The sequence below is a fragment of the Rhizobacter sp. P2_G4 genome (genome assembly GCF_056403575.1).
Window position 1 is genome coordinate 573,654 of record NZ_JBFUFG010000003.1, and the last position, 54,614, is coordinate 628,267.

Annotated in this window: 59 protein-coding genes (2 of these 59 cut by a window edge); 32 read left to right on the top strand and 27 right to left on the bottom strand. The window is 66.2% G+C overall.

Going from position 1 to position 54,614, the window contains the following annotated elements; genetic code table 11:
- Both glgB and AC1DYS_RS15455 read right to left on the bottom strand, forming a co-directional pair.
- Positions 1-1,346, bottom strand: the 5' portion of a protein-coding gene (glgB, locus tag AC1DYS_RS15450) for a 1,4-alpha-glucan branching protein GlgB (protein WP_477900591.1). The gene continues 538 nt to the left of window position 1, outside the view; 1,346 of the gene's 1,884 nt are visible here — the first part of the coding sequence; it begins with the start codon at positions 1,344-1,346; its stop codon lies beyond the left edge, outside the window.
- 214 nt (positions 1,347-1,560) lie between these two features.
- Positions 1,561-1,875 (bottom strand): hypothetical protein, encoded by a 315-nt coding sequence (locus AC1DYS_RS15455; RefSeq protein WP_477900593.1) that lies wholly within the window; start codon positions 1,873-1,875, stop codon positions 1,561-1,563.
- Between the two features lie 40 nt (positions 1,876-1,915).
- Between AC1DYS_RS15455 and AC1DYS_RS15460 the strand changes: the two genes are divergently transcribed.
- From AC1DYS_RS15460 to AC1DYS_RS15475, 4 genes are all read left to right on the top strand, one after another.
- Complete coding sequence (locus AC1DYS_RS15460; protein ID WP_477900595.1) at positions 1,916-2,590, top strand: dienelactone hydrolase family protein; 675 nt, start codon at positions 1,916-1,918, stop codon at positions 2,588-2,590.
- Between the two features lie 106 nt (positions 2,591-2,696).
- Positions 2,697-3,317, top strand: a complete 621-nt coding sequence (locus AC1DYS_RS15465) for a hemerythrin domain-containing protein (protein ID WP_477900597.1) — start codon at positions 2,697-2,699, stop codon at positions 3,315-3,317.
- A 149-nt stretch (positions 3,318-3,466) separates the two neighbouring features.
- The gene (locus AC1DYS_RS15470; protein ID WP_477900599.1) at positions 3,467-3,670 is read left to right on the top strand and encodes a hypothetical protein; all 204 of its coding nucleotides are present in this window, start codon (positions 3,467-3,469) and stop codon (positions 3,668-3,670) included.
- A 54-nt stretch (positions 3,671-3,724) separates the two neighbouring features.
- On the top strand, positions 3,725-3,973 hold the full coding sequence (locus AC1DYS_RS15475; RefSeq protein WP_477900601.1) for a hypothetical protein: 249 nt from the start codon (positions 3,725-3,727) through the stop codon (positions 3,971-3,973).
- A gap of 22 nt (positions 3,974-3,995) precedes the next feature.
- On the opposite strand, the gene AC1DYS_RS15480 is transcribed toward AC1DYS_RS15475, so the two are convergent.
- On the bottom strand, positions 3,996-4,496 hold the full coding sequence (locus AC1DYS_RS15480) for a GFA family protein (protein WP_477900603.1): 501 nt from the start codon (positions 4,494-4,496) through the stop codon (positions 3,996-3,998).
- Positions 4,497-4,571: 75 nt separating this feature from the next.
- Here AC1DYS_RS15480 and AC1DYS_RS15485 point away from each other — a divergent pair, with 75 nt between their 5' ends.
- From AC1DYS_RS15485 to AC1DYS_RS15500, 4 genes are all read left to right on the top strand, one after another.
- Positions 4,572-5,087, top strand: coding sequence for a hypothetical protein (locus AC1DYS_RS15485; RefSeq protein WP_477900605.1), 516 nt, complete (start codon positions 4,572-4,574; stop codon positions 5,085-5,087).
- A 357-nt stretch (positions 5,088-5,444) separates the two neighbouring features.
- Positions 5,445-6,365, top strand: a complete 921-nt coding sequence (locus tag AC1DYS_RS15490; protein ID WP_477900607.1) for a manganese catalase family protein — start codon at positions 5,445-5,447, stop codon at positions 6,363-6,365.
- Between the two features lie 76 nt (positions 6,366-6,441).
- Entirely contained in the window at positions 6,442-7,299 is an 858-nt protein-coding gene (locus AC1DYS_RS15495) for a ZIP family metal transporter (protein ID WP_477900850.1), read from the top strand.
- 133 nt (positions 7,300-7,432) lie between these two features.
- A complete protein-coding gene (locus AC1DYS_RS15500; RefSeq protein WP_477900609.1) occupies positions 7,433-8,002 on the top strand; it encodes a hemerythrin domain-containing protein in 570 nt (189 codons plus the stop codon).
- A 103-nt stretch (positions 8,003-8,105) separates the two neighbouring features.
- Here the strand turns inward: AC1DYS_RS15500 and AC1DYS_RS15505 are convergent, their stop codons facing one another.
- Positions 8,106-8,318: a hypothetical protein gene (locus AC1DYS_RS15505; protein ID WP_477900611.1), complete on the bottom strand. Its 213-nt coding sequence runs from the start codon at positions 8,316-8,318 to the stop codon at positions 8,106-8,108.
- Between the two features lie 383 nt (positions 8,319-8,701).
- A complete protein-coding gene (locus AC1DYS_RS15510) occupies positions 8,702-9,253 on the bottom strand; it encodes a TetR/AcrR family transcriptional regulator (RefSeq protein ID WP_477900613.1) in 552 nt (183 codons plus the stop codon).
- A gap of 327 nt (positions 9,254-9,580) precedes the next feature.
- Between AC1DYS_RS15510 and AC1DYS_RS15515 the strand changes: the two genes are divergently transcribed.
- Positions 9,581-10,549, top strand: coding sequence for an enoyl-CoA hydratase/isomerase family protein (locus tag AC1DYS_RS15515; RefSeq protein WP_477900615.1), 969 nt, complete (start codon positions 9,581-9,583; stop codon positions 10,547-10,549).
- A gap of 198 nt (positions 10,550-10,747) precedes the next feature.
- Positions 10,748-11,560 (top strand): oxidoreductase, encoded by an 813-nt coding sequence (locus tag AC1DYS_RS15520; RefSeq protein WP_477900617.1) that lies wholly within the window; start codon positions 10,748-10,750, stop codon positions 11,558-11,560.
- Between the two features lie 347 nt (positions 11,561-11,907).
- Here AC1DYS_RS15520 and serA read toward each other — a convergent pair whose 3' ends face one another.
- The 6 genes from serA to AC1DYS_RS15550 form a co-directional block, all read right to left on the bottom strand.
- On the bottom strand, positions 11,908-13,140 hold the full coding sequence (gene serA / locus AC1DYS_RS15525; protein WP_477900619.1) for a phosphoglycerate dehydrogenase: 1,233 nt from the start codon (positions 13,138-13,140) through the stop codon (positions 11,908-11,910).
- A gap of 93 nt (positions 13,141-13,233) precedes the next feature.
- Complete coding sequence (locus AC1DYS_RS15530) at positions 13,234-14,238, bottom strand: cation diffusion facilitator family transporter (RefSeq protein ID WP_477900621.1); 1,005 nt, start codon at positions 14,236-14,238, stop codon at positions 13,234-13,236.
- Between the two features lie 65 nt (positions 14,239-14,303).
- Positions 14,304-15,173 (bottom strand): alpha/beta fold hydrolase, encoded by an 870-nt coding sequence (locus AC1DYS_RS15535; RefSeq protein WP_477900623.1) that lies wholly within the window; start codon positions 15,171-15,173, stop codon positions 14,304-14,306.
- A gap of 77 nt (positions 15,174-15,250) precedes the next feature.
- Positions 15,251-16,207 (bottom strand): NAD(P)/FAD-dependent oxidoreductase, encoded by a 957-nt coding sequence (locus AC1DYS_RS15540; protein ID WP_477900625.1) that lies wholly within the window; start codon positions 16,205-16,207, stop codon positions 15,251-15,253.
- A complete protein-coding gene (locus tag AC1DYS_RS15545) occupies positions 16,204-16,605 on the bottom strand; it encodes a TraR/DksA family transcriptional regulator (RefSeq protein WP_477900627.1) in 402 nt (133 codons plus the stop codon). The genes AC1DYS_RS15540 and AC1DYS_RS15545 overlap by 4 nt, the downstream gene beginning before the upstream one ends.
- Before the next feature lie 113 nt (positions 16,606-16,718).
- Entirely contained in the window at positions 16,719-17,912 is a 1,194-nt protein-coding gene (locus tag AC1DYS_RS15550) for a chemotaxis protein CheB (protein ID WP_477900628.1), read from the bottom strand.
- On the opposite strand from AC1DYS_RS15550, the gene AC1DYS_RS15555 reads away from it, so the two are divergent.
- The 4 genes from AC1DYS_RS15555 to AC1DYS_RS15570 all read left to right on the top strand — a co-directional run bounded on the left by AC1DYS_RS15555 (position 17,808) and on the right by AC1DYS_RS15570 (position 20,492).
- Positions 17,808-18,701 (top strand): MBL fold metallo-hydrolase, encoded by an 894-nt coding sequence (locus tag AC1DYS_RS15555; RefSeq protein ID WP_477900630.1) that lies wholly within the window; start codon positions 17,808-17,810, stop codon positions 18,699-18,701. The two genes, AC1DYS_RS15550 and AC1DYS_RS15555, sit on opposite strands and share 105 nt — an antisense overlap.
- A 202-nt stretch (positions 18,702-18,903) precedes the next feature.
- On the top strand, positions 18,904-19,701 hold the full coding sequence (locus tag AC1DYS_RS15560) for an Hsp20/alpha crystallin family protein (RefSeq protein WP_477900632.1): 798 nt from the start codon (positions 18,904-18,906) through the stop codon (positions 19,699-19,701).
- A 68-nt stretch (positions 19,702-19,769) separates the two neighbouring features.
- Positions 19,770-19,979 carry a hypothetical protein gene (locus tag AC1DYS_RS15565; RefSeq protein ID WP_477900634.1) on the top strand — a complete coding sequence of 70 codons (210 nt, stop codon included), beginning with the start codon at positions 19,770-19,772 and terminating at the stop codon, positions 19,977-19,979.
- Between the two features lie 24 nt (positions 19,980-20,003).
- The gene (locus AC1DYS_RS15570) at positions 20,004-20,492 is read left to right on the top strand and encodes a DUF2243 domain-containing protein (RefSeq protein WP_477900636.1); all 489 of its coding nucleotides are present in this window, start codon (positions 20,004-20,006) and stop codon (positions 20,490-20,492) included.
- Here the strand turns inward: AC1DYS_RS15570 and ctaD are convergent.
- From ctaD to AC1DYS_RS15585, 3 genes are all read right to left on the bottom strand, one after another.
- Positions 20,461-22,026: a cytochrome c oxidase subunit I gene (ctaD, locus tag AC1DYS_RS15575; RefSeq protein WP_477900852.1), complete on the bottom strand. Its 1,566-nt coding sequence runs from the start codon at positions 22,024-22,026 to the stop codon at positions 20,461-20,463. The two genes, AC1DYS_RS15570 and ctaD, sit on opposite strands and share 32 nt — an antisense overlap.
- A gap of 160 nt (positions 22,027-22,186) precedes the next feature.
- Positions 22,187-22,585, bottom strand: coding sequence for a hypothetical protein (locus tag AC1DYS_RS15580; protein WP_477900638.1), 399 nt, complete (start codon positions 22,583-22,585; stop codon positions 22,187-22,189).
- Between the two features lie 78 nt (positions 22,586-22,663).
- Positions 22,664-23,914 (bottom strand): cytochrome P450, encoded by a 1,251-nt coding sequence (locus AC1DYS_RS15585; protein ID WP_477900640.1) that lies wholly within the window; start codon positions 23,912-23,914, stop codon positions 22,664-22,666.
- 242 nt (positions 23,915-24,156) lie between these two features.
- On the opposite strand from AC1DYS_RS15585, the gene AC1DYS_RS15590 reads away from it, so the two are divergent.
- From AC1DYS_RS15590 to AC1DYS_RS15610, 5 genes are all read left to right on the top strand, one after another.
- A complete protein-coding gene (locus AC1DYS_RS15590; RefSeq protein WP_477900642.1) occupies positions 24,157-24,714 on the top strand; it encodes a DUF2244 domain-containing protein in 558 nt (185 codons plus the stop codon).
- A gap of 363 nt (positions 24,715-25,077) precedes the next feature.
- Positions 25,078-25,860 carry a glycosyltransferase family 25 protein gene (locus AC1DYS_RS15595; RefSeq protein ID WP_477900644.1) on the top strand — a complete coding sequence of 261 codons (783 nt, stop codon included), beginning with the start codon at positions 25,078-25,080 and terminating at the stop codon, positions 25,858-25,860.
- Entirely contained in the window at positions 25,857-26,654 is a 798-nt protein-coding gene (locus AC1DYS_RS15600; RefSeq protein WP_477900646.1) for a DUF707 domain-containing protein, read from the top strand. The genes AC1DYS_RS15595 and AC1DYS_RS15600 overlap by 4 nt, the downstream gene beginning before the upstream one ends.
- Positions 26,623-28,470: an ATP-binding cassette domain-containing protein gene (locus AC1DYS_RS15605; protein WP_477900648.1), complete on the top strand. Its 1,848-nt coding sequence runs from the start codon at positions 26,623-26,625 to the stop codon at positions 28,468-28,470. The genes AC1DYS_RS15600 and AC1DYS_RS15605 overlap by 32 nt, the downstream gene beginning before the upstream one ends.
- A gap of 58 nt (positions 28,471-28,528) precedes the next feature.
- Positions 28,529-30,349: a hypothetical protein gene (locus AC1DYS_RS15610; RefSeq protein WP_477900650.1), complete on the top strand. Its 1,821-nt coding sequence runs from the start codon at positions 28,529-28,531 to the stop codon at positions 30,347-30,349.
- Here AC1DYS_RS15610 and AC1DYS_RS15615 read toward each other — a convergent pair.
- The 3 genes from AC1DYS_RS15615 to AC1DYS_RS15625 form a co-directional block, all read right to left on the bottom strand.
- A complete protein-coding gene (locus AC1DYS_RS15615; protein ID WP_477900652.1) occupies positions 30,331-32,034 on the bottom strand; it encodes a right-handed parallel beta-helix repeat-containing protein in 1,704 nt (567 codons plus the stop codon). The two genes, AC1DYS_RS15610 and AC1DYS_RS15615, sit on opposite strands and share 19 nt — an antisense overlap.
- A gap of 35 nt (positions 32,035-32,069) precedes the next feature.
- Positions 32,070-33,227: a UDP-galactopyranose mutase gene (glf, locus tag AC1DYS_RS15620; RefSeq protein ID WP_477900854.1), complete on the bottom strand. Its 1,158-nt coding sequence runs from the start codon at positions 33,225-33,227 to the stop codon at positions 32,070-32,072.
- A gap of 143 nt (positions 33,228-33,370) precedes the next feature.
- Positions 33,371-33,616, bottom strand: a complete 246-nt coding sequence (locus tag AC1DYS_RS15625; RefSeq protein WP_477900654.1) for a DUF3606 domain-containing protein — start codon at positions 33,614-33,616, stop codon at positions 33,371-33,373.
- A 257-nt stretch (positions 33,617-33,873) separates the two neighbouring features.
- Here AC1DYS_RS15625 and AC1DYS_RS15630 point away from each other — a divergent pair, with 257 nt between their 5' ends.
- On the top strand, positions 33,874-34,983 hold the full coding sequence (locus AC1DYS_RS15630) for a PAS domain-containing sensor histidine kinase (protein WP_477900656.1): 1,110 nt from the start codon (positions 33,874-33,876) through the stop codon (positions 34,981-34,983).
- Positions 34,984-35,003: 20 nt separating this feature from the next.
- Here the strand turns inward: AC1DYS_RS15630 and AC1DYS_RS15635 are convergent, their stop codons facing one another.
- Positions 35,004-35,399: an Hsp20/alpha crystallin family protein gene (locus AC1DYS_RS15635; RefSeq protein WP_477900658.1), complete on the bottom strand. Its 396-nt coding sequence runs from the start codon at positions 35,397-35,399 to the stop codon at positions 35,004-35,006.
- A 26-nt stretch (positions 35,400-35,425) separates the two neighbouring features.
- A complete protein-coding gene (locus AC1DYS_RS15640; protein ID WP_477900660.1) occupies positions 35,426-35,866 on the bottom strand; it encodes an Hsp20/alpha crystallin family protein in 441 nt (146 codons plus the stop codon).
- A 286-nt stretch (positions 35,867-36,152) separates the two neighbouring features.
- Between AC1DYS_RS15640 and AC1DYS_RS15645 the strand changes: the two genes are divergently transcribed.
- Together AC1DYS_RS15645 and AC1DYS_RS15650 are read left to right on the top strand one after the other, a co-directional pair.
- Positions 36,153-36,758, top strand: coding sequence for a BPSL1445 family SYLF domain-containing lipoprotein (locus AC1DYS_RS15645; protein WP_477900662.1), 606 nt, complete (start codon positions 36,153-36,155; stop codon positions 36,756-36,758).
- Between the two features lie 127 nt (positions 36,759-36,885).
- Entirely contained in the window at positions 36,886-38,937 is a 2,052-nt protein-coding gene (locus tag AC1DYS_RS15650) for a hybrid sensor histidine kinase/response regulator (RefSeq protein WP_477900664.1), read from the top strand.
- Between the two features lie 37 nt (positions 38,938-38,974).
- Here AC1DYS_RS15650 and AC1DYS_RS15655 read toward each other — a convergent pair whose 3' ends face one another.
- The 5 genes from AC1DYS_RS15655 to AC1DYS_RS15675 all read right to left on the bottom strand — a co-directional run bounded on the left by AC1DYS_RS15655 (position 38,975) and on the right by AC1DYS_RS15675 (position 44,726).
- Complete coding sequence (locus AC1DYS_RS15655) at positions 38,975-39,163, bottom strand: DUF3606 domain-containing protein (RefSeq protein ID WP_477900666.1); 189 nt, start codon at positions 39,161-39,163, stop codon at positions 38,975-38,977.
- Between the two features lie 129 nt (positions 39,164-39,292).
- Positions 39,293-40,450, bottom strand: coding sequence for an HD-GYP domain-containing protein (locus tag AC1DYS_RS15660; protein ID WP_477900668.1), 1,158 nt, complete (start codon positions 40,448-40,450; stop codon positions 39,293-39,295).
- A 121-nt stretch (positions 40,451-40,571) separates the two neighbouring features.
- Positions 40,572-41,384 (bottom strand): iron-containing redox enzyme family protein, encoded by an 813-nt coding sequence (locus AC1DYS_RS15665; protein WP_477900670.1) that lies wholly within the window; start codon positions 41,382-41,384, stop codon positions 40,572-40,574.
- A gap of 126 nt (positions 41,385-41,510) precedes the next feature.
- Complete coding sequence (locus tag AC1DYS_RS15670) at positions 41,511-44,288, bottom strand: hybrid sensor histidine kinase/response regulator (protein ID WP_477900672.1); 2,778 nt, start codon at positions 44,286-44,288, stop codon at positions 41,511-41,513.
- Positions 44,289-44,423: 135 nt separating this feature from the next.
- A complete protein-coding gene (locus AC1DYS_RS15675; protein WP_477900674.1) occupies positions 44,424-44,726 on the bottom strand; it encodes a hypothetical protein in 303 nt (100 codons plus the stop codon).
- Between the two features lie 88 nt (positions 44,727-44,814).
- On the opposite strand from AC1DYS_RS15675, the gene AC1DYS_RS15680 reads away from it, so the two are divergent.
- The gene (locus tag AC1DYS_RS15680) at positions 44,815-45,303 is read left to right on the top strand and encodes a 2'-5' RNA ligase family protein (protein ID WP_477900676.1); all 489 of its coding nucleotides are present in this window, start codon (positions 44,815-44,817) and stop codon (positions 45,301-45,303) included.
- 39 nt (positions 45,304-45,342) lie between these two features.
- On the opposite strand, the gene AC1DYS_RS15685 is transcribed toward AC1DYS_RS15680, so the two are convergent.
- Entirely contained in the window at positions 45,343-46,248 is a 906-nt protein-coding gene (locus AC1DYS_RS15685; RefSeq protein WP_477900678.1) for a LysR family transcriptional regulator, read from the bottom strand.
- Between the two features lie 86 nt (positions 46,249-46,334).
- On the opposite strand from AC1DYS_RS15685, the gene AC1DYS_RS15690 reads away from it, so the two are divergent.
- From AC1DYS_RS15690 to AC1DYS_RS15720, 7 genes are all read left to right on the top strand, one after another.
- Positions 46,335-46,889, top strand: a complete 555-nt coding sequence (locus AC1DYS_RS15690) for an NUDIX domain-containing protein (RefSeq protein ID WP_477900680.1) — start codon at positions 46,335-46,337, stop codon at positions 46,887-46,889.
- A 14-nt stretch (positions 46,890-46,903) separates the two neighbouring features.
- Positions 46,904-47,287 (top strand): nuclear transport factor 2 family protein, encoded by a 384-nt coding sequence (locus tag AC1DYS_RS15695; RefSeq protein ID WP_477900682.1) that lies wholly within the window; start codon positions 46,904-46,906, stop codon positions 47,285-47,287.
- Between the two features lie 51 nt (positions 47,288-47,338).
- Entirely contained in the window at positions 47,339-47,854 is a 516-nt protein-coding gene (locus tag AC1DYS_RS15700; RefSeq protein WP_477900684.1) for a GNAT family N-acetyltransferase, read from the top strand.
- Between the two features lie 11 nt (positions 47,855-47,865).
- Positions 47,866-49,095 (top strand): LysR family transcriptional regulator, encoded by a 1,230-nt coding sequence (locus AC1DYS_RS15705; protein ID WP_477900685.1) that lies wholly within the window; start codon positions 47,866-47,868, stop codon positions 49,093-49,095.
- A gap of 88 nt (positions 49,096-49,183) precedes the next feature.
- Positions 49,184-50,155 (top strand): Bug family tripartite tricarboxylate transporter substrate binding protein, encoded by a 972-nt coding sequence (locus tag AC1DYS_RS15710; RefSeq protein ID WP_477900687.1) that lies wholly within the window; start codon positions 49,184-49,186, stop codon positions 50,153-50,155.
- Between the two features lie 4 nt (positions 50,156-50,159).
- Positions 50,160-51,011, top strand: a complete 852-nt coding sequence (locus tag AC1DYS_RS15715; protein WP_477900689.1) for a metal-dependent hydrolase — start codon at positions 50,160-50,162, stop codon at positions 51,009-51,011.
- Between the two features lie 35 nt (positions 51,012-51,046).
- A complete protein-coding gene (locus AC1DYS_RS15720) occupies positions 51,047-52,120 on the top strand; it encodes a porin (RefSeq protein WP_477900691.1) in 1,074 nt (357 codons plus the stop codon).
- 9 nt (positions 52,121-52,129) lie between these two features.
- Here AC1DYS_RS15720 and AC1DYS_RS15725 read toward each other — a convergent pair whose 3' ends face one another.
- Positions 52,130-53,692, bottom strand: coding sequence for a Na+/H+ antiporter (locus AC1DYS_RS15725; protein WP_477900693.1), 1,563 nt, complete (start codon positions 53,690-53,692; stop codon positions 52,130-52,132).
- On the opposite strand from AC1DYS_RS15725, the gene AC1DYS_RS15730 reads away from it, so the two are divergent.
- Positions 53,691-53,867 carry a hypothetical protein gene (locus AC1DYS_RS15730; protein ID WP_477900695.1) on the top strand — a complete coding sequence of 59 codons (177 nt, stop codon included), beginning with the start codon at positions 53,691-53,693 and terminating at the stop codon, positions 53,865-53,867. The two genes, AC1DYS_RS15725 and AC1DYS_RS15730, sit on opposite strands and share 2 nt — an antisense overlap.
- 184 nt (positions 53,868-54,051) lie before the next feature.
- Positions 54,052-54,411 carry a hypothetical protein gene (locus tag AC1DYS_RS15735; protein WP_477900697.1) on the top strand — a complete coding sequence of 120 codons (360 nt, stop codon included), beginning with the start codon at positions 54,052-54,054 and terminating at the stop codon, positions 54,409-54,411.
- 20 nt (positions 54,412-54,431) lie between these two features.
- On the opposite strand, the gene AC1DYS_RS15740 is transcribed toward AC1DYS_RS15735, so the two are convergent.
- Positions 54,432-54,614, bottom strand: the 3' portion of a protein-coding gene (locus tag AC1DYS_RS15740; protein WP_477900699.1) for a hypothetical protein. It continues 693 nt past the right edge of the window; the window shows 183 of its 876 coding nt (coding positions 694-876); the start codon falls outside the window, past its right edge — the gene reads right to left on this strand; its stop codon occupies positions 54,432-54,434.

Here is a 54,614-nt window from a genome sequence, read left to right on the forward strand (position 1 = left end):
CGCAGGTTGGCGAACTGCTGCCAGTCGTCGCCGGGCATCTTGCCGATGAGCGACCCCTTGCCGTGGACCACTTCGTCGTGCGACAGCGGCAGCACGAAGTTCTCGTTGAATGCGTAGACCAGCGAGAAGGTGAGGCCGTCGAGATGGTGGCGGCGGTGCAGCGGGTCTTCCTGCATGAAGCGCAGCGAGTCGTGCATCCAGCCCATGTTCCATTTCATGTTGAAGCCCAGGCCGCCGGCCGCGGTGGGCCGCGAGACCATGGGCCAGGCGGTCGACTCCTCGGCGATGGTCACCACGTCGGGGTGCTCGCGGAACACGGCGTCGTTGAAGGCCTTCAGGAACAGGATGGCTTCGAGGTTCTCCTTGCCACCGTGGCGGTTCGGCACCCACTCACCGTGTTTGCGCCCGTAGTCGAGGTAGAGCATCGACGCGACGGCATCGACGCGGATGCCGTCGAAGTGGTATTTCTCGAGCCAGAACAGGGCCGACGAAATCAGGAAGCTGCGCACCTCGCCGCGGCCGTAGTTGAAGATGCTCGAGTTCCAGTCGGGGTGGAAGCCCTGGCGCGGGTCGGCGTGTTCGTAGAGGTGCGTGCCGTCGAAATACTGCAGCCCGTGTTCATCGGTCGGGAAGTGCGACGGAACCCAGTCGAGGATCACGCCGATGCCGCGCTCGTGCAGGTGGTTCACGAAGTACATCAGGTCTTGCGGCGAGCCGTAGCGCGAGGTCGGCGCGAAGTAGCCGGTGGTCTGGTAGCCCCACGAGCCGTAGAACGGGTGCTCGGTGATCGGCATCAGCTCCACGTGCGTGAAGCCCATCTGCACCGCGTAGTCGCCCAGCTGGTGGGCGAGTTCGCGGTAGCCGAGAAAGTTGCCGTTGGCGCGCCGCCATGAGCCGGGGTGCACTTCGTAGACTGAGATCGGGGCGTCCCAGGCGTTGGCGGCCGCGCGCCGTCGCGTCCAGGCCTCGTCGTTCCACTGGAAGTCGAGTTGCCAGATGCGCGAGGCCTGTGCCGGTGCCACTTCGGCGTACACGCCACAGGGGTCGGCCTTGTCGGCCACGTAGCCGGCATGGCGCGAGTGCACGCGGTACTTGTAGGTGTCGCCCGGTTTGGCATGCTGGCTGCGCGCGTGCCAGACGCCGGCGGCGTCGCATTGCATCGGGTCGGCCGATGCGTTCCAGCCGTTCCACGAACCGATCACGGAGACCGATGCGGCGTTCGGTGCCCACACGGCGAAGTCCACGTACCCGCCGGCGGCGTCGACGTGCGCGCCGAGCTTGTCGTGGAGCCGGGCGTGGGTGCCCTCTCCGAAGAGGTAGACGTCGAGTTCGCTCAGTGCGGCCATTGCGTGGCCGCTTGGTGGCGATGCAATTCACCCGGGGTCTGCGCGTCATGACCACGACGCCAGCGGGGTGGGCAGGGAAGGCGGTGTGGCCGGACGGTGGCGTGGTGCTGGGCTTCCATGCTCGCGTTTGGGCAAGCGGCGTGCCGCGGTTTGGCGGCGGTCAACGCGCAAGAAGCGGCATTCCCGGGTGAGACGGGTCGTGGCGAAGCAGCTTTTACGGTAACCGTTGCCTGCCGGCGCGTGCAGGCGCGGTCATCTCGATGAGCTCATCGCTGCTGTTGGGCCTCGCTTTGCTGCGGCTCCGGAACAGGTGCTTGACTTTCTCGCTGCGATGACGGCGCTTGAGCGTCGGACTTGCCCGGCGCTGCGCCGCCGTCGTCTGGTGGATCGGGTTGGTCGTTTGCCGAGGCGGTGGGGTGGTGGCTGAGTTCATGGAGATCGCTCCTGTCGAACCATTTTTTTCAACAGGCAAATCACGTTCCGGCCATGTGAAGCAAGCAGTGAACTCGACCCGCCGGATCGTGTTCAAAGCCTACCTTTCAGGAACCAAACCCTTGGGGACGAATGAGATGGAATTGAATCGATCGCTGATCGAGCTGGGTGAACCGCTGCCCCCGGCTCAATTGGCTAACGTGACAGACGCCCGTGGCCTCATCGTGCTGTTGCAAGGCGGCAGTGCAAGCGGGCGCATCAACAGCAGCGTGGCTGCACGGCTTCAAATGCGGCAGCTCGACACGCTGCAGCTGGACCTGCTCACGCACGATGAGCATGCGCAGGAACGCAGCGACCGCGAGCACGTCGACCTGCTGACGGAGCGCCTGTTCATAGCGCTGGATGCGCTGGCGGCACCGGAGCGGCAGCGAGAACCCGCACACGCGCGAGTACAGGCGCATTGGCGAACCCTGCCGCTGGGCTTGATGGCCGCCGACACCTACGCCGCGGCCGGCTTGCGGGTGGCGGCGCACCGGCCCAAGGCCGTTCGCGCGCTCGTGTCGCGCGGCGGCCGCCTCGACTTGGCCACCGACGTGCTGGGCGACTTGAATGCGCCCACGCTGCTGCTCGCGGGTGCGGCTGACCCGGAGATGATCGAGATCAGCCGCACCGGCTTCGCGCGATTGCGCTGCGAAAAGCGCATCGAGCTCGTGCCACGTGCCACGCGCCTCTTCCTGGAGGCTGGTACGCTGGACGACGTGGCGCAGCGCGCCGGCGACTGGTTCGGTGACCATCTGGTGGCAGTTGGCTGATTCGGCCCCCAGCGCCAGACTCCACGCCCGCCTGCCCATCGCAAAGGTTGCGTAGCGGCATGCGGGTTGCCGGGAGTTGTGTGCCCAGCAACCGCAAGGAGCCCCCATGACCACCACCTTCGCAGAAAAGAAGTTCACAGAGAAAGTGTCGGAGAAGTTGTCATCTCCCATCACGAAGATGATCCGCATGGACCATTCGCACGTGCTGGTGCTGTCGCACAAGTACAGCGCCGATGCCTCGCCGGGGCAGAAGGCCGCCATCGTGAAAAGCGTGTGCCTGGCACTCGAGATCCACGCGCAGCTCGAGGAAGAAATCTTCTACCCCGCGATGCGCGAAGTCGAGAGTTCCGACCCGGTGCTCGACAAGTCCAAGCCCGAGCACGACGAGATGCGCCGCCTCATCGCCGACCTGCGAACCATGGAAGCCGGCGACACGCGCTGCGACGCGACCTTCGCCGAGCTGATGCGGGTGGTGATCCATCACGTGGCCGACGAAGAGACGGTGCTGCTGCCTGCCGCCGAACGCCTGCTCGGCGAGCGGCTCAACGAGCTGGGCGCGCGCATGACCAAGCGCCGGCTGGAGCTGGCTCGGCCGCACATGGGCGAGATGGCCGTCAACACGGCGCGTGCGATGCCGGTGTCGAACCTGCTGTGGGCGGCAGGCTTGCTGCTCGGTGTCTTCATGCTCGGGCGCGGTTCGGTGACGCGCCGGCGCACCCTGTGGTGATGCGTGATGCGGCGAGTTGCGGCAAGGCGGTGAAAACCTGGCAAGCCCATGGGTCTCTGAACCCGCCCATGGCTGCATCGCCGCCGCGGGAACGTCGCTTGCCGATGACTATGCAGACCGATGAACGACCACTTTACCCAGGACGCCATATGAGCCAAGACCGGAACATGCCCGCAGGGCACAAACCGCCGCGTGCCAAGCCCATCCAGCCGGACAAGCCGGGCGGCAGCGACGACATCGCCGCCCCTCCCGACGATGCATCACGAGCGGACCAGACCACCCACGAAAGCATGCGCCGGCAGAAACGGCAAAGCGATGCCGCGCTGGACAACGTGCGCGAAGGCTATGACTGAACGGATACGTATCGACAAGACCCTTCAGCGCGTGTCATCGAACCGGGCGACCACATGGAACTGAGAATCCATGTGCTCGGAGCCTTCGACACGCTGGCCCGCCCCACGGTACGGCGCGATGACTTGCTGGCCGAACTCCACGCGCGCGGCTTGACGCCTGCCGACAGCCAACTCGCGATAGAGAAGGCGCTGCTCGAACGATGGCTCGAACCAGCACCCAACGGCGAGCTGCGGCGGCCTGCTGCCACTGAATCGGGCGGTGAACGCGTTCGAGACAAGCTGCAAAGCAGCACACCGCCTTGAAGATTTGTCGCCTGTCTGCGGCTCAGCCTATCGAGGGCTTGCCGTCTGCCTGCTCGAGTTCGATTGACTTGCCTTTGGCGGGCTTGCGCTTGGCCGGATGCGAGATCGTCCCGGTGTTGAACTTCTGCAGGTCTGCGGCGTTCTCGTACCAGGAGACGTGATCGCTCCACCACTGGTGGATCTGAGGTTCAACGGTCTCGGGATCATCGAGCGTCCCGAGCATCACCGACACGAGGCGGCTGCCTACGGTGGCGGGTGTCGGCAAGTTGTCGCGGCCGAACAAGTGCGTTCCGCATGCGGCGCAGAAGTAACGCACAAAGTGTTCAGACGACTGCAGCGCCGCCGGCTTGCCGGAGGCCACCCTGAAATGCTCTTCGCGAACGTTGAACCACGCCGCGGCCGGCGCGCCTGAGATGCGCCTGCACACCGTGCAGTGGCAGTACCCCGCATCGAAGACTTCCTGGGCCGCGTAGCGGACGGCACCGCAGAAGCAGCCGCCCTGGTAGGTCCACGTTTTGCTCATGGTGCAGTGTCAGCCGAAGCAGGAGGCGGCCGTGCAGGCCGCCTCCTTCCTATGAGGCTGGCTTGCCAAGCTCAGTTGCGATCGGCCTTCGCCGGCAAGGAGCTCGAAGACGAGCTGGTCGAGCGGGTGCTGTTGCTGCCCGTGCTTCCTGCTGTGCCGCTCGTGCTGCCCGTGCCGCTGGTCGCGCCGGACGTGCCCGTGCCACTTGTCGACGACGTGCTGCCCGTCGAGCCGGAACTCGTCGTGCCGCTGGTCGAGGAGCCGGTGCCCGTGCCCATGTTGCCCGCGCCGCCGGTGCCTGAGCCTGTGGTGCCAGCACCGGTCGTGCCAGAGCTGCCAGTGCCCGTGCCGCTCGTGTCGGTGGTGCTGCTGCCTGTGCCCGAGCCGGTGGTGCCTGAGCCCGTAGTGCCCGTGCCTGTCGTGCCCGTGCCTGTCGTGCCGGTACCGGTGCCGCCTTGTTGCGCAGAGCCGCTGCCCGACGTCGTGCTGCCGGACGTGGATTGCGCTTGGCTGATGCCCAGAGCCAGCAAGCTTGCCGTGGCGACGGCGGCAACGGCGGCCGCCGGCGTGAATCGAATCTTCATGATCTAACTCCTTTCCTAGGTGGTTGCCGTTTGTCTTGAGCGCTTGCGCAGATCTGCGAAACGCTTCGGCATACAGGTCAGGCAATGCACATGCCGACGCGGGTTTTCCGGCGGCCTCGGCGCTGGAGGCTTGCAGAGCTCCCGCCATTGCCTCCGCGTTCATGGAATGCCTCGAACTGCGGCAATAGGTTCCTCTTGCATGCATCGATGCATGTTGGAGACGGAGGCGTGCATGCCGTCAGCGAAGGTCTGCCACGGCAAGGTCTGCAAGCACGAAGCGTTCACGGAATGCGCCTTGCTCGACACACAAGGCTGCGGCGCAACGCCACCGCGCCCTTTGCAACACATCACGAAAGGATGAGACATGTTTGCTCACAACAAGCGTCTTCAGTACACCGTTCGGGTGAACGAGACCAACCCCGGGCTCGCCAACCTGATGCTCGAACAGTTCGGCGGCCCGCAAGGCGAGCTGGCCGCCGCCTGTCGCTATTTCACGCAGTACCTGGCTGAGGACGATCCCGGGCGCAAGGACATGCTGATCGACATTGCCACCGAGGAGCTCAGCCACCTCGAGGTGATCGGCACCATCGTCGCCATGCTCAACAAGGGCGCCAAGGGCCGCATCTCCGAAGGCATGGAGAGCGAGGCCGAGATGTACCGCTCGATCAGCGGAGCAGGCAACGACTCGCACGTCACGCAGGTGCTGTACGGCGGAGGGCCACCGCTCACCAACTCGGCCGGCGTGCCGTGGACCGCGGCCTACGTCGATTCGATCGGCGACCCCACTTGCGACCTGCGCTCCAACATCGCGGCCGAGTCTCGCGCCAAGATCGTCTACGAGCGCCTGATCAACTGCACCGACGACCCTGGCGTGAAAGAGGCGCTGGGCTTCCTAATGACGCGCGAGATCTCGCACCAGCAGTCGTTCGAGAAGGCGCTGTATTCGATCCAGCCTAACTTCCCTCCAGGCAAGCTGTCCGGCATGCCGGAGTTCACCAACGTGTACTTCAACATGTCGAACGGCGATGCGAGCGTGGACCAGCGCGGCCCATGGAACAACGAGCCGACCTTCGAATTCCGCAAGCCCGAACCCGCCGTCGATGGCGGCACCGGCATGCCCGAGGTAATGCTCGACACGATGGATGCGGCCACGGCGCAGCAGCTGGCCGAGCGCACGCGATCGGACACCACCTCCGATCCGATGACCGGAGCCGAGCTGGGGATGGGTTCCAGCCCAGGCAAGGCGGACGACCTCGGTGCCTCCTCCACCACCCGCAGGAACTGAGGTGGGCGGGGCGAGCCCACCGAGTTCGCCTCGCACAGCCTCTGTGGAGAGCGGCGGCACGCGCACGGCTCGCCTGATGCGCCAGGTGCTGGGTGTCGGCGTCTGCGGGGTCGGCGCCGTCGTGCTGCTGCGCGATCTCTACCTGTGGCTGGGCCTGCGCGACCCGCGAATGGCCGGTGCGCTGCTGGGCGGCCTCTTCGCCGCCGGCGCCACCGCGCTCGGCACCTTGCCGGTGGCCTTGTCGCAGAACTTCTCGCGCCGCGCCTACGACGCCATGCTGGGCTTCGGCGCCGGCGTGATGCTGGCCGCCACATCGTTCTCGCTCGTCGTACCGGCCTTGCGCGCAGCGCGCGAGCTGGGCGCCAGCAGTTGGGGAGCCGGCGGCATCGTGAGTGCCGCCATGCTGCTGGGCGCTGCCTTCCTGCTGGTCATCGACAGGCTGGTGCCGCACGAGCACTTCATCAAGGGGCACGAAGGGCCGAGCGCCCGCGCGCTGAAACGCGCCTGGTTGTTCGTCTTCGCGATCTCCTTGCACAACATGCCGGAAGGCCTGGCCATCGGGGTTGCGTTCGGCGGGTCGGATGCGCTCGGCGCCCGCGCGCTTGCCACCGGCATCTCGATCCAGGACGTGCCCGAAGGTCTGGTGGTGGCACTCGCGTTGCGCAGTGTGGGCTATGGCCGGCCGTTGTCGGTGCTGCTCGGCATTGCGTCGGGGGTGGTCGAGCCCGTGTTCGCCGTGCTCGGTGCCGCCGTGATGACGATCTCGGTGCAGCTGCTGCCTTGGGGCCTGGCGGGAGCCGCCGGCGCGATGCTGTGCGTCATCAGCCACGAGATCATTCCCGAGTCGCATCGACAGGGCTCGGAGCTCTATGCCACCACCGGACTGATGCTCGGCTTCGTCACCATGATGCTGCTGGACACCGCGCTTGGCTGACGGCTCAGAGATAACGGGCTCAGAGATAACGGCTCCGAGATCACGGCTCAGAGAGGGTGCGCGCCGGGGAACGCGGTTTGCCATTTCGGGGAACCGAGCGCATGTCGCGCCGGGCAACCAATGGAGTACCCACATGGCAACCAAAGATTCAGCCAAGAAGGCAACCGCCACCAAACGCGCCAGCTCGCGTGCCAGCGCCAAGCCCGGGGCAATGGACGCCATCAAGCTGCTGACGGCAGATCACCGCGAGGTGAAGGCCCTGTTCCAGGAGTATCAGAAGCTCGTCGACCACGACGCCGAAGACGAGGAGAAGCAGCCGATCGCCGAACAGATCTGCGCGATGCTTACGGTGCATGCACAGATCGAGGAAGAGATCTTCTACCCGGCCGCCAAGGAAGCGATCAAGGAGCCCGACCTGGTCGACGAAGCAACGGTCGAGCATGCGTCAGCCAAGGACCTGATCGCCCAGCTGCGCGAGTCCGACCCGACTGACGAGCTTTACGACGCGAAGGTGAAGGTCCTCGGCGAGTACATCGATCACCACGTGAAGGAAGAAGAGGGCGAGCTGTTTCCGCAGGCGCGCCGCGCCAAGGTGGACTTGGCCGCGCTGGGTGAGCAACTCGAACAGCGCAAGACGGAATTGATGCAGGAGATGGGCATGGCCGAAGGCGCCGAAGGTGCCGAACAGGAGGAAGAGGCGTAATCATCTCGGCGATGGGCCCGCTGCCAATTGGGCAGCGTGGTCAGCGATCTACAAGGCAGTCTCCTCAGCGATCATCAGCGGCCCTCGCGGCCGCTGTGTCGTCTCAGGAGCCCTGACGCGTCGGGTCGCTCTCGGTCGGGGCGGCGTCTTGACCGGCGCCGTCCTTCACGTCCAGCCGGCGGGTTTGCTCGGCGGCCGTGCCGGTGTCCACGGGCCCATCGGGGTCGGTGCTGGCGGTTCCTGCCTCGGCCGATGCGGCGCCCGTGGGCGCGCCGGCGCCAGCCAGGGCATGCGAGCCTGCCAGTCCGCCGAGCACGGCGCCCACGGCGGCCCCGGCGAGGCTGCCGACGGGCCCGGCAGCGATGCGGAGACGACACCCAACGCCGCGCCGACCGCGGCGCCCGCGACCCCACCGATGGGGTTGGATTCTGTTTCCTTGACCCAGCCCTCTTGGGGCTCGTTGGGCGGCGCGACATCCTTGGGGTTCTCGGCGTTGCTCATGCTTTCACTCCGGTTGGCTGGTGGAACAGCAGGCGGCTTGCGGCCGGCCTGTCTCCCATCCGGCAAACGCGGTGCCGATTTTTCACCCGGACGCGGCGCTGATCGCGGCCACGGTCACATGGCCGCGCTTGCGGCAATCGGGTCACTGGCCGGAAATGCGTTCAGGGCGCTGCCCGAGCGCATTACCGCGCTGGCGGCTCAGCGCTTCCTGCTCAGCTCGGTGATCAGGGCCGTGAAGATCAAGTCGCTCGTCGCCTTGACCTCGCTCGCCGTCGTCGCACCCCATTGACGCAGGGACAGCACACCGTTGAACGCGGCTGAGAGGGCGCGCGACGATTCTTCCAGCGGAACCACGAAGCGGCCGGTGTCCACCAGGCGTTGCACAAGCGCCCGCATCTCGGCAAATGTCTCGACGAGCAGTTCTGGGTGGTGCTGAGCCTGCTGGACGAGCAGGGCGTACAGGTGTGGACGCTTGACCGTGAAGTCGACCGCATCGTCCCAATGCGTTCTCAACACCTTCATCAGGTCATCGGACGCCTTGGACGCGCGCCTGCGTGACATGAAGTCGGCCCGACCCTGCGTGATGAGCGCCATCGCAAGGGCGTCCATGCCACCGAAGTGATGGTAGAGCGTGGGTGCCGTGATGCCGGCTGCCGCGCAGACAGCACGGGTTGTCAAACCCGCCGGCCCGTGCTCTTCCAGCAGGGCCGCGGCGGCCTGAAAAATTGCGGTCTCGGTGTCGGATGCCACAGTTGAGTTCGAAAAAACGCATGAAGGAAATCTGAGAGCGGAACGTTGGCTCTGCTCATTTGGGGCGCGATCTCGCGCTACGTCCCTGCCGCTGGAGTTCGATCAATTTTACGTACGCGGCAGGTTGCTTCTGTCACGTGCCAGATTGCTGCCCGGGAGCCGAGGTGTCCTGCACATCCACTCCGGCACGTCGTTGTCGTGGACAGTGCGAGCCGCCGCCCTTGGGGTATTTCCTGAGTAGGGCTCTGTATCATCGATATATCATTCGTATATCGGTGATATAGTTCAGCCGGAGGGACGCGATCCCTTCGCAACAGGAAGACAGGCATGGTCTCAAATTCTGGAAAAACCGCGACAGTGACCCATGGTCACATCGACGTCGAAGAACGGGGTGCGGTCCTCGTCGCTCGTATCGATGGAGGGCCGCATGCGTTGTTTGATGCTGCGCACACCAAGCAACTAAAAGAGCTAGTTGATCGCGCAGACCGCGACCCGAACGTTCGTGCAGTCGTCTTCACTGGCACGCATCCCGATCGATTCTTGAGCCACTCTGACGTTCCGTGGCTCCAACAGGGTGGTGTCGGGTTCCCGCCCATCAATACCGGCGTCGCCGGAATTGTCACCCGCATGGCGAGACTCATTAATAGAGTGCCGATTGTTAGAACGCTCGCGGGAATGACGCGACTCAAGACGCTTTTGCAGCTCGATAGCTTCCACGCGACCTTCCTGAAGATGAATGCAAGCGGCACCATCTTCATTGCGGCGCTGAATGGCTCTGCGCTTGCCGTTGGCGCGGAGTTCGCCTGGGCGTGTGATCTGCGCATCATGGCGGATGGAGACTTTGTCATCGGCCTTTCCGAAGTGCTACTCGCGCTGACGCCAGGTGGTGGCGGCTCCCAGCGACTACCTCGCTTGATCGGCGTCCAGCGATCGTTAGCCGCCATTCTCGAAGGCAAGGCGTTCACGCCAGCTGAAGCCCTCGCGGTCGGCGCAGTCGACGAGGTCGTTCCTCAGGACAAGGTGCTTGCACGCGCGATAGAACGCGCAGAATATCTGAGCCGCCGACCCAAGAAATCTCTGGGGGCCATCAAGCGATCCATCTACTTTGGCAGTTCGCTCTCGCTCGAAGAGGGCTTGCAGCTAGAGCATGCTGAGTTCCTCGTGCGAGATCAGTCAAAGGAAGCTCAGCAGCTGATGCTGAAATACATTGCCGCGACGAATGCCACCGGCGAACTGCCTCTCATGAACCGGCAGACGTATGCGCGTGCGCTGAGCAGGGGGCGTCTGGGCGACTAGTACTCGTGGCCAGCCCGCCGCCCCTACGGCGTCGATCAGTCACTTCACTTCAGCGCGATCTCGTCAAGCGGGATGCCGCACGGTGCGAAGAGCGACTTGTGAGCACTCCAGGCCGACATGAAAGCTCTCCCTGAAACATCTTCGGCGCCTCCCGCTCCAGGTAACTCCAAGAAACCCAATGACTGACAGAAACACAGCATGAACGCGAACAAGAAAATTGCCCTGGTGACGGGCGCCTCGTCGGGCATCGGCGAAGCCATTGCGCAGCAGCTGTCAAAGGCTGGTTACAAGGTCTACGGCACCAGCCGGCGCGGCGGCCAGAAGGGTCAGCGCGCATTCGAGATGCTGCCCCTGGATGTGACCCAGGACGCGTCGGTCGACGCCGTGGTTCAGCAACTGATCCAGTTGGAGGGCCGAATCGACCTGCTGGTCAACAACGCGGGCTTCGGCGTCGCTCCAGCCGGCGCGGAAGAAAGCTCCATCGCGCAGGCCCAGGCCATCTTCGACACCAACTTCTTCGGCATGGTGCGGATGACCCGCGCCGTTGTGCCGCACATGCGCCGGCAGGGGCGTGGTCGCATCATCAACATCGGCTCCGTGGTGGGGTTCTTGCCCGCGCCATACATGGCGCTGTACTCCGCCACCAAGCATGCGGTCGCCGGCTATTCGGAATCACTGGACCATGAGTTGCGCACGCAGGGCATTCGCGTCTCGGTGGTAGAGCCGCCCTATATCAACACGCCGTTCGAAGCGAACTCGATGCAGCCCGATACGCCTCTGGACATGTACCGCAAGATTCGCGCGGCCATGGAGCAGCGGCTCAAGGAAGGAATCGCGGGCGCCGAAGGACCTGAGGTGGTGGCCGACATCGTGTTGAAGGCGGCTACGGCCGCGCAGCCCAAGACCCACTACGCCCCCGGCATGGCCAGCCGCCTGCGCCTGCTGCGCAGGTTTGCGCCCGCTAGCTTGCTGGATGCGGGGGTCCGCAAAGACCTTCGACTCGACACATAGGGCGCTAACCGCGGGTGGCCACTCAAGTGCTCGGCAAGCCGCGCTTGGCGCTGCCGGCGCGGAAAGCGGCTTGAGACGAGTGCCGCACCCCTAGCGGTGCGAGCCGCGCGCCGATTCGATGCCCGTGCCGAGAGGCGAGTTCTTGCTCTGTCCGAGCGTCGCACCGGGCTCTTCGGTCGAGGGCGGGCTGTCGGGAACCCAGTCGGTCGTTTGACCCTGTTCAGGGGTGCTGGCTTCGCTTGCCGTGGCCTCCCGCTGCTGCGGGGTCGGTGCTTTCCGCTTTCTGAATCGAAAGAACATGGCGCGCTCCGGTGATGCGGATGCGCATCACCGGCAAAAGCCATTCCTCAATAGAGCACGCGGCAGCGGATGGTGTCGGGCAGGCTGCAGAGATCGGCGAGTGCCACTTCGGGCGCGGCGTTGTCGACGTCGATCACCACATAGCCCACGTCGTCGCGCGTGCTCAGGAACTGCGATGCCACGTTCATGCCGGCGGCCGACAGCCGCTCGTTGACGCGTGCGATCACGCCCGGCACGTTGCGGTGGATGTGCAGCAGCCGGCTGCGGCCGGTGTGCTCGGGCAGCGCCACCTCGGGGAAGTTGACGGCCGAGGTGGTGGAGCCGTTGTTGCTGTAGCGCACGAGCTTGTCGGCCACCTCGCGGCCGATGTTGGCCTGGGCTTCGAGCGTCGAGCCGCCGATGTGCGGCGTGAGCAGCACGTTGTCGAAGCGGATCAGCGGCGACTCGAAGTGCGAGTCGTTGCCCTGCGGCTCCACCGGGAAGACGTCGATCGCGGCGCCGTGAAGGTGGCCGCTCTCCAGTGCGTCGGCCAGCGCGTCGATGTCGACCACGGTGCCGCGCGAGGCATTGATGAGGTGGGAGCCCGGCTTCATCGCCATGATCTGTGCGCGGCCGATCATGCCGCGCGTGGACGGCGTTTCGGGCAGGTGCAGCGTGACCACGTCGGATCGTGCGAGCACCTCGTCCAGGCTGCCGAGCTGACGGGCGTTGCCCAGCGTGAGCTTCGATTCGATGTCGTGGAACACGACCACCATGCCGAGCTGTTCGGCCAGCACGCCGATCTGCGTGCCGATGTGGCCGTAGCCGACGATGCCGAGCGTCTTGCCGCGCACTTCGAAGGAGTTGGCGGCGCTCTTGGTCCAGCCGCCACGGTGCAGCACCGCGTTCTTGGCCGGGATGCCGCGCATCAGCATGATGAGTTCGGCCAGCACCAGCTCGGCCACGCTGCGCGTGTTGGAGAAGGGTGCGTTGAACACCGGCACGCCCAGGTGCATGGCGGTGTGCAGGTCGATCTGGTTGGTGCCGATGCAGAAGGCACCGACGGCCACCAGCTTGGGCGCGGCGCGCAGCACCTCGGCCGTGAGCTGCGTGCGCGAGCGGATGCCGAGAAAGTGCGCGTCGCCGATGGCGGCCAGCAGCTCGTCACCGGCCAGTGCCTTGGGCGAGGTGACGATGTCGGTGTAGCCGTCGCGCTGAAGGGCATCGACCGCCGAAGCGTGAATGCCTTCGAGCAGCACGAACTTGAGTTTTTCTTTGGCAATGGAGAGGCGTTGGGTCATCGCGCCATTGTTGCCGACCGGGACGAAATCAGTGTTGGCCGGACACCGTTTCGCCAGCAGGGTTGCGCTGTGCCGCCGTTATCAAAGCGCCGCTCAAGGCGAAGCTCCTGCGTGCGCGAGGCGTTGCGCGGCGGCCTCGGGGCTCATCTGGAGTTCGCGCCAGCGTTCGGCCGCCGAGCCGGTCAGCCCGAGCGTGATGCGGCTGATCATCGGAAAGCGCCGGCGTATCTCGTCGGCGATCTGCTCCATCGCATGCGCGGCTTCGTCGGCCGGCGTTTCGGGGATGAATTCCACATCCAGCGTGAGCAGCACTTCATGCGGGCCGATGTACATGGAGCGCAGCGGCCCGGTGGCCTTGACCAGCACGTCGCGCGACGCGATCTTGTGGATGGCGCGTGCCGTTTCAGGCCGCAGGCCTTCGCCCACCAGCAGGCCGCGCGCCTCGCGCACCAGCAGCACCGCCACGCCGGCGAGCAGCAAGCCGATCAGGAGCGAAGCAATGCCGTCGAGCGCTGGCATGTCGAGCTGGTGTGCGAGAAAGATGCCGAGGCCGGCGATCACGAGGCCGGCCAGCGCCGCGCTGTCTTCGGCCAGCACGGTGTAGGTGGTCGGGTCCTTGCTCCTGCGCAGGGACTGCCACAGCGGCCGGCCCCGAGATTCGGTGCGGAACTCGCGCAGCGCGATGGTGAAGCTGATGCCCTCGAACACCGCGGCGGCGGCCAGCACCACGTAGTTCCAGAACGGGTCGCTGATGGGCTGCGGATGCTGCAGGTGAACCACGCCTTCGTAGATGGACACGCCGCCGCCCAGGCCGAAGATGAGCACCGCGACGATGAGGCTCCAGAAGTAGAGTTCGCGGCCGTGGCCGAACGGGTGCTCCACGGTGGCGGGCCGGCGGCTCAGGCGCAGGCCCACCAACAACAGCAGGCCGTTGCCGGTGTCGACCGTCGAATGGATGGCCTCGGACAGCATCGCCGAGCTGCCGGTGATCGCGGCCACGATGAACTTGGTCGTGGCGATGGCGAGGTTGGCCGCAATGGCACCGTAGACGGCGATCGGCGAATCTTGCCCGGCCTGTGCAGCCGTTTTGATCGGCACCTGCGTGGGTGCCTGTGCCACAAGTGGGGGCGCAGACGCAGACGCGGCAGCCTGCGTTCTGCGCCTCATGCCGTGCCCTCGCGCAAGAATCTGCGCAGCGCTTCGTTGACCTTCTCGGGCTCTTCGTGGTGCAGCCAGTGCGTTGCATCGCCGAAGTGGGTCACACGGGCCTTGTCGCACATCTCGGCGCCGCGTTCGGCCAGTTCGGCATCGAGATACGTGTCGCGGTCCCCCCACAGCACGCGCACCGGGATCTGCACCCGGCCGGTCGGCGCCGGCATGTGAAGCGGCAAGGCGCGGTACCAGTTGAGCATGCCGGTCAGGGCGCCCGCGCGCTGCCAGTCCTCGCGATAGGTGTCCAGATCCTCTTCGCTGAAGCAACCCTCGCGGCTGGTGGAGACGAGGGCCCGACGCAGCCAGAGAAAGTCGCCGGCGGACAGCACCAGCTCCGGAATCATGGGCAGCTGAAAGAACCCGACATACGACCCCTTCAACGCCTGGCCCGGGTGGGTGAGGGTGTGGCGGCCCACGGTACCCGCATGGGGCGCGTTGAGGATTGCCACGCGCTCGAGACCTTCGGCGCCACGCGAGGCGAGATGCCATGCCACGGCACCGCCCCAGTCGTGGCCGACCACGGCGTAGCGCTTGGCGCCGAGCGCATGCGCCATGCCCACCACGTCGTCGGCCAGCGTGTCGAGCTGGTAGGCGAAGCGCTCCTGCGGCTTGCTCGACAGGCCATAGCCGCGCTGGTCCGGTGCCACGACACGCAAGCCCGCGGCGGCGAGCGGCTCCATCTGGTGGCGCCAGCCGTAGCTCGACTCCGGAAAACCGTGCAGCAACAACACCAACGGACCGCGCACGGGCCCTGCCACGCGGGCATGGAACCGAAGGCCGTTGGCTTCGAGCATGACGTGATCGATGGTGTGCGTTTTCATGGCGGTGGTACCGGCTGAGTGGAATCACGTCTCGGCAAGCGCCATACCGCGGCGCGATGGCCTGAACGAGGTTGCCATCAAGGCGTCATCTGCCTCAGGGCCAGGTGCATCGCAGAAGCCGCGATGGCCGCACCGCCCGTGGCCACGCTGATCTGGTTCAGCCCCTTGGCGACGTCACCCACTGCGTACAGGCCCTCGACGCTGGTCCGGTGGTGTTCGTCGACGACGAGGTAGCCGGACGCGTCGCACGCCGCGCCGATCGTCAAGGCCAGGCGCGAGCGAACGTTCAGGCCGAACGACGAGTACACCGCCGAGCACGTGCTGCGCTTGTCGCCATGCGTCACCGTCACGCCGCCATCGGTGCGGCTGAACGCGCTGGGCGGTGCTTCAGCCACCGCCACGCCGGCATCGCGCAGGCTGCGCAGTTCGTCGGCCGTGAGCACCACGTCGTCGGCGCACAGAAACACGGTGACCTTCGGTGTGAAGTGCCGCAGGTAGAGCGCCTCGTGCACGCCGGCGCTGCCGTTGGTCAGCACGCCGACGGAGCGGTCCGATGCCTCGTAGCCGTCGCACACCGGGCAGAAGCGCAGCACGCCGTCACGCAGGGCTTCGGCCGCGGCGGGCAGGTCGGGCCACACATCGGCAGCGCCCGTCGCCAGCAAGACGGTGCGTGCGCGGCACTCGCCGAACGGGGTGCCCTCCAGCGTGAAGACGCCGTCACTGCGCTGGATGCTGTCGACGTGGCCGCTGCGAACCGGCACCTCGTGCCGCCCCACCTGCTGGCGCATGCTGTGCAGCAGTGCAGTGCCGGCCACACCGCGCGGAAAGCCCGGGTAGTTGTGCGAGCACGGAATGTTGGCTGCGCGGCTGTTGCCTGAATCGATGACCAGCACGCGGCGACGGAAGCGCGCCAGGTAGAGCGCGCCAGTGAGGCCGCCCGGGCCGCCGCCGATGACCACCGCGTCCAGGGTTCCATCGTCAGGCTTGGGAAGCGCCGCCGACATCGCTTGCGGGAGCGGGGAGCCGCGCGTCACGGCGTTTGCAGGATGCGCGGGCCGATGGGGTGCGCCTGCTCGTATTTTTCTTGGCAGGGCAGGCAGCGCGCGCTTGCTGGCGACACTTCGAGCCGCGCGAGCGGGATGTCGACGCCGCAGTCGATGCATTCGCCGTACACGCCGCGCGTCATGCGCTCCTTGGCGGCGGCGATGGCCAGCAGCTCGTCAATGTCGCGCTCTTTTTCGGCGAAGCGCACTTCGGCGCGCAGGCGGTGCTCGCCGCGCTCGCCGAAATCTTCGACTTGGGCATGGCGATCGGCCACCGGCGGCGAATCCGCGTCGTCCTGGTTGATGGTTTGCAGTTCACCGCTGAGCTGTACTTCGCGTGCGTCGAGTTTCGCGCGGAGCTGTTCCAGTTGTGAATCGGTCAAAGGCATTCGGGCTCCTGCAGTAGTCGCATGGCGACGTTGTGGGTGAGGGAAAAATCTCCCCACCTGCAATGGCAGCAAGCCAGATGCCGCGCTACGAAGAAGGCCTTTGACGTCCCCCGTCAGGAAGGGGGTGGCACTTCGACCAGATGGCGTAGCAGGCGTTCCTGGCGCTGTAACGCACGCGCCTCCTGGGCCGACCACTGCGCCTGCGCATCGTCACCTTCGCTCCTCAGCGCCTCGGCGCTTTTGTCGAACAACAGCCGCTTTTCCTGCAGGGCCCGGATGGCCGTCCACAGCGCTTCGTCGGTCGCCAGAGCCTGTGCGTGCAGCAAAGTTTGCAAGGTGAAGCTGTGTCCTACGTGGCAGATGAACCGGATGGGACGCGAGCCCGAGATGGTCCACAGACCACCCTTGCAGTCCGGGCAGACGAAAGTCGATGGGGTGGCAATGGCTTCTAGATGCTCCATGGGGTCTCCTTTGCCGAGCGCGAGGTCGTGCTCATGCAGCCACTTCGGAGGAGGCTGCGTGGCGGGGCCGGGAGCTCTGCTTGTGAGCTCGACCAGCAGCGCCGCCATGCCTTTCAAGGCGACGCAGTGATCGACCTGCACGTGCTTGAGGGCGCTGAGCGGCATGCTCGGCTCCTCAGCGTCTTCTGGGGCCTGGACGACGGCCGCGCCGCCGCATTCCTTGATGGCCTGCAGCCCCGCGGTCCCATCGTCCAGCAGGCCGGTGAGCACGACACCGACCACGCTTGAACCGTGACTGAGTGCGCCCGAGCGGAACAGCGGATCGATGGCTGGGCGCGAGTGGTGTTCCTTCGGGCCGCGCGTGAGCCGCAGCACCGGCCCGTCGATCAGCATGTGGTGATCCGGCGGCGCCACGTACAGATGGCCGGGCCTGAGCAGTTGCCCGTCATGCGCGTGCGATGCGGGCAGTGGCCCGGCAGCCTGAAGAAGCTCGGGCAGGTGGCTGGGGTGGGGGCCGATGTGCAGCACCATTGCCACCGGTGCTTGCAGGTCTGCCGGAAGCTCGGAAGCCAGTCGCCTCAATGCCGTCACCCCCCCAGCCGAAGCTCCAATGAGAACAAGTGGCTTGAAGTCGGCGGGCATCTGGTGTGAATGGGGAGCTGAGTCGCCCAGAAGCGGCACGCGGTGTGCCGCTCGCCTGCATGCGGCCAGCCGATCTGGCGACGCCGGGAGGCACCACCCATGCGCATTCACCACCTCAATTGCATCTCGTCGTGCCCGCTCGGCGGGCGTCTGATGGACGGCCGGGCCCGCTCGGTGCTCGAACGCGGAAAGCTCTGCTGCCATTGCCTGCTGGCGGAATCGTCTGACGGCCTGGTGCTGGTGGACACCGGTTTCGGCCTGCGTGACGTGGCCGATCCGCGATCGCGCCTCAGCGGGTTCTTCCTCAAGCTRCTGAGCCCCGACTTCCGCGAGGAGATGACGGCCGTGCGCCAGATCGAGCGCCTGGGCTACAGCGCCGCAGACGTGCAACACATCGTGCTCACCCACCTCGACTTCGACCATGCCGGCGGGCTCGACGACTTTCCGGCTGCACGCGTTCACATGCTGCGGCGGGAGCGCGACCACGCCTTCCAGCAAGAGACCTGGATGGACCGGCAGCGCTTTCGTCCGCAGCAGTGGTCAAGCCGTGGCCGCTGGCAGGTTCACGGAGATGGTGGCGGCGAGAGCTGGTTCGGCTTTGCCGGTGCCTGCGTCGACAACGGCCTGCCGCCCGACATCGCGCTGGTGCCGCTGGTCGGCCACACCTTCGGCCATGCGGGTGTCGCCATCCGTTCGCACGGGCGCTGGCTGCTGCAGGCCGGCGACGCGTACTTCTACCACCGCGAGATGGACGCCCTGAACCCGTGGTGTACGCCGGGCCTGCGCCTGTACCAGACCATGCTCGAGAAAGACCGGCGTGCGCGGCTCGACAACCAGCAACGCCTGCGGGCGTTGAGGCAGGGACAGCCGGAGGTCGAGGTGTTCTGCTCGCACGACCCCGTCGAGTACGAACACGTGACGGGCCGCAGCATCAATGTGCCGGCCACTGCCGCCCAGGGCACGGGCCTGGAAGCCGGGTTGTGGGCGTCCTGACGCCTCCTTGAGTTGCCCATTGCATCGCGGCAAATCGGGTGCCGAGATCAGCTCAAAGCTGGTGATCGAAGAACGATGTGAGAAGCACGCTGTAGGCGCTCGAAACGATCCAGGATTTACTGCAAATCAGAGAGCCGCTGGCAACAAAAAGAGGTGCCGGCTCGAGCTTTCCTGGCGAGAGAGATGGAACGCCAGATGCCCGATGCTCGCTCCCGCCCACCCCTCTTTTTTAGGAGAGAAACACATGGCTTCTACCCACTACATGCGACCCTTTCAATCCAGCCGCGAACTGATCAACCGTGAGCCGATGCTCGACTTGCATCGCGACATGAACCGCGTTTTCGACGAGGTGTTCCGTGGCTCGCTCTGGCCCCTGTCATGGGCCCAGCAAGCCACTTCGATGCTGGCGCCCGTGCGCGTGGACGTCGAGGAGCGTGACGACGAACTGTGCGTGACCGCCGATCTGCCGGGCGTGCAGCAGTCCGACGTCGAAGTGAAGATCGAAGGCGAGACCTTGACCATCACCGGCGAGAAGAAGAGCGCCTCCGAGCAGAAACAGCAGAACTACCACGTGATGGAGCGTAGCTACGGCCGCTTCGAGCGCAGCATGCAGCTCCCCTTCGCGCCGGAAGCCGAGCGCGCCCAGGCCGAGTTCGAGAACGGTGTGCTGACCATCCACCTGCCTAAGGAAGAGAACCAGCAGCGCACCCGCCGCATCGAGATCCGCGGACCGAGCAATGCCGACAACGGCAGCAAGCGGACGGAGACTTCGAGGATCGAGGGCTCCAAGTCCGGCTCGGAGACGTCGAACGAGGCCAGCACCGAGTCGAACCAGAGCGCATCGAACCGGCCGACGGCTTCGGCTTCGGGTTCGAGCTCGGGCTCACAGCCGCAGTCGTCCCAGTCATCTTCGTCGCAACCCTCGCAGGCTTCGCAGTCCTCGCAGAAGGATAAGAACCCGTCGTCCGACGGGTCGCGCAAGCAGTCTCAGCCGGCCTGAAGCATGCCGATGGCATCGCCCACGCGACGGTGCCATCGTTTCGCTCGAGAACGGTGGGCCCGCGCGCCATGAAGTACGCCAACGGCCTGCTCGTTCTCGGCGGTCTTGCCGCGACCGACGGTGCATGGGCCTGCGCGGCCTGTGCACCGGCGGTTCGCGCGCGCATCCATGATGCCGACTTTCTGCTCAACCTCGCACTCGTGATCTCGCCGGCCGCGGTGGTGGGCTTGCTCGCCTGGTGGCTGTGCGCAGGCGACGCCGCGGAGGGCTCGGGATGAGCCGAGAGACATGAGCCGCGAGACATGAGTCGAAATCCACGCCGCCCGCTCATCGCCGCAGGTGTGCTGCTGGGCGCCGGCCTGGGCGGCTTCTTCGACGGCATCGTGTTCCACCAGCTGCTGCAGTGGCACAACATGTTCTCGGCACGCCTGCCGCCCGACAACCTGCTCAACGCCAAGCTGAACATGTTCTGGGACGGTGTCTTCCACGCCGCGGTGTGGCTGTTGACGGTGATCGGCCTGTGGCAGCTGCACCGTGTTGCCCTGCGCTCCAATGTGCCGTGGTCGGGCCGCACGCTGCTCGGCGGCATGGCTGTCGGCTGGGGCGCCTTCAACCTCGTCGAGGGCCTGATCGACCACCAGCTGCTCGGGCTGCACCACGTGATGGATGCGGCCGGCAACCACTGGCCAGCCGACCTGGCGTTTCTGGCCTCCGGCGTGGTGCTGCTCGTGCTCGGCGGGTGGCTAATCCGAACAGACGCTAGCCGACCACGCGCGTCGCCGATGCGTTGAGCTTGGGCGGTGTCTCGAAGGTGTGGAACGGCGCCGGCGAGGGCACCTCCCACTCCAGGCCTTCTGCGCCTTCCCAGGGCCGCTGCGGCGCAGGCTCGCCCTTGTGGCGCAAGGCAGGCAGCACCACAAAGATCGCGAAGTAGACCTGCGCAATGCCGAACACGAAGGCGGCCACCGACGCGAGGGCGTTGAAGTCGGCGAACTGCATCGGGTAGTCGGCATAACGGCGCGGCATGCCAGCCAGCCCGAGGAAGTGCATGGGAAAGAAGGCCACGTTGAAGCTGATGATCGACAGCCAGAAGTGGATCTGCCCGTGCATCTCGCGGTACATCACGCCCGTCCACTTGGGAGCCCAGTAGTAGTAGCCGGAGAACATCGCGAACAGCGAGCCCGCGACCAGCACGTAGTGGAAATGCGCGATCACGTAGTAGGTGTCGTGCACCTGGATATCGATCGGCGCGACCGACAGGATCACGCCGCTCAATCCGCCGATCGAGAACACGAAGATGAAGCCCACCGCGAAGAGCATCGGGGTCTCGAAGGTCATGGAGCCGCGCCACATGGTGGCGACCCAGTTGAACACCTTGACCCCTGTCGGCACGGCCACGAGCATGGTGGCGTACATGAAGAAGAGCTGGCCTGTGACCGGCATGCCGGTGGCGAACATGTGGTGCGCCCACACGATGAACGAGAGGATGCCGATGGCCGCCACCGCGTACACCATCGAGGTGTAGCCGAACAGCCGCTTGCGTGCGAAGGCAGGCACCACGTGGCTGATGATGCCGAAAGCCGGCAGGATCATGATGTAGACCTCGGGGTGGCCGAAGAACCAGAAGATGTGCTGGTACAGCACCGGGTCACCGCCTTCCGCCGGGTTGAAGAAGCTTGTGCCGAAATGGCGGTCGGTGAGTGTCATCGTGATGGCACCGGCAAGCACCGGCATCACGCCGATCAACAGGTAGGCCGTAATGAGCCAGCCCCAGCAGAACATCGGCATCTTCATCAGCTTCATGCCGGGTGCACGCATGTTGAGGATGGTCACGATGATGTTGATCGAGCCCATGATGGAGCTGACGCCGAGCACGTGCAGCGCAAAGATCGCGGCGTCCATGCTGGGTTGCATCTGGTAGGTGAGGGGCGGGTAGAGCGTCCAGCCCGCGCTGGGCGCGCCACCTGGCATCACGAAGCCGATCATCAGCATCAGCGCGGCCGGGATCAGCAGCCAGAAGCTCAGGTTGTTCATGCGCGCGAAGGCCATGTCGGACGCGCCGATCATCATCGGCACCATCCAGTTCGCGAAGCCCACGAAGGCCGGCATGATGGCCCCGAACACCATGATGAGCCCGTGCATCGTGACGAGCTGGTTGTAGAAGTGCGGATTCATGATCTGCAGCCCGGGCTGGAAGAGCTCTGCGCGGATCAGCATCGCGAGCACACCGCCCACCATGAACATGGTGAAGCTGAAGAGCAGGTACATCGTGCCGATGTCCTTGTGGTTGGTGGCGAACAGCCAGCGCCGCCAACCGTGCGGCATGTGATGGTCAGCCTCGTGGATGTGTGCGGCGTCATGCGGCGCGGCATGTGGTGCGTCATGTGGGGTTCGGGGCGCAGGAATGCTGCTCACGACGACTCCTTCGCGGAAAGAAGAGGCCCGAGATCCATCAATCACGGACCTCGGGCTGTGCGGCTCGGTTTTATCCCGGCAGGTTCTCCGCCCCTTGCTGGTCGGGCTGCGTGCCGCTTTGCCCTTGCTGGCCCGACTGGCTGCCTTCCTGCCCGGCTTGGCGGCCAGGTGCCTCGGTCTGCGAGGCTTGCCGACCCGTGCGGTCAGAGCCTTGCTGGTCTTTCGGGCTTCCGCCCTGCTGCAGGTTGCCCGGGCTGATGGTCGTCGACTGCTGATTGCCTCGATCGCTGCCCTGGGACTGCTGACCCGACTGCTGACCAGATTGCGAGCCGCTCTGCGACTGCTGGCCGGGTTGATTGCTGTTGCCTTGGCCTTGCGATTGCTGACCGGCCTGGTTGCTGCTCTGGTCCTGTTGCTGGTTGCCGCCGCCCTGGCCTTGCTGTTGGCTGGGGATGTCATTGGTGGTCATCACGATCTCCTTTGGTGATTGCCGGAGAAGCTCCGGTGCGGTGCCTTCCGGCAACCGACATGCCGAAAAATTCGGCGATCACGTGCGGTGGCCGAGCACCTTGATGACGAACTGCGATCTCGGCAACGCAGGCAAGCGGTGCTGATCGATCCGCAGGTCTTGCGGCACGACTTCGTAGTCGAGCTGGTTAATCAGAAAGTCGACCGCGCCTGCCATCAGCGCGACTGTCACGCCTTCACCGGGGCAGCGGTGGTTGCCTGCGGCATCGGCACCGCCTTGCGGCACGAACTCGAATGCCCCCGGCCTGTGCTCGCTGAACCGCTCGGGGCGGAACCGCTCTGGCGCCATCCAACCGTGCGGATCGTGGTTGATGCCGTAGAGGTCGAGCATCGCGCGTGTGCCCTTGGTGAAGTGAAAACCGTTCCAGTCGAAGTCTCGCCGCACCTTGGCGACGACAGCCGGGAAGAACGGGTAGTGGCGCCGCACCTCGTGCACGAATCGCAGCAACGTCCGAGGATCGCCGCCCTTCAACTCGTCGCGGCACTTCGGGTTGAGCTGCAAGGCGTGCGCTGCGAACACCACGTAGACGGATGTCGCAACCGTTGGACGCAGCACGTTGAGCAGCTCCACGGCCGCCACACGCGACGAGAGCCACAGGCCCGAGACGTCGCGGTGATAGGCCACCTGGTGCAACGCCCCACCACTTGGCGCACTGAGCGCTCCCTTTCGCACCGTGTCGATCAGGCCACTGAGCCAGCGCTCTGCACGCTTGCGTGCGATGCGTGCGCGCAGGTGGTTCAGGCCGCCTCGCGCGGCGTCGTTGAACAAGGGCACCAGGTCCTTGACGCGGCGGTTTTCTTCATCCGGGGCGAGCGGCACGCCGGCCCACTCGCACACCGCGCGCGTCAACACCAGCTGTGCGGTGTCGTAGAGCACCACCTTGCTCCCCGGTGTCCAGGTGAGGGCCATCTCAGACCAATGGCGGCGGGCGTAGTCGGCGAGCTCTTTCACCGATTGCGGCGAGAGGATGTTCAGGAACAAGGCCTTGCGCCGCTGGTGCGCTTCGCCATCGAGGCCCTGCACGGCGCCCTTGCCGAACAGGGTGGCGCGCAGCGGCTCCGGTGCCGCGCCCTTGCGCTGGAACCGCTCGGGGTCGTAGAACACTTCTGCGGCGCGCGAGCCGGTCATGCAGATCGTCTTGCGCAGCATGATGCGTGTCTCGAACAGCTCGGTGCCCAGGCGTTGGCATCGCTTGGAGATGAAGCCATAGGGGTCGGCAAGCAGCGCGAAGGTGCTGTCGAGGGGAGAGTCGCGGGGGATGGTTGGCATCGTGGCTCTTTCGCTCAGGACTGAAGGCGTTCCGTTTGGGACCCCTTCGCCGGCAAACCCTGTGCCGCGTGCCGGCGGCCCCACATCCCTCGCGCTGCTTTTCCATCATTTGCCGCAAGCCAGGGCGCAATGCGGAAATTGCGGGCCGGCCCTGGGGCTCGGATGGCGCTGTCAGCAGGCGGCGGTGGGCACTCCACTTGCCGAACCTCATGACGACGTCATCCCCCTAGAGGACCTGCACCATGAGCAACGATCGCCATTCTTCTTCCCCTGTGTCGCGGGGAGCAGCCGATGCCTCGCCCGTCCCCATCGATGACGACCCGGTCTTCCGCCTGGCGCGTTTCGAACAGACCCCGAACGGGCTGGCCGTGCGATGGCAACTCAAGCGGAATTGCTCGCTCACCCCCAAGCAGCTGATGGCGTGTGTGGCGGTGATGCTGCTCGTGAGTGCGTGCGCCGCGCTGATGTTCTGGGGGCTGGGCTACGCGCTCGTGTCCCTGTTCGTGCTGGTGCAGATGGGGGCGACCGTCGTGGCCGCGTGGTCTTACGCACGGCACGCCTGCGACCACGACACGGTGGTCCTGCAGAACGGCCGCCTGGCCGTCGAGCAGTGCTGCGGCAGCCGCACCGATCGCACCGAGTTCTATGCGCCCTTCGTGCGCATCGAGGCGGGCACTGAGAACGATTCGCTGGTCTCCTTGTCCGAGCGTGGCAGGAAGGTCGAAGTCGGTCGCCATGTTCAGCCGGCAACGCGGCGACGGATGGCGATGGAGTTGCACCGCGCGCTCCTGGTCGCGTGATGGCGAACCGGTCCTCGCCGCCGCACGAAACAAGTGTGAACCCGGTGCCCGTTCCTGGCGCTGGTGTTCAGGAGAACCCGGCGGGCCAGACCGGCGAGGACACATGCCGCGCCTGCAACGGAACAGGCCGGCAGCCCGACGGGGCCAGGTGCCCGGCTTGCCAGGGAACCGGCCTTGTGGAAGTGCCGGTGGGCGACGCCTGACCGGGGCCGCGGCATGCAGCCCGGAGGTCCTCTCCAGGCTCATCTGAAAAAAGGGAACACGGGTTGCCAAGTCGACCCTGACTCATTCCTCTTTGGCTCCTCCGCCGGCGCTGAGGCACTGATGCGTGCCTTGACCGCTGGCCCTGCTTGAAAACAAACCGTGCAAATCCTCGTGATCAATCTCGCGTCGCAAGAGGCGCGCTGGCGAGACGCGTGCCGCCGTTTTTCTGCTGTCGGCCTGCGGCCGGTACGGCACGAGGCCGTGGCCGGGTCGGCCTTGACGCCTCAGCAGACGGCGCAGCTGTATTCCGAACGGCTCAACGCGGCTCAGTACCACAAGGCGCTGCGGCCCGGTGAGATCGGCTGCTACGCGAGCCACCTCGCGGCATGGCGCCGTCTCGTGGCGTCGGGCGACTCGGCAATGGCGATCTTCGAAGACGATGTCGAGATCGACGACGACCTGCCCGAGGTGCTGCGCACGGTGGCTTCTTCGACCATGCCATGGGATGTGCTGAAGCTCATCGGCCGGCCGCGCGAAAAGGTCCGGGCTCGCACACCGCTGCTGGGCCGGCGTGAACTGATCGCTTACCGGCGCGTGCCCAGCCTCACCGGCGCGTATGTCATCACGGCGCAGGGCGCGGAGAAGCTGCTTGCGCACCGCTGCCCCTTCGGTCGGCCGGTCGATGTGGACATGCGGCACTGGTGGGAGTGCGATCTGCACGTGGCGGGCGTTCACCCATACCCCGTGCGTGCCGCGCCGTCGAGCCAGGTGTCGACCATCGGCGAGCGCGCCGCCACGGAACAGGGCTCGCGTTCACGCCTGAAGCGGCTGCAGCTGCAGGCGCACTACACCTTCCACAACTGGTGGGCGCTGCGCACCAGCGCGGCCGCATTCGAGCCCGCGCCAACGGCCGTGCCGCAGCCGCAGGGCTCGCGGGCATGAGGAGGCGGCGCAACCTCGTGGTGCTGCGTGCGGGCGACGCATCGCTGCACCGCCAATGGCTGAGGGGCCGCACCCGCGATTTCGATCTCTTCATCAGCTACTACGGCAGCCCGCCCGGCCGCCACCGCGACGATGGCGACTTCTATGAAGCGAGACGCGGCCCCAAGTGGCCCGGCATTGCCGCGCTGCTGCAACACAACCCCGAGCTGCTCGACCGCTACGAGAGCTTCTGGTTTCCCGACGACGACCTCGCCTGCGACACCGCCACCATCGACCGCATGTTCGCGTTCTTCTGTGCCTACCGCCTGTGCCTGGCGCAGCCGGCGCTGACGCGCGATTCGTACTACACCTGGGACACGCTGCTGCAGGACCAGCGCTGCCACATCCGCTACAGCGGCTTCGTCGAAGTGATGGCACCGATCTTCAGCCGTGAGGCGCTTCGCGTGTGCCGGCCCACGTTCTCCGAGAGCCGCAGCGGCTGGGGGCTCGACTGGGTCTGGCCCACGCTGTGCCGCGACGCCGGCCTGGGCCGCATCGCCATCATCGACGCCACGCCGGTGCACCACACGCGGCCTGTGGGTGGTGGTGGCGACCTCTACAAGAACCACCCCGAGATGGACCCGCGCGACGATGCACGCCGCTTGCTCGCAACCTATGGCATCCCGGAGGTGAGGGCGGTTGCGAAGTATTCCTTCGAGGGCCATGTGCGCGACGTGGCGCTGCCGATGTCCGACCGACTGGTCTTCTGGCTGAAGCGACTCAATGGGCGCCGCAAGCACCGTGCCGCTGCGTGAGCGATGGCGCCGGCGCAAGCTGGCGCGAGGCCGCATCACCGTGGCCGGTGAGCCTGCGCCTTCTCCGGCCACTCCGGCGCAGCCGCCGCCCACCGGGTTGGGCGTCACCTTGCGCCGGCTGACGGCGTACTCGCGTGCACAGCGCGTTCGCCTGGTCGCCGCGGTGGCGCTGTTCTTCGCCTCATCGGCCATCGACCCGCTGCTGCCGGCGTTCTTCAAGTGGCTGATCGACAACGGCTTCAAGAGTGGGCTGACCTTTCCGCTGTGGCTGGTGCCGCTGGCCATCGTCGGCTTGTTCGCGGTGCGCGGCCTGCTCGGTTTCGGTGGTGCCTACTTGTTCGCACGCGCCACGTCGGACGCGGTGCTCAGGCTGCGCACCGACCTCATCCATTCGGTGATGCGTGCCGACGCCAACCTCTACAGCCACCTGAGCCCGGGAGTTGCGGCATCGCGCGTGATCGCCGACCCGCAGAACTCCATCAACTCGCTGGCCGGCGGCGTGACCACGGTGCTGCGCGACGGCACCACGCTGCTGGCCTTGCTGGCCTACCTGTTCTACCTGAACTGGCAGCTCACGCTGATCTCGCTCGTCACCATTCCATTGTTGGGGATGGTGGTGCGAAGGGTGCAGGCTCGCGTGCTGGCGATCAGCGGGCAGTCGTACGAATCGCAGGTGCGGTTGATCGGCATCGTCGACGACATCGCGCGCGCTTGGCGCGTGGTGCGTACCTTCGATGCCGGCGAGTTCGAACGCAGCCGCTTCCGCAACGAAGCCCAGCACCTGCGCCGCATGACGCTGAAGTCGGCCACGGCGGGCGCGAGCATGACGCCGTTGACACAGCTCGTCGCGAGCGCCGGCGTGGCATTGATCGTCACGGCGGCCTTGGCCGATGCGCACCACGGCGGCACCACGGTCGGCGAATTCGTCGCCTTCGTCACGACCTTGCTGATGACGATCTCGCCGATGCGCCACCTGACCGACGTGACGCAGCCCATCGTCGGCGGCCTGGTGCAGGCACGGGCCTGCTTCGACCTGATGGACACGCCACCCGAGCCGGACGCGGGCCAGCGCGAGATCGACGGCTCGCGGGGCGACATCCGCATCGAGCACCTGAGCGTGGTGTATCCGGGTGCGGAACAGCCGGCGTTGAGCGACGTGGACATCGAGATGCGCTCGGGCGAGACCATCGCGCTCGTCGGCCCGTCGGGCTCCGGCAAGAGCACGCTCGTCAGCACGCTGCTCGCGTTCGTCGCGCCTTCGAAAGGCCGCGTGCTGCTCGACGGCATCGACATCGGCGAGCTGCGCAAGGCCTCGCTGCGCCGCCAGTTTGCGGTGGTGTCGCAAGACATCGTGCTCTTCGACGGCACGATCGAAGAGAACGTGGTCTACGCGCAGCAGCACGATGCCGCGCGCGTCGAAGCCAGCCTGCGTGCGGCCGACCTGTGGGAGTTCGTCTGCGAACTGCCCGAGGGGCGCGCCACGCGCATTGGCACCAACGGGGCCAGGCTGTCGGGCGGGCAGCGCCAGCGCCTGGCGATTGCGCGCGCGCTCTACAAGGAGGCGAGCGTGTGGATCTTCGACGAGGCCACCTCCGCGCTCGACTCCGCTTCCGAGCGGCTGGTGCACGAGGCCATCGACCGTTGGCGTGGCCAGCGCACGCTGGTGCTGGTGGCCCACCGGCTGAGCACCGTGCGCCATGCCGACCGGATCTACGTGCTGGCCGAGGGGCGGGTGGTCGAGGCAGGGCGCCATGAGGAACTGGTGGCGCAGGGTGGCCTGTACGCCGGAATGGTCAAGGCACAGGCCGTGGCATGACCTGGCTACCTGTTTTGGAAACCCTTGCCGCATGCAACCGACGCCGGGACACATGACCATGAACACACTGCAAAGCCTGGTATTTCCGAACCTCGACGTGCGGGCGACCGAAGACATGTACCTGCGCCTCAACGACAGGTCGTGGGCCGATCTCGCCGAGGGTGCGGTCCAGTTCCTGCAAGGCGGAACGTTGAGCAGCGATACCTTCTTCAATGGCCTGACGGTCGATGCCTGGAAGCGGCATTGCGACATTGCGGCATTGGTCCTGAGCGTGGAGGGTGCGGGCGACTTTCTGCTGACGCTGGGCCTGCACCGGCGCGACCAAGCCTCCGTCTGGCTGGCGGAGTACCGGGTGGCCTTGCGGGTCGGCACGCGCACCGAGCTGCCGGTGCCGGCGTGGAGCACGCTGACCGATGGCCTGCTGTTCTTTCGCCTGCGCGCGCTCGGCCCGGCTGTTTTGCGCAGCGCCGCATTCCAGACACCCCAGCCGCCCGCCAACGACGTGCACCTGGGGCTCGTCATCACGCACTTCAACCGGCAGGCGCAGGTGCTGCCCGCCATTCATCGCATCCGCAGCGCCTTGCTCGACCGCGCGGACCTGCAGGCGCGGCTCACGCTGACCGTGGTCGACAACTCGCGCAATCTCCCGCTGCAGCCGCACCCTCGCATCAGGCACATCCCCAACCGCAACCTGGGCGGCACCGGCGGCTTCGTGCGCGGGCTGCTCTCGCTCATCGACAGTGGCACGCACACGCACGCGCTCTTCATGGACGACGATGCCTCGTGCGAGACCGAATCGATCGCACGCACGCTGGCGCTGCTGCAACACACGCGGCAGCGTGACCTGTCCGTCGCCGGCGCGCTGCTGCGCGAGCTGGCGCCGTGGGATCTGCTGGAGAAGGGCGCCCGCTTCAACGGCCAGGTGGCGCCGATCAACGGCGGGCTCGACATGCGGCGCGTGCCCGACCTGCTGGAGGCCGAGCGCCCGGTGGCACGGCCCGACTACGGCGCGTGGTGGTTCTTCGCCTTCCCGATTGCCGAAGTGCGCCAGTTCCCCTTTCCGTTCTTCGTGCGCGGCGACGACGTGCTGTTCGGCCTCGCCAACCGGTTCAACATCACGACGCTCAACGGCGTGGCCTGTCTCGGCGAAGACTTCAGCAGCAAGCACGGCCCGGTCACTGCTTACCTCGATGCGCGCTACCACCTCGTGCATGCTTTGCTCGCCCCGAACGGCTCGGCCTCGCGCATCTTCTGGGTGGGCAGCCGCCTCTTCCTCAAGGCGCTCACAAGCTACCTCTACACCAGTGCGCGGGCGGTGACGCTGGCCATGCAGCACACGCTGCTCGGGCCGCAGTTCTTCGTCGACAACATCGACATGCAGGCGGTGCGTGCGCAGATCTCGTCGTGGACGCCGTCGGAGAAGATGCTGCTCATCGACCGCACCGCGTATGCGCTCAAGGGCACCCGCCGCAAGGAGGAAAAGAAACTGCGGCGGCTGCTGCGCATCGTCACGCTGCAAGGCTTCGTGCTGCCGGGTTGGCTGCTGCGCGATCGCATGACGGTGCAGCCCAAGCACTTCCATGGCCGTGCCAGTGCGGTGTTTCGCTACCGCAAGGTGCTGTACGAACATGCGCAGAGCGGCACGGGCTTCATCGCCGAGTTCGATCGCCGCCGTTTCTTCCACGAGCTCGGTGGCTTCCTGAAGGCCTGGATGGCGCTGTTCAGGCAGCTGCCCGCATTGCGGCGCGACTACGCGGCCGGTGTGCAGGAGATCGCGACCCAGGCGTTCTGGCGTGGCGTGTACCCCGAGACCCGCGTACCTGCCGAGGCAAACCAACCCGGCGCAGAAGCGGTGGAGGCTCATGGCGAGCTGTCGTAGCGCCCCTTGGTCAGCTCCATCAGCCTCGGGTCGATGCCGGCCTGCACGTTGCGCGAAGGCAGGTTGCTGAGGTTGTTCAGGCTCGAGTTCGGCTGCGGGCGGGCTTGCTCCAGCGCCCAGTGCGTGGCGCCGAAGATGGTGTTGTCGAACACGTCGTTGTCGGTCGAGCCGGCGCCGAAAAAGATGCCGGCATAGTGGCTGCCGCGGATCACGTTGCCGAACACGATGTTGCCGCGGCTCGGTGTGTAGTCGAGGTCCAGCGTGTGGGTGTCGGCCACGGCCGAGCCCAGCTCGATGCCGAAGAAGTGGAACTTGTCGCTGGTGCCCAGGTTGTTGTCGGTGATGACGTTCAGGCCGATCAGGTTGAAGAAGGCGCTGCGCACCATCTTCACGCCGCCACCGTAGTTGCGGTCGATCTGGTTGGCGTAGACGATGTTGTGCGCGGCGTTGTCGATCGAGAGCGCGGGCGTCTTCGCGGCCGAGCTGCCGTCTGCGAGCCGGCCCGATCGATGGACGAAGTCGAGCTTCAGTGCCGCATCGCTCATGCCCCAGCGCTTGCCGTTCAAGCGGATCACGTTCATGGCCACGACGTTGGCGGCTGACCCGTTGTCCAGACACAGGCCTTCCTTGGCGTTGCCTTCGAGCAGGTTGTCGAAGAAGACGTTCTGGATACCGCCGTCCGAGTAGATGCCCGAGGACAGGTTGTGGGCGACGCGGTTGAAGGCGATCACGTTGCGGCGAGGGGTGCGAAGCCGCTTGTCGATGCGCTGCTCTTTGATGCCGAAGCGGTCGTCGCGCAGCAGGCTGTCGGGGTCTTGCGTCACGGCGGCCTCGCGGTCGCTGAGCACGATGCCGGCGTTCCAGTTCGATACGCCCCGGTTCTGCACGATCTGGTTGTCGAGCACGGCGCTGTCGACGGTGGCTCCATGCATCAGGACTGGCGCGGCGCCCAGCCGCTGCAACACAAGCCGGCTGAGTACCAGGCCGGCGGCATCGGTGGCCACGACACCGCCCCGCTGCAGGCCGTCGAACCGCGTGGCTTTCACCGTCACGTCGCGGCTGGCGTTCACCAGCAGGCCCCACTCCCCGGACAGGAACGCGCCGCCCTCGAGCGTGACGCCAGGCGCGTTCTCGATGCGCGCCAGAAAGCGCGTGGAGTGCACCGACCCGGCGGCGCGAAGTTCGGCGCGCCCGAGGTCCAGCCACACCTTCGGCCGGTCGAGCAGCAGGGGCTCGTCGACTTCCAGCCGTGGCGACGTGACACGGATCGCATCGATGCGTCTGTCGCGCAGCAAGGCGTTCAGTTGCGAGACGCGCTGGCCGCCGAACAGGTGCGGCGCTGAGGGAGAAGGCAGCGCGAGCCGTGCGCGCGCCGCATTCACCGCGCCGTCTGCCAGGTGCCACGCCGCGTGGGCCGAAGCGGCATCGATGCCGATCTGAGCCGCGCGGCGGCCCACTTGCAGCTCGGCGAGCTGTCGCGCCGGGCCGCTGAGCGGCGCATCGCGCAGGCGCGGCAGCGCGAAGCTGTGCTGAAGGTCGCGCCCCGCTGTGCCGAGCAAGGGCGGGAGCCCCGGGCTCGGTGCCGCCGGCGGCTCCGCCTGGGCGCTGGTCGGCAGCAGGGCCAGTACCAGCAGCAGAACCAGCAATCGGACCCAGGCGTGCCTGGGTTCATGGGCTGAGGTCATGACTCATCGACCGCAGCGGGGCTGCGCGGGCGAGTTCAGGCCGTGGCGAGCGCTGCCGTCGTCGCGATGGGCATGCCGCCGGCATCGGCCAATGGCCCTTGCGCCTGCAGCCGCTTGAAGGTGGCGAGCGCCTGGCCCACCACCTGATCCATGTTGTAGTAGCGGTAGCTGGCCAGCCGGCCGACGAAGGTCACGTTCGGCTGGGCCTCGGCTTCCTCTTCGTAGCGGCGGTAGAGCGCGGTGTTCTCGGGCCGGGGCACGGGGTAGTACGGGTCGCCCTCGGCACGCGGGATCTCGTAGACCAGCGAGGTGTGCGAATGCGTCTGCCCGGTGAGGTGCTTGAACTCGGTGACGCGCGTGTAGGCGTAGTCGTTCGGAAAGTTCACCGTGCCGACCGGTTGATACCGTTCTTGCGGCAAGGTCACGTGCTGGAACTCGAGGCTGCGGTAGGGCAGCTTGCCGAACTTGTTGTCGAAGAATGCATCGATCGGGCCGGTGTAGACCATGTGCTTCCAAGGCAGCAGGTGCTGGATCTCGCGGTAGTCGGTGTTCAGCATCACCTTGATGTTCGGGTGCCGCAGCATGGACTCGAACATGCGCGTGTAGCCATGCAGCGGCATGGCCTGGAAGGTGTCGGTGAAGTAGCGGTCGTCGCGGCTGGTGCGTGAGGGCACGCGCGCCGTCACGCTGGCGTCGAGCTCGGACGGGTCGAGCCCCCATTGCTTGCGCGTGTAGCCGCGGAAGAACTTGTTGTAGAGGTCGCGCCCGACCTTGCTGACGACCACGTCTTCGGAGGTCAGGATCTGGTCCTTGGTTTCGGCCACCGACTCGAAGTAGCTGCCGAGTTCATCCGCAGTGAGCGCTTTGCCGTAAAGGCGGTTCACAGTGTCCAGGTTGATCGGCAGCGGGACCAACTGGCCGTCCACGCTCGCCAGCACGCGGTGCTGGTACGGGCGCCACGCGGTGAACTGCGAAAGGTACTGAAAGACATCGGCAGAGTTGGTGTGGAAGATGTGCGGCCCGTAAGGGTGCACCAGGATGCCGGTGTCGTCGTAGCGGTCGTAGGCGTTGCCGCCGATGTGCGGGCGCTTGTCGACGATGAGCACCCTGCGGTCGAGTTGGCTGGCCAGTCTTTCGGCAAGCACGGCGCCTGCAAAGCCGGCGCCGACGATGAGGTGATCGAAGGCCGGCATCTGGGCATGCAGGGCGGGGTCTTGGTGAGGCAACAAGGCAGTCTCCGGTGAAGGTGATGCCACCCTGGGCAAATGGCGTGCGTTTTTGCGGCGCCGTGCCGCGGGTCGATACCGTCGACCCGCCTGCCGTCTTGTCGTCGCTCCTAGCTGGCTTGGCCGTCGCCTCGCAGGGCTTCGCGGGTGCGTTCGCTGTTGGTGGTGCTGCGGCTGCCCTTCAGGTGCTCCTCGACGTCGGAGGCGCCGCTGCCCACGGCGGCGACCGCCTCCTTGATCTGATCTGGCGTCGCGTCGAGCTTGCGGGCCCATTCCCTGAGCTGCGACTCGTTCTGCACGTCGATGCGCGTCTGGCCGGCGTCCTGATTGCCTTGGTTCTCAGAGGGTTTGACCATGATGTGGTGATGACTCGGTGATGGATAGAGAACGGGCAAGCCACATGCCGTCGCAGGACTGCGGACTTCGATTTCCAAAGATTGCTGCAAAGCGCGATTTTCGGCCAGGACGCAGCGGCTTGCCGGAACAGCGCTTGCTACAGCAAACTCAGCGTTTCGTTCCCGCCGAAAAAGCCAAGCACCCATCCAATATGAGTGATACCCAGAGGGCAAGCGATCGACCCAGTCGCGACCAGGTGGGCCGGTGGCTGAGCAGCATGCTCGAACGGACCACCGACTACGCCGTGGTGCTGATCTCGCCGACCAGAAAGATTCTCGGCTGGGAGGGCGCGAGTGAACGGCTGTTCGGTTACTCGGCCGACGAAGCGATCGGCCGGTCGTTCTCGATGCTCTTCACCGAGAACGACTTGAATGGCGAACTGGACCAGCAGGAGATCGCCCTGGCCTTGCAGAGCGGAAGTTCTGAAGACGACCGCTGGCACGTGCGCAAGGACGGCAGCCAGTTCTGGTCGAGCGGCATATTGCAAAGCCTGCCCGATGCCGATGGCACGGTCGAATGCCTGTGCAAGGTAATTCGCGACAAGACCGACGTGCGCACCCAGCTCCAGTTGCTGCACGACCAGTTGGAACACCGCGACCGGGAGCTGGCGCTGCGCAACACCACGCTGGCGTCGCTGGCCCACGAGCTGCGCAACCCCATGGGGCCGATCTCGTCAGCCGTGGCGATCCTCCAGCGCTCACGCGACACCGAGATGCAGAAGTCGGCGCTCGGCGTGCTGGAACGGCAGGTGACCGTGCTGAGCCAATTGCTCGATGAGCTGAACGGCGTCACGGGTGCGTTGCTGCGGCCGCCGACCAAGCTGAACATCGAGCCGATCGTCGTGCAGGACGCCGTGCGCAAGGTGGTGGACGCCCAGATGCACAAGGCCCAGCAGCGCGAGCAGGAGCTTCGTGTGACCATGCCCGACGTGCCGATCACCATCGAGGCGGACGCGCTGCGCCTGGATCAGATGCTGTCGAACCTCATCGACAACGCGCTGAAGTACACGTCGCAGAAAGGGCACATCAGCGTCAGCGCGTCGGTCGAAGCGGAGATGGTCATCATCCGCGTCGACGACGACGGCATCGGCATCTCACCGGCGGTTTTGCCCCACATCTTCGAGCTCTTCACCCGAGAAGGCAGCGCGCCCGACGTGCCCGGCCTGGGGGTCGGGCTGTCGGTCGTGAAGCACTTCGCCGCCTTGCACGGAGGCAACGTGGAAGTGCGCAGCCCCGGCGAAGGCAAGGGCTCGTCGTTCGGGCTGCGGCTACCGCTGCGCCACGGGGCCGCACCGCCGGCCGAGACGGGTCACCCTGGCGCGCAGTGACCCGCCGCGGCGGCCGCCGCTCAGGCCGTCTGGATCTGGATGCGGCGGGGCTGGGCGTGAGCCTGCTTCGGAATGCGCAGGCGCAGCACGCCATCCTTCAAGTTGGCGTCGATGTGCTCCGCATCGAGCTCACGGCTGAGCGTGAAGCCACGGCGATAGCGAGGCACCCGCAGCTCGGCGTAGGTGGCTTCGAGCTTGCCGGGCGTGAGCGGCGCCACCGTGCCCTCGACCAGCAGCGTGTCGCCCTCGACCTTCAGTACGAGCTGGTCCTTGGGCACGCCGGGCAGGTCGGCCAGCAGGGTGATTCCGGTGGCGTCTTCCAGCACGTCGACGCGTGGGATCAAGGCTGGCGTCTTGTCGGAAGACTCGGCGGGGCTGCCGCTCTCGGCGTTCTTGGTTTGCACGTCGTTGCTCATGGTGTGTTCTCCTTCTTCGGCAAGAGTCATTGAACGGTGATTCGCTTGGGTTGCGCTTCTTCGCGGCGCGCGATGCTCACGTGCAGCACGCCATCGCGATAGTCCGCCGTGACGCGACCGGGGTCGATGTCGTCCGGCAGGCTGATGGCGCGCCGGAATGCGCCGGTGGTGCGCTCACGGCTGTACACCTGCTGGCCGGCTGCCTGTTCGGGCAGCTCGTCGGTGCGCTCACCGGCCAGCCAGAGAACGCCACGGTCCAGCGTCACCTCGGTCTTGGACGCATCGAGGCCGGGTGCGAACGCGTAGATCTCCATGCTGGTGGGCGTGTTGCCGACGTTGATGGCAGGGAAGGTGCCCGGCGCCACGGAGCGGATGCTCGCGGCACGGAAGGGCGCGCCGAGTGCATCGTCGAAGTGCCGTTGCAAGCGCTCGAGTTCGCTGAACAGGCTGCCTGGGAAATTCAGCATTGATTCATACATAACATCCTCCTTTCATGGCTGGACATGCCTGGTTGAGTCGACTGGTTGATGCGGAGGCGGAACCCACCGCACCCCGTCGGTACGCGAATTAGTGGTGGGTGCGGCGCGTTTCAAGAGCCGTGTTGCAATTTTTCTGACGGCAATTTTTGCTGAGGGCTAGCGCCGAAAAGCGGCCGGCAAGGCGGCAGCCGATCCCTGGTGCCGAAGGCCCGCGCGCCGCTCGGTATGCCGATTGCTGGTGGGGCGTACGACGTTCTTCACAGAAGGAGACCCCATGAAACACAAGGCATTTCTGGCCACCGCATGTGTCGTGTCGCTGATCCTCGGCGGCTGCGCTGCGACCGCCACCACCAGCACGACCACCGCCGATACGCCGAAGGAAGCCACCGGCCTGGGGCCGCTGTCGGCCGAGCAGAAGCGCGACATCGCCGAGGGTTATCGAGACACGCTGCGGCGCCTCTATGAAACGACACCCGGCAGCCGTGATCTCGTGAACCGCGCGAAGGGTGTGCTGGTGTTCCCTCGCGCCATTTCGGCCGGGCTCGTGGTGGGTGGCGAGTTCGGCAACGGAGAGCTGCGCGTCAACGACAAATTTTCCGGTTACTACCGCACCACCAGCGGCTCCTTCGGGCTGCAGATCGGGGCCCAGTCGCGCGCGCTCGTCTTCCTCTTCATGACGGACGACGCGCTGCGGCAGTTCCGCGAAAGCAAGGGCTGGTCGGTGGGCGCGGATGCATCGGTCGCGGTGCTGAAGGTCGGCGCGAACGGCGAGATCGACGTCACCACCGCCGGCGCGCCGACGGTCGCCTTCGTCATGACCAACGCCGGGCTGATGGCCAACCTGAAGCTCGAAGGGACCAAGGTGACCCGCATCGAGTAGGGCTGTTGTTATGCGGGTGACGGCTGCGTTCGCAAGCTGATCTGGTGCAACGACCGGTTTCAAGAGGCCTGTGGCGCAGCGGCCGCGAGGGTGGATCGAGGGCTGTCCACGTTGACGCGTCGATGGCTTGGCGCTACCGTTTCGCCGCCGCCCGTGGCGGCCCGGTATCCTGCTGGAATCGTGGGGCAGCGTGCCCGTGGCCATCGATACCCAGCACCTGATGAACGACACCTCGAAGCTCAGCAACCCGCCGTCTGACGACAGCCGATACCGGCAGCTGATCGAGGCCGTCACCGACTATGCGATCTACATGCTCGACGCGAATGGGTTCGTGACCAGTTGGAACCCAGGCGCGCAGCGGTTCAAGGGCTACACCGCGGCGGAGATTCTCGGCGGGCATTTCTCGCAGTTCTATGCCGAGGAAGACCGGTTGGCCGGCAAGCCCGCCCGAGCCCTGGCGACCGCAGCGCGGGAGGGCAAGTTCGAAGGCGAAGGCTGGCGCCTGCGCAAGGACGGCAGCCGCTTCTGGGCCCATGTGGTGATCGACCCGATCAGGGACTCTGCCGGGCAGCTGGTCGGCTACGCCAAGATCACCCGTGACCTGACGGAGCGCCGGGCGGCTGAGGAAACGCTGCGCCGCAGCCAGGAGCAGTTCCGGCTGCTGGTTCAAGGCGTGACCGACTACGCGATCTACATGCTCGACCGCGAGGGCCTGATCACCAGCTGGAATGCGGGCGCCGCGCGCATCAAGGGCTACAGCGAGGCCGAGATCATCGGCCGGCACTTCTCGTTGTTCTACCGCCCTGAGGACAGCAGCGAAGGCCAACCGATGGCGGCGCTGCGCAACGCCGAACGAGAAGGCCGTTTCGAAAGCGAGGGCTGGCGGGTCCGCAAGGACGGCAGCCAGTTCTGGGCCAACGTGGTGGTCGACCCGATTCGCGACGACACCGGCGAGATCATCGGCTTTGCCAAAGTGACCCGCGACGTCACGGCCAAGCGCGACGCGCAGCTGGCGTTGCAGATGGCTCAGGAGTCGTTGTTCCAGTCGCAGAAGCTCGACGCGATCGGGCAGCTGACCGGGGGCGTCGCACATGACTTCAACAACCTGCTGACGGTGATCATCAGCAGCCTCGAGATCGTCCGCAGGCGGATGCCGCCGGACGGGAAGCTCGAAGGCCTGATCGAGAACGCCGCGAAGGCGGCCAAGCGGGGTGCGTCGCTGACCCAGCGCATGCTGTCGTTCGCGCGCAGGCAAGACCTGAACCCCGAGCCGGTCGACGTGGTGTCGCTGCTGCTGGAGATGTCGGACCTGCTGGAGCGCTCGCTCGGCCCCACCATCACCATTCACATGCCCGAGCTCAGGCCGATGAAGCCGGTGCTGGTGGACCCGAACCAGCTGGAGCTCGCGGTGCTGAACCTCGCCGTGAACGCACGCGATGCGATGCCCGATGGCGGGTCGGTTTCGATTGCCGTCGACGAGCAGACAAGCACGGCCGCCGAACCGCTGCTGGCGCCGGGCTCGTATGTCCGCATCACCGTGCGGGACGAAGGCGAGGGCATGAACGCAGAGACGCTCGCACGCGCGACAGAACCCTTTTTCACCACCAAGGGTGTCGGCAAGGGAACGGGCCTGGGCTTGTCGATGATCCAGGGCCTGGCCACCCAATCGGGCGGCCAGTTCGTGCTGAAGAGCCAGCCGGGCCAGGGCACCACCGCCGAGCTGTGGCTGCCGACCGCTGAACTGGTGCTGTCTCAGCCGAAGGCGATGGGCCGGAGGGAGGCGAATCAGATCGCCATGCTGCCGCTGGTGGTGCTGGTCGTCGACGATGACGAACTGGTGCTCGAGACCACGCGCGCGATGCTGGAAGAACTGGGCCACACGGCGCTGACTGCCACTTCGGGGCCGGGCGCGCTCGACCGTTTGCGCGACAGCCCGGAGGTGCAACTGGTGCTGACCGATCACGCGATGCCGGTCATGTCGGGTGCCGAACTGATCGAGGCGATTCGCCAGCGACATCCGGGCCTAGGCGTGGTGCTTGCATCCGGCTATGCCGAGCTCGCAACGGCGCTCCCGCCCTCGGTCGTCAAGATCGCCAAGCCCTTCGACCAGACCTCGCTGGAGCGCGCGCTGGCGCTGGCATCGGCGGAGGCTCGCCGCCACGTGTCCTGGGACGATTGACGGCGCCGACGGTCCGGTATTTCCAAGCGTCGCTGAGCTAGTGGGGAACCTTCGCGGTCAGCCGCTCGCGGACCCGCTTCACTTCGCAGCCGACGTCTGCCACGGCGACGCGGATCTCGTAGAGCGACACGCCGAGCCTCTCGGCCCAATCGAGAAGGTCGTCTTCATCGTCTGGGTTGATGTGCGTGCGGGGTGGCGTGGGCGGCGGGGCGTGCGGGTCCGGCATGGCTGTCTCCTGTCTGTCTCCGTTGTCCTCCCACGAAACAGTAAGGCGGCGGCCTGGTTAGCAGGATCGGCGGAATCGACAACTTGCTGTAGGAGGACTTCTCACCCGCCTGCAGCCGGTCGAGCGCTTTCAGGCGGAAATGAGTCCGTACACGCGTTCAGGCAGGACTCGCGGGAAGGCGGTGCTCGCCTCGAGCGCGCCGTCGATCGAGAACTCGGCCTGGGCCGAATCCCGCCGATGGGTTTCACCGGTGGGGCGCCCGTTCTTGTCGCTCAGGGTCGCGACAAGGGGGTGGGGGCCTGCCGTGGCGCGGCGGATGACCACCGCCACCTCTCCGGAGTGCAGGTGAACGAGGCTGCCGGGCGGGTGCACGCCCACCGTGCGGATCATCGCCATCGCCAATTCATCGCCCGCGCTTTGCTGGAAGAGCTGCCGGGTGGCCGTCTGCGGCGTCATGGGCGGCCGCTTGGCGCGAGCGCTGATCTTCGCCACGTAGACGTCGGCGGCGCGGAGCACCCGAGCCTCGGCACAGAGCTCCGCGAGGCCGTGCGGATAGCCTCCACCGCCGTGGTGCTCATGGTGCTGGAGCACCGCGGTCAGCCAGGTCTCGTCATCGATGCCGGCAGCGCGCAGCAGCGCAACCGTCGCCTCCGGGTGAGCGCGAATCTGCTCCAGCTGCTTCTTCGTCGGCGGGGTGTCTTCCTCTGCCATGGTGGCCTGTAGATCGAGCATCGAGAAGTTCATCGTCAATGCGGCGCAACCGAGCGAGCTGCAGCGGCCCGGCTCCCAGCCGAGTTGGCGGCCGGTCAACACGACGAGGACGGCCGCCCGCACCGAGTGCCTGAACGGGTAGAGGGCGAAGCGCCGTTCTTCCTGGCGAATGCACTCGAAGAGCGCCACGTCGGGGTCGCGGTCGATGAGTTCCTGCAGCGTCGCAAAAAAAGCTGATATCGCCGCGCCGTCTTCTTCTTTTCGCAAGATCGCGCGAGGCAGCCTGTCGAAGTGCAGCAGCAGCCGATCCCAACGGTCGAACAAGGAAAGCTGCGGAACCACCTTGGCGGCCCGTGCCGCGGCCTCAGCCCGCGCGATGCGCGTCGCCTCGACCACCGGGCGCTCGGCCCAGGCTCCGCGCTCGTAGAGACCATCGAGTTGGTCTTCGTTGAGCAGTACCTGCTCGGCATTCAAGAGAAGCCGCCCCTGCGCATCGAGCACCCGGAACGGCAGCGGCTCGCCCACGTGGAGCAAATCGCGAACTTGGGCCAGGGGAATGCGATCTGAGCTCGTCATATGGCCTCCGAACCTCGGTTACAGGATGCCATAGAGCGATGCCCAGCGCGGGCGTTCGACGTACTGGTTTACTCCAGTGCGTGTGCCCCTGCCCGCCAGGGCCAAGGGGCTTCAGCGTCGCCTAGGCGGCGTGCAAGCCTTCCAGGCCCAGCGTGGCCGAATTCGATGCGGTCTCGTCGAAGCTGCCGTGGATCGACGCCATCAAGGCGCTGTCCAGGGCCAGCGTCATGTACGTGTAGCTCGACTGGATGGCGCGGCGCACTTCGGTGATGTCTTGCTGGCTCGGCGCATGGCCGAGCAGGGTCGCGACGATGTCGAGCGCTTCCCAGGGATGGGTGTCGTCGTACTCGGCGTGCACCTTGAGCCAGCGCATTGCCGGCACCCGGATGTCTTCGGGCAGCGATTGCGCATAGGTGGTCTTCGAGCACACCACGCACGACCACTCGCCGGTCGCGCCTTCGACGGCGTAGTTGGTGGCAGCGATGGCCACGGCCAGCTTGGCTTGGTCGGAGATGAACCAGCACCAATGCGCCAGGGCGGCCATTTCTTCCACGTCTTGGCCGGTGCGCAGGTCGTGCAGCGTCAGGCCGGCCGAACTGGCCCAGGTGGCCCAGTGCTCCGAATGCTTCTGCTCGACGCGGATGTTCTGGATCAGGTAGCGGCGCGCCATGTCTTCACCCACGCTGTCGCCGTAGCCGATCTTCTTCAGGTTCATCGACATGAAGCGGGGGAACTGCTCGATCGTCGGCCACACGCCGACCAGGAAGCGCCGCATTGCCGACAGCGGCAACTTGCCCTCGCGCATCAGCGCAAACAACTCATGCTCCACAACGCGTTGCTTGTAGGGGGCGGTCTCGCGGACCACCCGTTGAACCCAGACGGGATAGCTCCCGATGCTCTTCAAGTCGCCCGTGCGTCGAAAGTCGTGTGACATGGAATCCCTCAGCATTTGTTGAATGGCATAGGTCAAATCGCACGATACATGCCCGGGCGTGCGGTGCGCGCCATTGGTTTGGTAACAGAAGGTGTCGCCGGCCTCATGGCGGGGAGATTCGGACCTTCAGGCTTCCTGGTTGTGGCTGTCCAGGACGGCCAGCAGCTCGCGGACCTTCATCGGTTTCGTCAGGTAGCCCTCGAAGCCGCAGCGCATGGCCGCCTCGATCTGCGCGGGCAGGGCGTCGGCCGAGAGTGCAACCAGGCGAACGTCGCGTGTCGAACGGTTCTTCTGGAGCAGCTGGGCGAGCTCGATTCCGGTCATGTCGCCGAGGTTCATGTCGACCAGCATCAGGTCAGGCGGATCGAGGGTTGCCATTTCCAGGGCGATGCTGCCGTTTTCTGCTATCCGAAGTGACACAGCAGGGCGCATGCTCACGATTTGTCGCATCAGCTCGGCGTTCACTTCGTTGTCTTCGGCGTACAGCACGCTCATCTGCCGGCCGGCGCGCGGCTCGGGCGGCGGCAGCGCCGGCGCTGCCGAATTGGCCGCCGGCGACGACACCGCGGCCTTCAGCTTCAGGCGGGCCGTTGTGCCCTCACGGAAGGCGCTGGTGACGTCGAGGCTGCCGCCCATCATCTCGGCCAGTTGGCGTGACAGCACGAGCCCGATGCCCGTGCCGTCGACCCGCGAGCCTTCTGCACCGAGCCGGTTGAAGGGCTCGAAGAGGCTGCCCAGCTTGTCGGGCGCAATTCCCTGCCCGGTATCGATCACCAGGATCTCGCACTGGCCTTCGAAGACCCTCCAGGTCACCGTGACGCTGCCGCCGGGGCGGTTGTACTTGATGGCGTTGCTCAGCAGGTTGACCAGCACCTGGCGCAACCGCACCCGATCGGCATGCACCCAGATTTCTTCATGAATGCCGGCCAGCGAGTTGGAGAACGCGCCGAGCCTTGCGGCAGGAAGCCTGTGCGTGGCCGGCGACATGGTGACCTCGACACCGGCTTCCGTCACCAGCGGCGACACCATCGTGCAGGCCTCTTCAACCACTGCCGAGATCGGAATCGCTTCCGACGACAGCGACATCTCGCCCGACTCGATGCGCGACAGGTCGAGGATGTCGTTCACCAGCGCGAGCAGGTGCTCGCCGGCGCTTTCCATGTGTTGAACCCGTTCCAGCTGCTTGATCGACAGCGGCTGCACAGCGTCCATGCGCAAGAGCTGCGCGAAGCCGATCACCGCATTCAACGGCGTTCTCAGCTCATGGCTCATGCGGGACAGAAACTCCGTCTTGGCCTGGTTGGCGGCCTCCAGCACCTGCCGCGCACGCCGCTCGGCATTGGCGGTGTGCAACGCGGTGGTGTCGCGAAGAACGACGGTGGTGAGCGTGCCGCGCTCGGTCTCAAGCTTCGATAGCGAGGCTTCCATCGGGAACTCCTGCCCATCCTGCCGTTTGCCGACGAATTCGTGCAACGGGCCCGACAGCTCGGTGACCGGGCAATCCGCATCCCCGACCGGCTCGCCCTGGCCCGCGGGGCTACCCGTGCTCGCGGCCTTGACGATGAAGCGGTCGACCCGGCTGCCCAGCGCCGCGGTCGCGCGAGTTCCGAACATGGCTTCGGCCGCGCGGTTGAACAGCACGATCTTCTGCTCGTCGTCGACCGTCACGACGCCGTCGGTGACGGCATCGATCAGCCGCTCCATCCGCAACTCGCCGCGGCGAAGCGCGGCCTGCATCTCGATGCGATCGCTGATGTCGAAGAAGGTGGCCACGGCACCCTGGACCTCGCCCTCGTGGACCACTGGGTGCGACCAGTACTCGACCGGGAAAGCGCTGCCGTCCTTGCGCCAGAACACCTCGTCCACCGAATGCGAGGCCTGTTGCGACTGATAGGCGAGGTACACGTTGGATTCGTTCGAGGGATAGGGGCGGCCATCGGCACGCGAGTGGTGGATCACGGCGTGGATGTCGCGGCCCAGCAGCTCCGATTCCGTCTGGTAGCCGAGCATCGTCAAGGCCGCCTTGTTGATGAAGGTGCACCGGCCTTCACGGTCGACGCCGTAGAGGCCCTCGGCGGCGGAGTCCAGCAGGCGCTGCAACGAGGCCTGCCGGTCGACGACTTCGGCTTCCGTCGACGCCTGGACGCGCGCGCTGCGGCGCACGAACCACAGGCCCGACACCGTGATCAGCAGTGCGATGCATCCGTTGAGCGTGAGCAGGAGCAGCTGCACGGTTCGCGAGGCTTCGCCCAGCTGGAACGAAAACGTGCTCTCAAGCTGTGTGAGCTTCTGGTTGAGCAAGGGCGCCTGCGTCCGCATCTGGTTGACTGCAGTGGAGTCGGTATCGCCCGCCTGGATGCTGGCCCGCGCCAATTCGACGGTCTTGCGCATCTGCTCGATCACGCGGTCACCTTCGGTCCAGGTCGCGATCGGTTTCGACATGAAGGACACGTGCTGGAACCAGCGAAAAACGCGGATCAGCCCGTCGATGTCGTCCGGGTGGTTGCCGCCGTCCAGAAAGCCCTGCCTCGCCTTGGCAAGGTCGGGCTCCGGCTGCTGAAGCGCTTCGCGCGCCGCACGATCGCCGAGCGGCACCGCCAGGGCGGCCATGAACCGCAGGTAGTCGGCTTCGCGTTGCTTTTCTGCATAGTCCAGCAGATAGATCTGCGCGTCCTTCTGCCCCTTGGAATAAAGGCTTTCGCCGGTCACATAGGCACGCACGGCCGAGAGCAGGTGGATGCTGAACGCCGCGACCGACGCCTGCAGAATCGTCATGGCCACGAAGACCACGACGATGCGTCGATAGCGGGGCAACCGGGCCGCCGCGTCCGTGGCCGAGCCGGCGGGCGCAGGCCTCGCGGGTTCTTCTTTTTCGGCGGCTGCAGGGATTGACTTGCTGAACATGGGGCGGAGGGTACTCCGTCACGAAAACGCGGCAAATAACGCCGGTCGGTGTCAGTCTCGTAGGAGTCTTCCTACCGGGGATTGAGCCGAATTGGAGACGGCGTGACCGCTGTGTCTTTTAACATTCGCCAAGCATTACGGTTCCATCATGGCAAAGCGATCGAAAGGCAAGTCCGCGGATTCAGAAGTCTTTCGAGACTCCGATTTCATCGGCGTGGATCCCCACATGCAGTCGCAACTCAGCGACTCACTCAACACCTTGAGCCAACGCGTCACGGCTGCGATGAAAGCTCTCTCCGAAGTGCCGAAGGCGGCCGATAGACCCGGGTTCGGCGACACGCCCCCGGCCGAAGAGAAGCCGAGCGCGGCACCGTCGTCCCAGGGGTCGAGGTCGGATGGTTCGGGCGGCGCGGTAGCCTGACCAAAGTTCACCACCATCAACCCCCACCTTCTGCGCAGCGGCGTTCACTTGGCACCCATGGCGAGCGACGTTGATCGACCGACTCGGCGCCTTCTGGTGGGGCTGATGGCCGACGCTTCGGAGCAATTCCAGATCAGCGAGTACCGCCGACTGTGGCATTGGCCACCGGGCGCCGGCGAGTCACCGGCGCCGAATCTGCACCTCACGCTGCACTTCCTGGGCGATGTCGACCAGCAGAAGGAGTTGGCGCTGAGAGAAGCGATCCGCATCATGAACATCACGCCGATGAAGCTGCGCTTCGAGACGGCCGAAGTGTGGCCCGGCGGCATCGCCGTGCTGCGGCCCAACGAGAACGTGGCCTTGTCTCAGCTCCGGCGCAACGTGGAAGATGCGATGCGCGTGGCCAAGCTCATGCCCGACACGCGGCCGTTCGAACCGCACGTCACGCTTGCGTACAACGCGATGGGTGCTGTTCCCCCCACCGAGCCTGTCTCGATCGGGTGGAACGCGAGCGCCGTGTCGCTGGTCTGGCTGCGGTCTCGCGCCGCGGGGTACTCGCTCGTGCTGGAGCGCTGGCCACCGATTCCACGTTGAAACCCGGCGCTGCTGCAGCCTAAGTTCATCCCGCCGTGGTCACGCGCCGCCGTTGGTGAGGTGGTGCGCAGCGCGGTGCAGGTGGGCGAGGAAGTGGCGCACGCTCGGCTTCAGTGCCGCATCGGCCCGTGCCAGCGCCCCAATCGTCAACTGGAGGGGGCCCTCCGCCACGTCGACCACGTCGAGGTACCCGCCTGCGATCGGGTGAGCCGCAATCTGCTGCGGCAGCAGCCCGACGCAGTTGCCGCTCGTCAGGATCGACAGCAGGCCCAGCGTGGAGTTCACGAGTGCGCCAGCCGGCGGCGGCTTCAGGCCGTTGCGCTCGTAGAGCACCTTCGCGTAGCCCGAGTCGGGTGTCGCGCCGGTGTAGACCCACGGTGCTTCGCCGAGGTCGGCGAGGCGGCGCGCACGCGCCAGCGGGTTGCCCTTGCGCACGACGATCACCATCGAGATCGGCATCAGCGTTTCGACGACGAATTCGCCCGGCGGTAGCTGGTCGGGCAGCGGGCCGAGCGCCACGTCGACCTCGCCCTTGCGCAGCCGGGTGAGCTGCGCGATGTAGAGCTCTTCGATGACGCGCAGCTGGATGCCCGGGAACTCGCGGCCGAAGGTGCGCAGCGTTTCGGGCACCAGCAGCATCACCGCGAGCGGCACTGCGCCAATCGTCAAGGCGCCGGTCATGCGGCCACCAAGCTGCTGGATCTGGTCGACCGCGTGCGACAGCTCCCGCTCGGCCGCGAGAGCACGCTCGTAGAGCACGATGCCTTGGGCCGTGGCGATCACGCCGGTGGTCGAGCGCAGAAGGAGCGTCGTCGAGAGCTCACGCTCGAGTTCGCGAATCATCTTGGTCAGCGCGGGTTGCGAGACACCGAGGCGCCGCGCTGCCGAGCGCAGGCTGCCTTCTTCGATGGCCGCCACGATGGCACGCAGGCTCGTCAATTTCATGCGTTTCATGATAACGAACGGTTATCGCCCTTGTGCTTGCGGTAAAACTGCCGCTTGGCACATGGCAACCCCGGAGCTCAATGCCCATGAAAGACATTTCATCCAAGCCAGAAATTCTCACAACAGACAGTTCGGTCGTGTACCGGAATCGCTGGATGCAGGTTCGAGAAGACAAGATCGTTCGCGCGAGTGGGGCGGCTGGAATCTATGGCGTGGTCGAGAAGCCCGACTTCGCTGTCATTGCGGCCTACCAGGACGGTGAACTGCATCTGGTGGAGCAGTACCGCTACCCCGTCGCAGCTCGCTACTGGGAGTTCCCGCAAGGCTCCTCGCATCAGGCCGATGTCAATGCGGCTGATCTGGCGGCCGCAGAGCTGCGAGAGGAGACCGGCCTGGCCGCAAGCTCCATTGAGCATGTCGGCCGCCTGTTTCCGTCTTACGGATTTGTGACGCAGGCCTTTGATGTCTATCTCGCTACCGGGCTTTCGAATCTCGGCTCGCGTCTCGACCCGGAGGAAGAAGGCCTCATCGCCAAACCATTCGCCGTGGGCGCCGTCGAGCGAATGATCCTTGACGGCGAAATTCGGGATGCCGCGACGGTCGCCGCGTTTGGCCTGCTCCGTTTGAAGGGTGTGCTGTGAACGCTGAGTCACTGATGTCGTCATCCACATCGCCGGTCGCGGTGGTCCAGAGGCAACTCGATGCCTACAACGCCAAAGATGTCTCCGCGTGGCTGTCCACGTATGCGCCGGACGCACAGCAGTTCACGCTTCATGGTGATCGCCTTGCGACGGGGCGAGAAGAGATTGGCGCGCGCATCGTCAGCCGGTTCGCAGAGCCGGACCTTCATGCAACGGTTCTTGCCCGTTCCGTCATGGGCAGCTTCGTCGTCGACCACGAACTGATCACGCGCAACTTTCCGGAAGGGAAGGGCACGATCGAAATGCTCTGTGTGTACGAGGTGGTCGACGGGTACATACAGCGAGCGTCATTCGCACTTGGGGAAAAGAGGCTCCAGTCCGTCGACGATGCTGCCTGACCATCGTCAGTGAGCGCTTCGGCGCTCGCTCACTACAAAGCACCATGAGAAATGCGCAGACTCGCCACTGACCTCGACTTCGAATCCGTGTATTCGATCTACATGCACGAAGAGGTGATTCCTTTTCTCGGCTACGACCCGATGCCGAGGGACGCATTTCAGCCCATCTTCGCTTCGCTGGTTGCCTCGAAGTGCTTTTACGTCGCCGAGATAGACGGTGTGGTGAAGGGCTTCTACCGAGCCAGCCGGTACGAGGGGCGAGCCCGTCACGTCGCCTATCTCGGAACCTTGGCCATTGCGCCCGAGGAAAAGGGCGCCGGGCTCGCCTCGAGGATGATTACCGAGGCCATCGACGAGCTGGCAGGGCAGGGCGCGCTGAGGGTCGAACTCATGCTGGAGGCCGACAACCCGCGGGCGCTGGCGTTCTACAAGAAGCTCGGCTTCGTCCATGAAGGCACGATGCGGGCCGCCTACAAGCGCTCGAATGAAGCCCATTACACGGATGAGCTGTTCCTTGCCAAGCTGCTCAAGCCCTTGCCGCAAGGCAGCGATGTCTCGCGTGCCTGACTCGGCCGAGCATGCGTGACGACGCGGCGGTGCCCTTGCGTTCGCTGCGCGCCGTGGCGGCCGTTGCGTCGGCGGGCAGCGTGTCGCGTGCGGCCCAGGCGCTGCACCAGTCGTCGGCGGCTGTCACGCGGGCGGTGCAGGGCGCGGAGCAGACGCTCGGCGTGGCGCTGTTCGAGCGTGGCGCCCGAGGCATGGTGCCGACCGCCGCGGGCGAGGCGCTCGCGCTGCGCGTGTCGCGTGCCTTCGAGGCCTTGCAGGCGGGAGCCCATGGCCTTCGAGCGCGCGGTGCGCCGCCCACGGTCGCGTCATTGCCTCGGCTCGTCAGCGATGCGTTGCTGCAGGCGCTGGTCGCCCGCGGCACGCACCCAAGCGAGGCCGCTGCCGCTGCGGCAGTCGGCCTCTCGCAGCCCGCCTTGCATCAGGCGCTGCGGCGCCTCGAACACGCCGCGAAGACCACGCTGTACGAGCGCTCGCGCCTGGGCGCGCGGCTGAACGAATCAGGCGAATGGCTGCTTCAGCATGTGAAGGTCGCACTCGCCGAGATCCGCATCGGCTACGAAGAGCTGGCGCGCTGGCGCGGCAAGGGCGAGTTCCTGGTCGCGATTGGCTCGCTGCCCATGGCCACCGACGTGCTGGTTCCGCAGGCGGCGGCGCGGGTGCTCGTCACGCACCCCGCTCTGCACATTGATGTGAAAGACGGCACCTACGAGTCGCTGACGCGCTTGCTGCGCAACGCCGACGTCGACTTCATGGTCGGACCACTGCGTGGTGACGCGCTGGCGGGCGACCTCGAAGAGGAGGTGCTGTACGTCGACCGCTTCGTCGCCGTCGTGCGCCAGGGCCACCCGCTGTTGAGCGGAGGGCGGCGCGCATCGCTGCGGCGGCTCGCACCCTACCCGTGGATCGGCCCGCTCGCGGGCACGCCGGCCCATGGGGTCTTCGAGAGCCTGTTCGCGCAGGCGGGCTTGCCGCTGCCCGCGGTGACGCTGCGTGCGCACAGCACGGCGGTGCTGCGCTCGGTGCTGCTGGCCGGCGACCATGTGGCGTTGGTGTCACCGCTGCAGGTGCAGGCCGACGTGCAGGCCGGGCTGCTCGTGCATGCCTCGGCGCCGCTGGCCGGGTCCGAGCGCGCGATTGGCATCACGCAACGGCGTGGCGCGCTGGCATCGTCGGCGTGTTCCCACGTGCTGTCGGTGCTGCGCTGCGTCGCCGCTGACGCACTTGCGGCCCTCCCTCGATAAGCCAAACGCAACACTGGAAGGGCAGGTCGCACTGGTCGTGAGCGGCTGACGCCGCGATGCTCGTGGGCAACTTATTCGAAGCCCACCGATGCCTCTCCAGAACGATCCGACACGTCGCACCCTCGTCACCGCATTCTTCTTTTCGCCGCTCACCGCGCTCGCGCAAGGCGCCAAGCCGCTGCGGATCATCGTGCCGTTCACACCTGGCGGCAGCACCGACATCCTGGCCCGTGTCCTGGGGCCGAAGCTCACCCAGTCGCTGGGCCAGACTGTCTTCATCGACAACAAGCCAGGCGCCGGTGGCTCGCTCGGGGCGGCCGAGGCTGCCAAGGCCGAGCCGGACGGCAACACGCTGCTGATGGGCCACATCGGCACGCTGGCCGTGAACCCGTCGCTCTACCCGAAGCTGGCCTACGACCCGGTGAAGAGCTTTGCGCCGGTGGCTTACGTGGCGCGCGTGCCCAACGTGCTGGTCGTCAACGCGGCGTCGCCGTTCCGTTCGCTGAAAGACCTGGTCGACGCGGCACGCGCCAAGCCGGGCCAGTTGACCTATTCGTCCGGCGGCAACGGCAGCGCAGCGCACATCACTTTCGAAGCGCTCAAGCTGAAGGCCAGGATCTTCGTGTCGCACATCCCTTACCGCGGCACGGCACCGTCGGTCACTGACGTGATCGGCGGCCAGGTCGACTGCACCTTCACCGGCGCGCCGGCGGTGATCCCGCATGTGCGGAGCGGGCGGCTGCGGGCGCTCTCCGTGTCGAGCTCGAAGCGGCTGGCCGCGCTGCCAGACGTGCCGACCACGGCAGAGAGCGGCTACCCCGGCTTCGAAGCCGACCAGTGGTACGGCCTCGTCGCACCGGCCGGTACGCCGGCGGCCGTGGTGGCGCGGCTGAATGCCGAAGTCAACAAGGCGCTCATGCTGGCCGACGTGGCGCAGCAGCTCTCGGTCGAAGGCGCATCGCCGATGCCGACCACGCCGCAGGCTTTTGGCGATCTCATCAAGCGCGAGATTCCGCGGTGGGCCGAAGTGGTGAAAGCCGGCAACGTCAAAGCGGACTGAACTCATGCGCACTTTGATTCGCTGGGTGCTTGTCGGCGCCATCGTGGTGACGCTGGTGGCCTGTGCGGCTCCAGGCTCGACTGTTGTGAGTGCGGAGCTCACAGCCGCCGTCGCTCGCACCGAGCTCGTCTGGCTCGGCCAATCCGCTTTCAAGATCACGACGCCGGGCGGCAAGGTGATCGTCACCGACCCGTGGCTGCGCACCAACCCGCTGACGCCCGCCAATTACAAGCAGCTCGATGCCTTCGGCCGCATCGACGTGCTGCTCGTCAGCCATGGGCACTTCGACCACATCGCCGATGCTCCCGCGCTGGCGCAGCAGTACAACGTGCCGATCCGTGCGCCGGGTGACCTGAACCAGACGCTCACCACGCTCGACGTGCTGCCAGCCAACCTGCTGCCACGCATGAACAAGGGCGGCACGATCGAGCCGGTGCCGGGCATCAAGGTCACCGCGGCGCACGCCGAGCATTCGTCGGTTTACGTGTGGCGCAACCCGGCGTCGGACAAGGACGAGACGCACCCGGGCGGCGAACCCGTGGGCTGGCTCATCGAGCTGGAGAACGGCTTTCGCATCTACCACGCGGGCGACACCGCAGCCTTCGGCGACATGCGGCTGATCGGCGAGCGCTTCAAACCCGATCTCGCGCTGGTGCCCATCGGCGGCAACTTCACGATGGACCCGGCCGAGGCGGCCTGGGCCGTCAAGGAACTGCTTCGGCCCAGGGCAGTGATCCCGATGCACTACGGCGCCAACCCGCTCGCACGCGGCACGGCGCAGCAGTTCGTCGACGCGATGGGGCCGAGCCAGATCCGCGTGATCGTTGCCGTGCCGGGGCAGCCGATTTCCTTCTAACGCTTCACCACACTCAAAAACAACGAGGAGACCCAATGCAACGTCTGAACAACCTGGCCCGCCTGACCGCGGCTTCTGCTGCGCTGGCCGCGCTGCCCGCGGAGGCGCAGAACGCCCCCACGGCCGCGACTTCGAACGTCACGATCTATGGCCTCTTCGACGCGGCGGTGCGGCGCGCCAACAACGTGGTGGCGGCGACCGATGATTCGGTCACCACGATGGAGGATGGCCTCATCACAGGGTCCCGCCTCGGCTTTCGCGGCACCGAGGACCTGGGCGGTGGCTGGCGAGCAGCTTTCACGATGGAGTCGGGCTTCGATCCGAGCAATGGCAACTCGTTGCAGGGCACGACCACGGCCGACTACGGTCAGGAGGCCGCCTCGCCTCGCTTCTGGGGCCGCGAGATCAACGTGGCGCTGCGCAACAGCTGGGGCGGCATCACGCTGGGGCGCCAGTACACGACGGCGCACCAGATCGCCGCGCGCTTCCAGCCACTCGGCAACCCCAACAGCACCGCGCTCTCGCTGTTCAGCAGCCACCACGTTGCGCGCCAGGACAACGTGGTGCGGCTGGACACCAAGCTGGGCGATGTCGAGATCCAGGCTTCGCGCACGGTGGGTGAACAGGCCGTGTCGAGCGCGAACGCGTCATGGGCCGTGGGCGCCACCTACGTGAAAGGCGACCTGGCGCTCAGCGGCTATGTGCAGCAGATGGAAAACCGCGCGGGCACCGAGAAGCGGAAGATCGTCGGCGCAGGCGGCAACTACCGGTTCAACCCCACGTTCGCACTCTTCGGCGGCCACATGCAGCGCCGCTCCGAGGTGAGCCCGCAGGAGAACAAGGTATGGGCACTGGGCGCGAACGTCGAGGTGACCGATTCGGCCACGCTGAGCGTCGAATACTTCGACGACCGGCAGACGGGCAGCGCGGCGCTCGAAGGCTCGCGCAAGGTCGCCTGGGTCACTGCGAACTACCGGTTCTCGCGCCGCACCGACGTCTACGCGATGCTCGATCGCAACCGCGTCGTCGACGGCTACGCCAAGCCGGCCTTCATGGGCACGCTTGGCAGCCAGACGGCGTTGAGCGTGGGGCTGCGGCATCGGTTCTGACCGGCCGCATCAGTCCGAGCGGCTACCCCCAGCGCTCAGCTCCGCCCAGTCCAGCTCCTGCACGAGCACGCGGTAGGCGTCGTCACCGATCACCTCGTCGCGCCGCAGCTCGAACGCCCGCTGCCGCGCGACGCCAATGGCGCGGCGCCTGAGCGGGCCGCCGGGCACCTCGTTGACCGGCGCATCTTGGGCGTGCTGGGTGTTCAGCTCGACCACGGCGCCGTATTCCTTGCGCAGCAGCTTGCCCGAGAGGGTGTCGTCGTCCTTGATCGCATCGAGCAGCGCCTGATAGGCATGTGTGCGGCCAAGCCGGATCTCGCGGCCGACGGGATCGTCGTCGGTCAGGCCCAAGCGCTCGATCAGCGGCTTCATCGTCAGGCCCTGCAGCACCAGCGTGCCCAGCACGACCGCGAAGGCGCACAGCAGGATCAGATCGCGGTACGGGAAGGGCGCGCCGTTCGGCAATGTCTCCGGGATCGCAAAGGCGGCCGCCAGGGTGACGATGCCGCGCATGCCCGCCCACGAGAGCACGACGGCGTTGCCGACGGTGGGTGGCCGGCCTGTGCCACGGCCGTCGCGCTGAATGCGCCAGCGCTTCACGGCGTGGTAACTCATCACCCAGACGAAGCGCGCCGCGATGGTGACCGCGAGGACGACCGCTGCGGTGACGACGGCCTCGGTGCGCGCGCCGCTGCCATCGAGCCGTTCCCAGATCGGCCGCAGCTGCAGGCCGATCAGCACGAACGCGAATGCGTTCAGCACGAAGACGACGGTCTCCCACACGGCGAAGATGGGCACGCGCATGTGGGCCGGCATCTGTGTGCCGCGCCGTGCGATCGTCATGGCGTAGGCGACGAGCGTCAGGATGCCCGACAAGCCAATGGCCTCGGCTGCGATCCACACGCCGAAGGTGGTCGCGAACTGCACGATCAGCGAGGTCGGCACGTCGCGCAGGCCGGTGGTCAGGGGCCGCAACAGGTACGCGCAAGCCACACCTGCGGCGAGGCTGCCGAAGACGGTGAGCAGGAACACCGGCGCGAAGCTGTTGAAGCCGAGTTGCCCGGCCATCATCGTCATGATCGCGAGCCGGTAGACGAGCAGGGCGCTCGCGTCGTTCAGCAGGCTTTCGCCTTCGATGATCTTCAGCAGCCGATGCGGTAGCTTCACCTGCCGCATCACCGCGGTCGCCGCCGCGGCGTCGGGTGGCGCGACGATGGCGCCGAGCGCGATCGCCACGGGCCACGGCATCCCCGGCACGAGCCAGTGCACGGCAACCGCGACCGCCAGCACGGTGGTGCCCACCGCGGCGATCACGAGGCCGGTCACCGGCCGCCAGTTCGCCCGCAAGTCACGCAGCGAGGTGTCGTAGGCAGCGTCCAGCAGCACCGGCGCGACGAAGAGTGTCAGTGCGAGGTGCGGGTCGAGCGTCCAGTGCGGACTCGATGGCACGAACGCCAGCAGCGCGCCGCCGAGTGCGAGGAAGGTCGGGTACGGCGCACCCACCCGGCGCGCGAGCGCGGCGAGCAGCGCCGCGCCGAGCAGCAGCACGATGATCCATTCGAAGGTGGCCATGTCGTTCGTGTCCTCGTCCGGCCTTGCGGCCTCGATTGCAATTCCGATCTGCGCCAGACGCCCGGGCAACGAAAGAGAACTGTGGCGAGGCAGCGCAAGAAGATTGACAGACTTTTACATGACTGACGCGGCGCGGCTTTTCTTGTCGGAATGGCGGGCCGATTTCATCGGCTGATCGCCTGAAATCAACAAAAAACTGCCTGCTCCAGGCCCGTTTGAACCCGCACGCCACAGGCACGGAATCTGCACCCGGCTCTGCGCATGTCGGCGCGCTTGCGCCAGGAATTCAGGTTCACGCAAAGGGGGCGGGTTTGAGCCAGCAAGGAAGTCTTGTGGTCTTCGACAGGAACGCGGCAAGCATGGAGGCGCTCGTCCACGTGGTGGAAAGCCAGCCTCGGTTTGCGAAAGCGGTGGCGAGCTGGATGAACGCCGGCAACCTGCCATACATCGTGCTCGGCTCGACCGGTGAACCGGTGCCCGAGTTCTTCGCGCTGGCCGCACGTGATCTGGTCCATCTGCTCAACGACGTGCTCAGCAAGGCCGCCACGCTGCTCTCGGCAACGCCGGAATGCGAATCGGCAGCGAGCGCTGTCGACGAGCACCTGAACCTGCGCATCAATGCCGCGTGGTCGGGTGTTGTCGCATGTCGAGCGATGCCCGCCGCTCGCCCAGTACCACGGGCGGCGCAAGAGCGTGCCCGGGCCGCGGCTTACCACTAAGGCGCTTTGGCACCGAGGCGCTACGGCGCCGTGGGCCGCTTCAAGGCCAGGTACTCGTCCAGCGACATCTCGTGAAGCTGCCGCGGGTACTTTTCGATGGCCGCATACCAGTCGCGCAAACGGAAGTTCAGCTGCTCGGGCGCCGGGACCGAGCGCGACTTGACCGTCGATTCGATCGCGAGGAAGTAGCGCATCGCGTTTCT

Coding starts and splice junctions, on each gene's coding strand:
- AC1DYS_RS15690 (WP_477900680.1), top strand. CDS start 46,335: ATGAAAGACATTTCATCCAAGCCAGAAATTCTCACAACAGACAGTTCG.
- ctaD (WP_477900852.1), bottom strand. CDS start 22,026: ATGCCGCACGGTTGGCGGCGCTGGCTGTTCGCCACCAACCACAAGGAC.
- AC1DYS_RS15600 (WP_477900646.1), top strand. CDS start 25,857: ATGAGGAGGCGGCGCAACCTCGTGGTGCTGCGTGCGGGCGACGCATCG.
- AC1DYS_RS15470 (WP_477900599.1), top strand. CDS start 3,467: ATGAGCCAAGACCGGAACATGCCCGCAGGGCACAAACCGCCGCGTGCC.
- AC1DYS_RS15700 (WP_477900684.1), top strand. CDS start 47,339: ATGCGCAGACTCGCCACTGACCTCGACTTCGAATCCGTGTATTCGATC.
- AC1DYS_RS15640 (WP_477900660.1), bottom strand. CDS start 35,866: ATGCTGAATTTCCCAGGCAGCCTGTTCAGCGAACTCGAGCGCTTGCAA.
- AC1DYS_RS15630 (WP_477900656.1), top strand. CDS start 33,874: ATGCTCGAACGGACCACCGACTACGCCGTGGTGCTGATCTCGCCGACC.
- AC1DYS_RS15680 (WP_477900676.1), top strand. CDS start 44,815: ATGGCCGACGCTTCGGAGCAATTCCAGATCAGCGAGTACCGCCGACTG.
- AC1DYS_RS15660 (WP_477900668.1), bottom strand. CDS start 40,450: ATGACGAGCTCAGATCGCATTCCCCTGGCCCAAGTTCGCGATTTGCTC.
- AC1DYS_RS15605 (WP_477900648.1), top strand. CDS start 26,623: ATGGGCGCCGCAAGCACCGTGCCGCTGCGTGAGCGATGGCGCCGGCGC.
- AC1DYS_RS15645 (WP_477900662.1), top strand. CDS start 36,153: ATGAAACACAAGGCATTTCTGGCCACCGCATGTGTCGTGTCGCTGATC.
- AC1DYS_RS15580 (WP_477900638.1), bottom strand. CDS start 22,585: ATGACCACCAATGACATCCCCAGCCAACAGCAAGGCCAGGGCGGCGGC.
- AC1DYS_RS15715 (WP_477900689.1), top strand. CDS start 50,160: ATGCGCACTTTGATTCGCTGGGTGCTTGTCGGCGCCATCGTGGTGACG.
- AC1DYS_RS15615 (WP_477900652.1), bottom strand. CDS start 32,034: ATGACCTCAGCCCATGAACCCAGGCACGCCTGGGTCCGATTGCTGGTT.
- AC1DYS_RS15610 (WP_477900650.1), top strand. CDS start 28,529: ATGAACACACTGCAAAGCCTGGTATTTCCGAACCTCGACGTGCGGGCG.
- AC1DYS_RS15665 (WP_477900670.1), bottom strand. CDS start 41,384: ATGTCACACGACTTTCGACGCACGGGCGACTTGAAGAGCATCGGGAGC.
- AC1DYS_RS15460 (WP_477900595.1), top strand. CDS start 1,916: ATGGAATTGAATCGATCGCTGATCGAGCTGGGTGAACCGCTGCCCCCG.
- AC1DYS_RS15565 (WP_477900634.1), top strand. CDS start 19,770: ATGAAGTACGCCAACGGCCTGCTCGTTCTCGGCGGTCTTGCCGCGACC.
- AC1DYS_RS15590 (WP_477900642.1), top strand. CDS start 24,157: ATGAGCAACGATCGCCATTCTTCTTCCCCTGTGTCGCGGGGAGCAGCC.
- AC1DYS_RS15735 (WP_477900697.1), top strand. CDS start 54,052: ATGGAGGCGCTCGTCCACGTGGTGGAAAGCCAGCCTCGGTTTGCGAAA.
- serA (WP_477900619.1), bottom strand. CDS start 13,140: ATGACCCAACGCCTCTCCATTGCCAAAGAAAAACTCAAGTTCGTGCTG.
- AC1DYS_RS15515 (WP_477900615.1), top strand. CDS start 9,581: ATGGTCTCAAATTCTGGAAAAACCGCGACAGTGACCCATGGTCACATC.
- AC1DYS_RS15695 (WP_477900682.1), top strand. CDS start 46,904: ATGTCGTCATCCACATCGCCGGTCGCGGTGGTCCAGAGGCAACTCGAT.
- AC1DYS_RS15465 (WP_477900597.1), top strand. CDS start 2,697: ATGACCACCACCTTCGCAGAAAAGAAGTTCACAGAGAAAGTGTCGGAG.
- AC1DYS_RS15490 (WP_477900607.1), top strand. CDS start 5,445: ATGTTTGCTCACAACAAGCGTCTTCAGTACACCGTTCGGGTGAACGAG.
- AC1DYS_RS15560 (WP_477900632.1), top strand. CDS start 18,904: ATGCTCGCTCCCGCCCACCCCTCTTTTTTAGGAGAGAAACACATGGCT.
- AC1DYS_RS15730 (WP_477900695.1), top strand. CDS start 53,691: ATGTCGTTCGTGTCCTCGTCCGGCCTTGCGGCCTCGATTGCAATTCCG.
- AC1DYS_RS15710 (WP_477900687.1), top strand. CDS start 49,184: ATGCCTCTCCAGAACGATCCGACACGTCGCACCCTCGTCACCGCATTC.
- AC1DYS_RS15705 (WP_477900685.1), top strand. CDS start 47,866: ATGCGTGACGACGCGGCGGTGCCCTTGCGTTCGCTGCGCGCCGTGGCG.
- AC1DYS_RS15685 (WP_477900678.1), bottom strand. CDS start 46,248: ATGAAATTGACGAGCCTGCGTGCCATCGTGGCGGCCATCGAAGAAGGC.
- AC1DYS_RS15495 (WP_477900850.1), top strand. CDS start 6,442: ATGCGCCAGGTGCTGGGTGTCGGCGTCTGCGGGGTCGGCGCCGTCGTG.
- AC1DYS_RS15675 (WP_477900674.1), bottom strand. CDS start 44,726: ATGGTGGTGAACTTTGGTCAGGCTACCGCGCCGCCCGAACCATCCGAC.
- AC1DYS_RS15725 (WP_477900693.1), bottom strand. CDS start 53,692: ATGGCCACCTTCGAATGGATCATCGTGCTGCTGCTCGGCGCGGCGCTG.
- AC1DYS_RS15585 (WP_477900640.1), bottom strand. CDS start 23,914: ATGCCAACCATCCCCCGCGACTCTCCCCTCGACAGCACCTTCGCGCTG.
- AC1DYS_RS15720 (WP_477900691.1), top strand. CDS start 51,047: ATGCAACGTCTGAACAACCTGGCCCGCCTGACCGCGGCTTCTGCTGCG.
- AC1DYS_RS15655 (WP_477900666.1), bottom strand. CDS start 39,163: ATGCCGGACCCGCACGCCCCGCCGCCCACGCCACCCCGCACGCACATC.
- AC1DYS_RS15500 (WP_477900609.1), top strand. CDS start 7,433: ATGGCAACCAAAGATTCAGCCAAGAAGGCAACCGCCACCAAACGCGCC.
- AC1DYS_RS15475 (WP_477900601.1), top strand. CDS start 3,725: ATGGAACTGAGAATCCATGTGCTCGGAGCCTTCGACACGCTGGCCCGC.
- AC1DYS_RS15550 (WP_477900628.1), bottom strand. CDS start 17,912: ATGGCAGCAGAGCTTTCCGCGTTCGAGCACCGAGCGGGCCCGGCCGTC.
- glf (WP_477900854.1), bottom strand. CDS start 33,227: ATGCCGGCCTTCGATCACCTCATCGTCGGCGCCGGCTTTGCAGGCGCC.
- AC1DYS_RS15635 (WP_477900658.1), bottom strand. CDS start 35,399: ATGAGCAACGACGTGCAAACCAAGAACGCCGAGAGCGGCAGCCCCGCC.
- AC1DYS_RS15670 (WP_477900672.1), bottom strand. CDS start 44,288: ATGTTCAGCAAGTCAATCCCTGCAGCCGCCGAAAAAGAAGAACCCGCG.
- AC1DYS_RS15535 (WP_477900623.1), bottom strand. CDS start 15,173: ATGAAAACGCACACCATCGATCACGTCATGCTCGAAGCCAACGGCCTT.
- AC1DYS_RS15480 (WP_477900603.1), bottom strand. CDS start 4,496: ATGAGCAAAACGTGGACCTACCAGGGCGGCTGCTTCTGCGGTGCCGTC.
- AC1DYS_RS15520 (WP_477900617.1), top strand. CDS start 10,748: ATGAACGCGAACAAGAAAATTGCCCTGGTGACGGGCGCCTCGTCGGGC.
- AC1DYS_RS15570 (WP_477900636.1), top strand. CDS start 20,004: ATGAGTCGAAATCCACGCCGCCCGCTCATCGCCGCAGGTGTGCTGCTG.
- AC1DYS_RS15545 (WP_477900627.1), bottom strand. CDS start 16,605: ATGCCTTTGACCGATTCACAACTGGAACAGCTCCGCGCGAAACTCGAC.
- AC1DYS_RS15625 (WP_477900654.1), bottom strand. CDS start 33,616: ATGGTCAAACCCTCTGAGAACCAAGGCAATCAGGACGCCGGCCAGACG.